This window comes from Agrobacterium deltaense RV3, assembly GCF_900013505.1.
Taxonomy (GTDB): domain Bacteria; phylum Pseudomonadota; class Alphaproteobacteria; order Rhizobiales; family Rhizobiaceae; genus Agrobacterium; species Agrobacterium leguminum.
On sequence record NZ_LT009745.1, the window covers coordinates 1,102,183 to 1,157,347 of the forward strand.

Consider the following 55,165-nt stretch of genomic DNA (forward strand, 5'->3'; position numbering starts at 1 on the left):
ATGTCTCGATGCCGGATGAAGCCAAGCTCGCCGTGCCGGTCACGGGCGACCATGTCGCCGTCGTCGGCGAAAACCGCAAGCTGCTCGCCTTCCCGCTGGCGCAGGTGCCGGAAATGTCGCGCGGCAAGGGCGTGCGCCTGCAACGCTACAAGGATGGCGGCGTCGTCGACGTGAAATGTTTCGCGCTTGCCGAGGGCTTGTCATGGTCCGACACGGCCGGGCGTCTCTTCAACAAGGTGGGCGAAGAACTGCGCGAATGGCTGGCCGACCGCGCAACGGCGGGCCGCACTGTGCCGAAGGGCTTTCCGCGCAGCGGGAAATTTGGCGGCTGATATCTGAACGTCCCGGGGCTGTCCCGGGACGTTTTCAATCTCATGTGTTTGGCAATCAAACCACCGAGTGCTTATGACTTCGCGAGCGCTTTTAAAGCAACGTGGTACTTGCGCATCACTTGCCGTGCATGTTCCAGCTGACGATCAAAGTCAGCTGTTGCTTCTTCGTTCGGGCTCTCAGCAGTTCGCAATTCAAGTACGTTGCCGTCAGTTCTTGAACTGAGAACGTCGCCAATCTTCCAGCCAAGCTGTTCAAGCATATCCTTTGGGATTACAACGCCTGCCTCTTCACCGAACTCGCAAATGGTTGCTTTCATCTGAAATACTCCAAGTTTGATTGGAATTTAGCATGCGATTTTGACGGTTAGACCATCCCGTTACTTTTCTTCCGGCGTGTAAACCTCCCACCCGCGCGGCGTCAGATGCTCCTGCGGATGGTAGCGGGTCTTGTAGCCCATCTTTTCCGAACCATCGACCCAGTAGCCGAGATAGACATGCGGCAGGCCGAGTGCGCGGGTGCGGGTGATGTGATCGATGATCATGAAGGTGCCGAGCGAGCGTTTTTCCAGATCGGGATTGAAGAAGGAATAGACCATCGACAGGCCGTCGCTCATCACGTCGCTCAGCGCCACGGCCAGCAATTCGCCGCGCTTGCTGGAATCGATGCCGGAGCCGGGTTCGCGCACACGGTATTCGATGATGCGGGTGTTCACATGCGTGTCTTCCACCATGATCGCATAGTCCAGCGCCGACATGTCGGACATGCCGCCCGACTGGTGGCGGTGGTCGAGATAGCGACGAAACAGGGCGAATTGTTCGGTGGAAGGCTCGGCGGCGTGAACGGTGGCCACGACATCCCTGTTGGCGGCAAGAACACGCCGCATGGATTTTGTCGGCTTGAACTGTTCGGTCAGGATGCGCACGGAGACGCAGGCGCGGCAGTTTTCGCAGGCCGGGCGATAGGCGATGTTCTGCGAGCGCCTGAAACCGCCCTGGGTCAGAAGATCGTTCATTTCCGAAGCGCGCGGGCCGACCAGATGGGTGAAGACCTTCCGCTCCATCTGGTTCGGCAGATAGGGGCAGGTGGCCGGCGCCGTAAGATAGAATTGGGGAGAGGGCGTCGCCTGCGTGTTCATCGAACCGTGATCGCCTCCTGCGTCTGTTATGAAAGCGCGCCGCGATTTCACGGGGTTGGCGGCGGCGCTTCAAGCGACATGCATAATGTCACAGAATGGCAAAATGCCGGAAAACGTCAACTGCGAGATGCGGCATTTGCGGGGTTTGAAAGCCACGTTTGCGTGGCTTTCCGCAATATCAGCGCGTTCTGACGATGACGGTGCCGAGCAGGAAGTCGTGAACGAGGCGCGAACGCTCGGTAAACAGGCCTGCAAGCAGGATCAGCGGCGTCAAAACCGAGTTGATGACCCAGAAAAGCACGATGTGAACGGTCGACAGCAGGAAATCGATTCGCCGCCCGTCCATCCGCGCCATAGCGATCCCCACCGCCCGCATGCCGAGGGTCGCCTGCGAGGGGCCGCCAAGCGTCATGCCGAAATAAAGCACCGCAACGATGACGAACAGCGCCGGATAAAGGAAGAAGCCGAGACCCAGCGTGATAATGCCGAGGAAGAAGACAATCACGGCAGCCGGGATACACAAGAGGAGAACGATCGCGTAATCGATTAGAAACGCAAAGACCCGCCGGCTCAGGACGCCGCTATAGGCGCGCCAGTCATCCGGTGCGGCATAGGTGGGGTTCTGGTCGAGGCTCATCGGTCGTTTTCTCCTGAGAGGGCATGACAGCGCGGCATGAGTGCCGTGTCAGCAGACAATATGGGAAACAAACGACCGAATACAATAAGTGGATGCCTCAGCCCTTCGCCAGTTTGCGTGCGGCTTCGATGGCGAAATAGGTGAGAATGCCATCACAGCCCGCACGCTTGAAACAGAGAAGCGTTTCCATCATCACCCGCTCGCCGTCGATCCAGCCATTCATGGCCGCAGCCTTGATCTGGGTATATTCGCCGGAGACCTGATAGGCGAATGTCGGCAGGCCGAAATTCTCCTTCAGCCGCCAGCAGATGTCGAGATAGGGCAGGCCGGGCTTGACCATCAGCATATCGGCGCCTTCCTCCACGTCGAGCGCCGCGTCGCGGATTGCCTCCATGCCGTTGGCAGGGCTGATGTAATAGCTGTTCTTGTCACCCTTCAGCAGTCCGGCCGTGGAGATGGCCTCGCGATAGGGACCGTAGTATCCGGAAGAGAATTTCGTCGCATAGGACATGATGCCGACATTCTGGTGCCCTGCGGCATCGAGACCCCGACGGATGGCGCCGATACGGCCATCCATCATTTCCGATGGAGAAATAATGTCCGATCCCGCTTCCGCCTGAAGGATCGCCGCCTTGACGACCTGTTCCACCGTCTCGTCATTGACGATCTCGTCGCCGCGCAGAATGCCGTCATGGCCGTGGCTGGTGAAGGGATCGAGCGCAACATCGGTAATCATGCCGATATTGGGAACGGCTTTTTTGACCGCGATAGTCGCCTGATTGATAAGATTGTTCGCCTCGAGAGCGTTGGAACCGGTCTCGTTGCGCAGCTCCATTTCGATGTTCGGAAAGGTCGCAATTGCCGGAATGCCGAGATCGGCGGCCTCTTTTGCGGCTTCGACCAGTTTGTCGACGCTCATGCGGTTGACGCCCGGCATCGCCGGAATGGGTTCGACAATATTGCTGCCCGGCACGATGAAGATCGGCCAGATGAGATCATCGACGGTGAGGCGGCTTTCCTGCACCAGACGGCGCGTCCAATCCGCCTTGCGATTGCGCCGCATGCGACGATGGCCGGTGATCTCGTCGACCAGATGCGTTTTGTCCTGCATGTAAGAATGTCCTTCGATCAAATTTGGAAAGCTGCATAGCATGAAGCTTGGCCCATGCGAATGCGACAATCTTCCCTCATCGGCGTCCTGCGATGACGATGATGCTTTGACAAGGCAGGCGGCGGGATTCAATATGGGCTGGTCGCCCGTTCGTCGAGACCGTATCTTCCGGCCATGGAACCTGATTCTCAACCTCTGCCGAAACGCCCGCTTACGGAAATCCTCTTTCTGGTCTTCATGAGGCTGGTCGCGGTTTCCTGTTTCTGGTTCGGCCTGCAATATTGGGCGATGCTGACCGGCTATTCGCTCGGGGGCCATGGGCGGTTCGATATGCTGAACCTGCCCTGGCGCGTGGCCGGCAGCGCGCTGGCCGTTATTTTCCCTGTCGCAGCACTCGGCCTCTGGCTCGGGGCCTCCTGGGGCGCTGTCATGTGGGTCATGGGCGCGGGTGCGCAGATCGCCATGTATAAGGTGTGGCCGCATATCTTCGGCGCCAACACGCTGGTGCCCGTCATGCACGGCCTTGTGGCAACCATTTATATACTATTCCTGGTCGCTTTCTGGCTGGATCAGCGCCAGAATGAAGAACGCGCAAGAATTGATTTACCATAAGAATAAAGCAATTCGGCCTGATTTTTGGCCGCATTTCATGGCTAAGTCATTGATTTATAATAGATGACCTTCAACCATTCCCGCTTCGCCACAAGTTGGGCCCTCCGGGGAAAATGCAGGTAACCATTTGTTAATCGTAGCTTTTAAGTAGAATTTTATGCGCATTGATTAGGTTCTCACTCAAGGCGGGAGACAAACAAACACACCGCCAAACAAAACAGTGAGGCAGTCATGATCAATAGCAAAGTTAAGCCCCAGGCCGTTGTTGCCGATGCACATGAAGATACCATCCGCTCGCTCTACATGGAGTCGCTGCATCTGGTGGAACGTCTCCACCGCCGCCTCCTCGATGTCATCAAGGATGAGTTTGACCGTCAGGGTCGTGATGACGTCAACGCCGTTCAGGCCCTGCTGCTGTTCAACATCGGCAATTCCGAACTGACGGCCGGCGAGCTTCGTTCCCGCGGTTACTACCTCGGCTCGAACGTCTCCTACAACGTCAAGAAGCTGGTCGATCTCGGCCTCATCAACCACCAGCGCTCGCGTGTCGACCGCCGCTCGGTCCGCATCAGCCTGACGGAAAAGGGCCAGGAAATCGCCGAAACGGTTGCCCGCCTTTATGAACGCCACGTCGGCTCGATCGAAAAGGTCGGCGGCATCGGCACCGGCGAGTTCTCCGAAATGAACAAGCTGCTGCAGCGCCTCGATCGCTTCTGGAACGACTCGATCGCTTACCGCCTGTAATATCGCGACGGTTTCACTGTTTAAGCCGGGGGCATGTTTTTGCTCCCGGCTTGCGGATTCCGCGTTGTGCCTTTCTGCGTGTCAAGCCCAGCCCCTCTTCGAGCCTTCGCCCTGTTTCTCAGGCGAACAAAGCTTCGTGAGGTGAGGACCGTGACACGAATCGGCCATATTGATATGGGACCGGCAAGGTTGAAGGAGCCGGCTGTTTCTCCTGCTGTCGCGGCAAGTCCCGACTGTTCTGCCAGACAATGGCGCCCAACGAATGGGTGTTGAGTATTACCAGCCGGCAGACACGTTGTACGTGTTTGTTAATCATATTGATTTAGGCATTGTTGAGAATGCCGAAGAGAGTGGCTGGTAGGTAGAATGACAAAGAAATCCGTTTCCGATTCCGTATCGCGCCGCGCGCTTCTGCGTTCGGCCGTTTCCGTTGGCGCTGCCGCGCTTGCCGCGCCGGCCTTTGCGCAGAACGCGCTCAACGATCTCATGGGCTCTTCGCGCCGCGGCAACTGGGATGACCAGTTCGATGCCAATACGTCGCGTTCGGCCGTGGGCGTCGTTTCCAACAATCCGGTTCTCGGACGCGAAGCGCCGGTCTACATGCAGCAGGCGATCATGCAATATCAGCAGATCGTGCAGAATGGCGGCTGGCCGGAAGTGCCGGCGTCCCAGCAGCGTCTCCAGATCGGCGTCTCCGATCCTTCCGTACAGGCGCTGCGCCAGCGACTGATGGTATCCGGCGACCTGCCGCGTGAAGCCGGCATTTCCAGCGCCTTCGATAGTTACGTCGATGGCGCGCTGAAGCGTTTCCAGGCCCGTCATGGCCTTCCGGCAGATGGCGTCAGCGGCGAATACACCACGAAGGCGCTCAATGTTTCCGCGCAGATACGTCTGGCGCAGTTGCAGACCAACCTCGTTCGCATCCAGTCCATGTCCGGCGATCTCGGCCAGCGTCACCTGATGGTGAATATCCCGGCCGCAGCCATCGAAGCCGTTGAAAATGAACGCGTCGTGCTGCGCAACACGGCTGTCGTCGGCCGCGCCAGCCGCCCGACCCATGTGATCAATTCCAAGATTTACGAAGTCATCCTCAACCCTTACTGGACCGCGCCGCGCTCGATCGTCGAAAAAGACATCGTGCCTCTGATGCAGAAGGACCCGACCTATCTGGAGCGGAACAACATCCGCCTCATCGACGGCAAGGGGCAGGAAGTTTCGCCAACCGCAGTCGACTGGTTCGCCCCGAAGGCTCCGAACCTGATGTTCCGTCAGGACCCCGGCAAGATCAACGCCATGTCGTCCACGAAGATCAACTTCCACAATCCGAACAACGAATATATGCACGACACGCCGCAGCAGGGCCTGTTCAACAAGCTGATGCGTTTCGAATCCTCCGGCTGCGTGCGCGTGCAGAACGTGCGCGACCTGACGAGCTGGCTGCTGCGCGACACGCCCGGCTGGTCGCGTCAGGAAATGGAGCGCGTCATCGCCACCCGCGTCAACACGCCGATCAAGCTGGCGCAGGAAATCCCGGTCTATTTCGTCTACATCACCGCCTGGTCGGCGAAGGACGGCGTGGTGCAGTTCCGCGACGACATCTATGAAAAGGACGGCAACGCCGAACTGGCGCTCAACACCACGAGCGGCATGGAGCAGCCCGCCGGCCCGGTGGATGACGATCTGTTGCCGCGCAACTGATCCGGCTTTACCGCTATTTCATTCCATCATCATGAGCCGCACCTTCGGGTGCGGCTTTTTTCTTGGCGATTTTCTGAAAACATCTGTCGTTTTTTGTCGCAACGTCGCAGTTTGACGGGCAAATCTCGCTGCCCGTATTGCTCTTGTCGGGGCAGGGCGCTAAGACGCCATCGCATTACTGTTTCAGGAGCCTTCACCATGTCGAACACAGATGCTTTCTTCTCCCGTCCGCTTGCCGATGTCGATCCGGAAATTTTCGGCGCGATCGAGAAGGAACTGGGTCGCCAGCGCCACGAAATCGAACTGATCGCCTCGGAAAACATCGTTTCCCGCGCCGTGCTCGAAGCGCAGGGTTCGATCATGACCAACAAATATGCGGAAGGTTATCCGGGCAAGCGTTATTACGGCGGCTGCCAGTTCGTCGATATCGCTGAAGAACTCGCCATCGAACGCGCCAAGAAGCTGTTCGGCGTCAACTTCGCCAACGTGCAGCCGAATTCCGGTTCGCAGATGAACCAGGCCGTGTTCCTCGCGCTGCTTCAGCCGGGCGATACCTTCATGGGCCTCGATCTGAACTCGGGAGGCCACCTGACGCATGGTTCGCCGGTCAACATGTCCGGCAAGTGGTTCAACGTGGTCTCCTACGGCGTGCGTGAAGGCGACAATCTGCTCGACATGGACGAGGTGGAGCGTAAGGCCAAGGAACACAAGCCGAAGCTCATTCTCGCCGGCGGCACCGCCTATTCGCGCGTCTGGGACTGGAAGCGCTTCCGCGAGATCGCCGATGAAGTCGGCGCCTACCTGATGGTCGATATGGCCCACATCGCTGGCCTCGTCGCCGGTGGCCAGCATCCGTCACCGTTCCCGCACTGCCATGTCGCCACCACCACCACGCACAAATCGCTGCGCGGCCCGCGCGGCGGCATGATCCTCACCAATGACGAGGATCTGGCCAAGAAGTTCAACTCGGCCGTCTTCCCCGGCCTGCAGGGCGGCCCGCTGATGCATGTCATCGCCGCCAAGGCCGTCGCCTTCGGCGAAGCGCTGAAGCCCGAGTTCAAGGACTATGCCGCTCAGGTCGTCAAGAACGCCAAGGCGCTGGCTGAAACGCTGGTCGAAGGCGGTCTGGATGTCGTCTCCGGCGGCACCGACAACCACCTGATGCTGGTCGATCTTCGCAAGAAGAACGCCACCGGCAAGCGCGCGGAAGCAGCGCTCGGCCGCGCTTACATCACCTGCAACAAGAACGGCATTCCTTTCGATCCGGAAAAGCCCTTCGTTACCTCGGGTGTGCGTCTCGGCACGCCGGCCGGCACGACGCGCGGTTTCAAGGAAGCGGAATTCCGCGAAATCGGCAAGCTGATCGTCGAGGTTCTCGATGGTCTGAAGGTTGCCAATTCGGATGAGGGCAATGCCGCCGTCGAGGCTGCGGTGCGTGAAAAGGTCGTCGGCCTGACGGACCGTTTCCCGATGTACCCTTACATGTAAGTAGGAAAGGAAGAAGATGCGCTGCCCTTTTTGCGGTTCTGAAGACACGCAGGTCAAGGACTCGCGTCCGGCGGAGGACAATACCTCCATCCGCCGGCGGCGCATCTGCCCCGATTGCGGCGGCCGCTTCACGACCTATGAGCGCGTGCAGTTGCGCGAGCTGATGGTCATCAAGAAAAGCGGCCGCAAGCTGCCCTTCGACCGGGAAAAGCTGGTGCGATCCTTCGAGATTGCGCTGCGCAAGCGCCCGGTCGATCGCGACCGGATCGAGCGTGCCGTCTCCGGCATCGTTCGCCGCCTGGAAAGTTCGGGCGAGACGGAAATTCCCTCGGAAGAAATCGGCCTGCAGGTTCTCGAAGCGCTGAAGAGCCTCGATGACGTGGCCTTCGTGCGTTACGCCTCGGTCTATCGCGATTTCAGCCATGCCGAGGATTTCGAAAACGTGATTGCCGAAATCAACGCCAAGATCGCCCGCGATACGGACGCCGGAGTCTAGCCGTGACCACCCGCGCCGATGACGAAAGGTTCATGGCCCGCGCCATCGAGGTTTCGCTTCGCCATCAGGGCCAGACGCTTACCAACCCATCGGTTGGCTGCGTTCTCGTAAAAGACGGAAAAATCATCGCCGAAGCCGTGACCGCCATTGGCGGCCGCCCCCATGCCGAACGGCAGGCGCTGGAAATCGCCGGGGAAGCGGCGCGCGGCGCCGCCGCCTATGTGACGCTCGAACCCTGCTCGCACTGGGGCAAAACCCCGCCCTGCGCCAATGCGCTGGTGGAATATGGCGTCGCCCGTGTCGTGGTCGCGGTGGACGATCCGGATGAGCGCGTCTCCGGCCGTGGTTATACGATTTTACGGGATGCCGGTATTGTCGTGGAAACCGGCCTGTTGCGGGATGAGGGTAAGAGGGCGCTGGCCGGTTACCTCACGCGTCAGGTGAAAAAACGCCCGCATGTGATTCTGAAACTTGCCGTTTCCGCCGATGGCATGATCGGCAGGAAAGGCGAGGGGCAGGTGGCGATTACCGGTCCTGAGGCTCGCCATGCCGTGCATCAACTTCGGGCGCGTTGTGATTGCATTCTCGTTGGTATCAGGACCGCCATTGCGGATGATCCTGAACTGACGGTTCGAATCGCAGGTCTCGAGGATCGCTCGCCGGTGCGGATCGTGCTGGATCGTCAGTTTGAGTTGCCGCTGACATCGAAGCTGGTGAAGACAGTGCGGGAGGTGCCGGTGATCATTGCGGCGTTACCCCCCTCTGCCCTGCCGGGCATCTCCCCCTCAAGGGGGGAGATCGATGGAGCGCCGCTTCGCCCCGCATCGGCGGCCGGAGAGGGCGAGCCGGAGGCGCTATTTGAACGAGCGGACAGCCACTTGCCGATCTCCCCCTTGAGGGGGAGATGCCCGGCAGGGCAGAGGGGGGTAGCCGCGACCGCCGCCGCCAACTTCTCACCGACGCCGGCGTCCAGATCCTCGAAGCACCAACGCTCGAAAACCTCCTCCACATCCTTGCCGAAAGCGGCATGTCGGAACTTCTGGTCGAAGGCGGCGCCTTTGCCGCAAAATCATTCCTTGAAGCCGGGCTGGTGGACCGTATCATGCTGTTCGAAAGCCCGGTGGTGATCGGTGAGGGCGGCATTGAAACGCCGCTCAACCGTGCCGATATTCCGGGCGACTATGCTCTGGTCAGCGAAACCGCCTACGGGCCGGATCGCTGCTTCGATTATGAAAGGCCGATTTGATGTTTACCGGAATTGTCACCGACGTCGGAACCGTTTCCGAGCTGGAAGCTCTGGCCGAAGGCGTGCGTCTGCGGGTGGCGACAAATTACGACCCCAAAACCATCGATATGGGCGCGTCCATCTCCCATGGCGGCGTCTGCCTGACGGTGACGAGACTGCCGGAAGATGGCAGCAATGAGCGCTGGTACGAGGTCGAGGCATGGGAAGAGGCCCTGCGCCTGACGACGATTGCCGGCTGGCAAAAGGGTACCCACGTCAATCTGGAGCGGGCGCTCAAGATCGGCGATGAGCTTGGCGGCCACATCGTTTCCGGCCATGTCGATGGCAGGGCGGAAATCCTTTCGGTGGAGCCGGAAGGCGAGGCGGTGCGCATTCGCCTGCGCGCGCCGGAGCATCTGGCGAAATTCGTGGCGCCCAAGGGTTCCGTGGCGCTCGACGGCACGTCGCTCACCGTCAACGCCGTCGAAGGCACGGATTTCGACGTGCTGCTGATCCGCCACACGCTGACTGTCACCACCTGGGGCGAACGCCAGCCGGGCGATTTCGTGAATTTCGAAGTCGATACCATGGCGCGTTATGCCGCTAGGCTTGCGGAATTTCCCTCAGCGTAATGTGACGAGCTTCGGAGAGGAGGACGCACCGACGCCTCCTCCGTCATTCCGGCCTTGAGCCGGAATCCAGCCAGCCCAAGTCTTTGGGATGAAAGAACTTTTCCCGCCGCGCAGACGCGCGTTGTCTGGATTCCGGCTCAAGGCCGGAATGACGGAAAGGGAGTGGCCAACACCTGAAATCGCGGCATATTGCAATTGTTCTCATGCACCGCTTCCGATGAAGCTGGAAACGCTATAGGACTTTTTAGGCCGTTTGATATCGACCGCGAGCCAAACGGGGTAGGGGAAATACATCATGCCGTCCTTCGAACTGCTGACAGCCTTTTTTATAACCACCGCCTTGTTCGCCTATATCCCCGGTCCGGCCATGCTTTATGCGGCGGCGCAGACCATGGCGCGCGGACGGTTTGCCGGGCTGATGGCGGTGCTTGGAATCCATGTCGGCTGCTATTTCCACATCTTTGCCTCTGCGGCAGGGCTTTCGGTGCTGTTTCAGGCCGTGCCGTGGCTTTATCTCGCCGTGAAGCTCTGCGGCGCGCTGTATCTTGTGTGGCTCGGCTTCTCGATGCTGCGCAGCAAGCTCGAAGGCGAGGCGGTCAATCTGACCATCGAGCCGAAATCGGCGCGCCGCGCCTTTGTCGACAGCATCATCGTCGATGTGCTCAATCCGAAGACGGCGCTGTTCTTTCTGGCCTTCCTGCCGCAATTCGTGGACCCTGCGGCAGCCTTTCCGGTTTGGCTGCAATTGCTGATCCTCGGCATTGCCGTCAATTTCATTTTTTCCTCGGCCGATCTCGTCGGGGTGCTTCTCGCGGGCGCCATGGTTGGGCGTTTGAAGCGTTCCGGCACGGTGCAGGTGCTCGCACGGCGCGCTGCCGGGACGGTGTTGATGGGGCTCGGCGTCCATCTAGCCTTCCAGAAAACCTGATTGTCGCGGAGCCTCGCCGGAAGGCGTGAAACCCGGCCAAATGCCTTGCAGACGCGGCCCCTCGCGCCACTGATACATGAAATTACTTGCCAAAAACGGCCAGCCGTGGTTTGACCGCCGCAAAAGCCGGTATGATCCGGCAGCAAGCTTTTCAGGAAAATATCATGTCCAAACCCCATCTTCTTATCGTGGAAGCACGTTTTTACGACGATATGGCGGATGCCCTTCTCGAAGGCGCGAAATTCGCGCTCGATGAAGCCGGCGCCACCTATGACGTCATCACCGTTCCCGGTGCGCTGGAAATCCCCGCCGCCATCGCCATGGCGCTTGACGGTGCTGACAATGACGGCACGGAATATGACGGTTTCGTTGCGCTCGGCATGGTCATTCGCGGTGAGACCTATCACTTCGATATCGTCGCCAACGAATCCTCCCGCGCCCTGATGGATCTTGCCGTCAGCGAATCGCTGCCGATCGGCAACGGCATCCTCACCGTCGAGAATGACGAGCAGGCATGGGCGCGCGTGCGTCGTTCCGACAAGGACAAGGGCGGTTTCGCGGCGCGTGCGGCGCTGACCATGATCGAGCTGAAGAAGAAGCTGGGTGGCTGAGCGCATGTCGAACGTTGAAAATGGCGGCGAACCGCGCCAGCCTTCGGTAAAGCCCGCCAACCAGCGCGGCGCGGCCCGCCTTGCGGCCGTGCAGGCGCTTTACCAGATGGATGTCGGCGGAACCGGCGTCATGGAAGTTGTGGCCGAATACGAGGCGCACCGTCTCGGGCAGGAAGTCGACGGCGATACCTATCTGAAGGCCGACCCGTCCTGGTTCCGTTCCATCGTTTCCGGCGTCGTCCGAGATCAGACGAAGATCGACCCGCTGGTGCGCTCCGCCCTTCTGGAAGACTGGCCGCTGTCGCGCCTCGATGCCACCGTGCGCGCCATCCTGCGTGCCGGCACTTTCGAGATTCTCGAGCGCAAGGACGTGCCGGTCGCCGTCATCGTCACGGAATATGTTGAAATCGCCCGTGCTTTCTTCGAGCATGACGAGCCCAAGCTGGTGAATGCGGTGCTTGACCGCATTGCCAAGCAGGTGCGCGGCGAGGCAAAACGCTGAAATAAAAAGGTGAGGAAGAGATGAGCGCGGTTTCCGTCCCCGGACTTGAAGTTCAACTGGACGAGGCGAAGCGCAACGTCTTTCTCCTCACCATCGCGCAGGCGATCATGGGATCGGCTGCGCCCTTAAGCTTTTCGGTCGGCGCACTTGCCGGCTATCAGCTGCTCGGCGCGGATAAGTCGCTGGCGACCGCGCCTCTCACCGGATTCAATATCGGCGTTGCGCTCGGCGCGATCTGCGTGGCGGCCGCATCCCGCTTCCTTGGCCGCAAGGCAGGCTTCATGGTCGGCGCGCTGATGTGCTCCATCGGCGGCGGCATTGCCGCCGTGGCGCTCTTCCGTTCGGATTTCTGGTTGTTTGCCGTCGGCCTGCTGCTGATCGGCATTTCCGGCGGTTTTACGCAAAAAATCCGTTTCGCCGCAGCCGACGCCTCTCCATCCTTTTACAAGCCTAAGGCGATCTCCTGGATTTTGGCCGGCGGCATCATTTCCGCCATTGTCGGGCCGCAACTCGCCATCTTCGGCAAGGATCTGCTTGCGCCGGTCACCTTTGCCGGCGCTTTTCTGGCGCTCGTTCCGCTCGGCCTCGTTTCGATCGCCATTCTGGCATTTCTGAAACTGCCCGACCCCAAGGCGGCCGCCGCCCATGTCGAATCGGTAAGGCCGCTGTCAGAGATCGTCCGCACGCAGCGTTTCGTCACCGGCATGATCTGCGGCATCGGTTCCTATGCCCTGATGACCTTCATGATGACCGGCGCACCGCTTGCCATGGTGGTCGGCTGCGGTTTCCCCACCGAACTCGCCACGCTCGGCATCCAGTGGCACGTTCTCGCCATGTTCGGCCCGAGCTTCTTCACCGGCATGCTCATTTCCCGATTCGGTGCGGAAAAAATCGTGGCAGTCGGCCTGATCGTGCTGATGGCCTGCGCCATCGTCGCCCACATGGGCATAGAGCTGTGGAATTTCTGGGCGGCGCTCATCCTGCTCGGCCTCGGCTGGAATTTCGGCTTCATCGGCGCAACCGCCATCATCACCTCCAGCTACCGCCCGCATGAGGCGGACAAGGTGCAGGGTTTCCACGATATTGTGCTGTTTGGCACCGTGGCGCTGTCATCCTTCTCTTCCGGCAAGGTGTTTACGGCCTGGGGCTGGTCTGTGATGAACCTCGTCATCTGGCCGGTGGCCGGGCTTTGCCTCCTGCTTGTCCTGTCGCTCGTCCTGACAAGCCGCAAAAAAGCAGCCTGAGTCGCGCGCCGCACTCTACTCCTTTCAAGTTTCAGGCAAATTTGTGGGCTTGACGCGGCACCTCGCGCCAACGCAATCTCCGCTCCGAGGACATTTTTCCTTGGGAGGGGAACAAATGCCCAAGACGGGATTTGGGACAGGCCGTCCGCATCTCCCTGCACAAGGTTTCGCCACGCCGGGGAGGGAGTGAGACCCGGCCTTTTGGGAGGTAAGTGCGCATGACCGTAATACCCATAGTAATTTTATGCGGTGTCCTGTCCGTCGTTTACGCGGTATGGGCCACCAAGAGCGTTCTCGATGCCGATCAGGGCAACGAGCGTATGCGTGAAATAGCAGGTTTTATCCGTGAAGGTGCGCAGGCTTATCTCACCCGTCAATATCTCACCATCGCCATCGTCGGACTGATAGTCGCCATTCTGGCCTGGTATCTTCTGTCATCCATGGCAGCCATCGGCTTCCTCGTCGGCGCGGTGCTTTCAGGCGTCGCCGGCTTCGTCGGCATGCATGTCTCCGTGCGCGCCAACCTGCGCACCGCGCAGGCCGCCTCGCACAGCCTTTCCGCCGGTCTCGATATCGCTTTCAAGTCGGGCGCCATCACCGGAATGCTGGTGGCGGGCCTCGCGCTGCTCGGCGTCTCCATCTATTATTTCATCCTCACCTCGGTGATGGGCCATCCGGCCGGCTCGCGTGAGGTGATCGATGCGCTGGTGTCGCTGGGCTTCGGCGCATCGCTGATCTCCATCTTCGCCCGCCTCGGCGGCGGCATCTTCACCAAGGGTGCGGATGTCGGCGGCGATCTCGTGGGCAAGGTGGAGGCCGGCATTCCCGAGGACGACCCGCGCAACCCCGCAACCATTGCCGACAATGTCGGCGACAATGTCGGCGATTGCGCCGGCATGGCGGCTGACCTCTTCGAGACCTATGCCGTCTCTGTCGTCGCGACCATGGTTCTCGCCGCGATATTCTTTGCCGGAACGCCGATACTGGAAAGCGCCATGGTCTATCCGCTGGCGATCTGCGGCGCCTGCATCCTGACCTCGATTGCCGGCACCTTCTTCGTGAAGCTCGGCACCAACAATTCCATCATGGGCGCACTCTACAAGGGCCTCATCGCCACCGGCGTCTTCTCGGTTGCGGGTCTTGCGGTCGCCACTCATGCGACGGTCGGCTGGGGCACGGTAGGCACGGTGGCCGGCATGGAAATCACCGGCACCAATCTCTTCTTCTGCGGATTGGTCGGTCTTGTCGTGACGGCGCTGATCGTCGTCATCACCGAATATTATACCGGCACCAACAAGCGGCCGGTCAACTCCATCGCCCAGGCCTCGGTCACCGGTCACGGCACCAACGTCATCCAGGGCCTTGCGGTCTCGCTGGAATCGACGGCGCTGCCGGCCATCGTCATCGTCGGCGGCATCATCGGCACGTACCAGCTCGGCGGGCTGTTCGGCACTGGCATCGCGGTCACCGCCATGCTCGGCCTTGCCGGCATGATCGTGGCGCTCGACGCCTTCGGCCCGGTCACGGACAATGCCGGCGGTATCGCCGAAATGGCCGGTCTCGATCCTGACGTTCGCAAGGCGACCGACGCGCTGGATGCCGTCGGCAACACCACCAAGGCCGTCACCAAGGGTTATGCCATTGGTTCGGCCGGTCTCGGCGCACTGGTGCTGTTCGCCGCCTATGCCAATGACCTCTCCTATTTCGCCGCCAATGGCGATACCTATCCCTACTTCAAGGACATTGGCGAGATTTCCTTCAGCCTCGCCAATCCTTACGTGGTTGCCGGCCTGCTGTTCGGCGGCCTCATCCCCTATCTCTTTGGCGGTATCGCCATGACGGCGGTGGGCAAGGCGGCAAGCTCGATTGTCGAGGAAGTCCGCCGCCAGTTCCGCGAAAAGCCCGGCATCATGGCCGGAACGGAAAAGCCTGATTACGGCAAGGCCGTGGACCTGCTGACACGGGCGGCGATCAAGGAAATGGTCATCCCGTCGCTCCTGCCGGTTCTGGCGCCGCTCGTCGTTTATTTCGGCGTGCTGGCCATTTCCGGCTCCAAGGCGTCGGCCTTCGCGGCACTTGGCGCATCGCTGCTCGGCGTCATCATCAACGGCCTCTTCGTGGCGATTTCCATGACCTCCGGTGGCGGCGCATGGGACAATGCCAAGAAGAGCTTCGAAGACGGTTTCATCGACAAGGACGGCGTGCGCCACGTCAAGGGTTCGGACGCCCACAAAGCGTCGGTGACGGGCGATACGGTCGGCGATCCCTACAAGGATACCGCCGGTCCAGCCGTCAACCCGGCGATCAAGATCACCAATATCGTGGCGCTGCTGCTGCTTGCGGTTCTTGCCCACTGAGGGCTTAGGTTCCGGCCAATGAAAAAGGCCCGGGGAGCGATCCCCGGGCCTTTGAATTTTCCGTCTCTTCTTCCGATCAGGGGGTGTTGTTGCCCTGACCCAGAATGCTCTTGGCGATATTGGCGCCCGAGGTGCCGCCGGAAAGCAGCTGCTGCAGGAAGGTGAGGTCCTTGCCGCCCGTCGGCGTGGTGCGCGAAATCGTGTCGAAGACCTTGCCGTCCTGCAGCGTATAGTTGGCCTTGCGCTCGATCACGCCGTCCTTGTTGAAGTAGATCGCGAGAATGTTCTGCTCGACCAGCGCCGGCTTCATGAAGGCCGCGCGGCGCACACGCTTCTGCGAGATGTAATAGAAAACCTCGTTGCCGAAGGTCGCGGTGGTGGAGGGCGTGCCCATGGTCAGCAGAACCTGCTCGCGGCTCGAACCTTCCGGGATCAGCTGAAGCGACTGCTCGTCCATGACGTAGCCGTTATGGAACACATCGGTCGTGCTGCTGCAGGCGGAAAGCAGGCCGGATGCGAGGACGATTGCGATGGCGGTCTTGCTCAGAACATTGCCGTGACTTGCGGATTTCTGCTTGCTCAACTGCTTTTCCCCGACTGCGATCATGAATGGCACCTTCCGGCATTGCGTGGTGCACAGTGTCTGTGCACATGATTGTGTCAATCCGGGGACGGAAAATCCCGGTCACTCCCCAAATTCAATGCTTTCCCGGTCTTTTGGAACTCCTCCGGTTCTCTTCGACTGTTTCAGGCGAAAGACGAACGTGACCGCGACAGCATTGCAATTCGTGGATGCTTCGGTAAACCAGCTTTGACGATCATGCAACAAGTGCGATGGGCGGTAAGCGAATTCACCCGTCCCGTTCGGAAAAAAAACGATGATATTCGGGCTGTTCAAGAAGAAAAACAACAATCGCGCCATTGTCGACCGGCAATATGCGACTTTGACCGCCGCTGCCCGCACGCCCGCTTTCTATCTCGATCTCGGTGTTCCCGATACGGTCATGGGCCGCTTCGAGATGCTGTCGGTCATCATGATTCTTTATTTCCGCCGCACCAAATCCTCCGATGTCAGCGGGCAGGAAATTGCCCAGGAGATCGTCGACGCCTTTTTTCAGGACCTCGATCATTCCATCCGCGAACTGGGAATCGGCGATCAGGGCGTGCCGAAGCGCATGAAGAAATTCGCCGGCATGTTTTATGGGAGGCTCGAATCCTATGCGGCGGCGCTGGATGCTTCCGACCGCGTTGCCCTTGCCGCGGCGCTCCGGCGCAATATATATCCGCAGGTAGATGAAATGGCGCCCGATATGGAGGGGCTGGCAGGCTGGATGATGGACGCATCCACGCAACTTGCCGCCCAGTCCGAAGACACAATAGCAACCGGAAGCCTGACGCTGCCCTTGCCTGGACGATGAGGTTCACGATGAACGCGCGACACCCTGCAAATGACGACCTGCCTTTTTCCTATCCCGTAAAGGTAGGCCATATTTCCGCCAATCCGGTCAGGATTGGTCTCGAAGCCAGTGCCGAGGAACTGAAGGCGCTGGCGAAATTCTGGAATGTGGTTTCCGTCGAATATCTGAAGGCGGAGCTGCAGGTTTCCCGCTGGAAGAAGGATGGCGTGAAGATCAAGGGCGAAGTGCATGCGGCGGTAACGCAATCCTGCGTCGTCACGCTGGAGCCGGTCTCGAGCAAGATCGATGAGACCGTCGAGCAGATTTTCGTTCCGGAAGGTTCGAAACTGGCGCGGATGGTGACCAATGAGGAAGGCGAGATCGTGCTCGACCCCGACGGCCCGGATATTCCCGACCAGTTCACCGGCGACAGCATCGATGTCGGCGCGGTGGTTGCCGAATTTGCGGCGCTCGCGATCGATCCCTATCCGCGCAAAGCGGATGCGGAATTTGCCGAATCGGCCGAAAAAGAGCCTGAAGAAGAAAAGCGCCCGTCGCCCTTTGCCGTGCTCAAAGATTGGAAAAAAGACTGAATGGCCCCGTTGGGCTGAAATAATTTTATTGTAACGAAGGCCGGAAAAGGTATTTTCGCGCAAAACCGCTGTTTGGCGGGAAGAAGGATAAGGGACGAGTGATCAGAATTGCAATTGACGTCATGGGTGGCGATTTCGGCCCAGATGTTGCCATACCCGGTGCTGCCAAGGCGCTTGAACGGCACAACGATGTAACTTTTCTGCTCTACGGGCAGAAGAGCAAATGCGACCCCATTCTGGCACAATATCCCGCGCTTCGGGAAAAGTCGGTCTTTCACGATTGTGAAGTCTCGGTCAGCATGGACGAGAAGCCGAGCCAGGCGCTGCGCCGTGGCCGCTACGTTTCCAGCATGTGGCGCGCCATCGAGGCCGTGAAGCTCGGCGAGGCGGATGTCGCCGTTTCCGCCGGCAATACCGGCGCGCTGATGGCCATGGCGAAATTCTGTTTGCGCACCATGGCGCGGGTGGAACGCCCGGCAATCGCCGGCATCTGGCCGACGCTGAAGGGCGAAAGCATCGTGCTCGACATCGGCGCCACCATAGGCGCCGATTCCCAGCAGCTGCTGGATTTCGCTCTGATGGGCGGCGCCATGGCCCGTGCGCTTTTCGATATCGACCGTCCGACCGTCGGCCTGCTCAATGTCGGCGTCGAGGAGGTCAAGGGTCAGGAAGAGGTTCGCGAGGCCGGACGGCTGATCCGCGAGGCCGATCTCGCCACCATCGATTATCGCGGTTTCGTCGAAGGCGACGATATCGGCAAGGGCACGGTGGACGTGGTGGTGACCGAAGGTTTCACCGGCAACATCGCACTCAAGGCCGCCGAAGGCACCGCCCGCCAGATCACCACGCTGCTGCGTGAGGCGATCTCCCGCAGCTTCTTCGCCAAGATCGGTTATATTCTGGCGAAAAGCGCCTTCGACGTACTCAGGGAAAAGATGGACCCGCGCAAGGTCAATGGCGGCGTGTTTCTGGGCCTGAACGGCATTGTCATCAAGAGCCATGGCGGCACGGATGCCATTGGTTTTGCCTCCGCCGTCGATGTCGGCTACGACATGGTCCACAACGGCCTCACGGCCAAGATTGAAAATGATCTGAAGATTTACCACGCAAGACGGCTTCCGCCCCCGGCGCCCGAAGCTCTCGTGGCTGACGAGGAATAAGGGAATGATCCGCTCTATAGTTCGTGGTTTCGGGGCAGCGCTTCCGAAGCGTGTCATGACCAACAGCGAAATTGAAGGGGTCGTCGAGACTTCCGACGAATGGATCGTGCAGCGCACGGGCATCAAGCAGCGCTATATCGCCGGCGAAGGTGAAACCACCGCGTCGCTCGGCGAAGCGGCAGCGCGCGCCGCGCTCGACAATGCCGGCCTGACGCCCGACGATATCGACCTCATCATTCTGGCCACCTCGACCCCGGATAACACCTTTCCGGCAACGGCGGTGAACATCCAGAACCGCCTTGGCATGACCCATGGTTTCGCCTTCGACATGCAGGCCGTCTGCTCTGGTTTCGTTTATGCAGTATCGACCGCCGATCTCTATATTCGCGGCGGCATGGCCAAGCGCGTTCTGGTGATCGGTTCCGAAACCTTCTCGCGCATCCTCGACTGGAAGGACCGTACCACCTGCGTTCTCTTCGGCGACGGAGCCGGCGCGCTGGTTCTGGAGGCCGGCGAAGGCGAGGGCACTTCTGCCGATCGCGGCATTCTGACGGCGCAGCTTCGCTCCGACGGCTCGCACAAGGAAAAGCTCTATGTCGATGGCGGACCTTCCACCACCGGCACCGTCGGTCATCTGCGCATGGAAGGCCGGGAAGTGTTCAAGCACGCCGTCGGCATGATCACCGACGTCATCGAACAGGCCTTCGAGGCGACGGGCACGACGTCCGACGATCTCGACTGGCTGGTGCCGCATCAGGCCAACAAGCGCATCATCGACGGCTCTGCAAAGAAGCTCAACATCGACCCGGAAAAGGTCGTGATCACCGTCGATCAGCACGGCAATACCTCGGCCGCTTCCATTCCGCTGGCGCTCGCCGTTGCCGCCGGTGACGGACGCATCAAGAAGGGCGATCTGGTCATGCTGGAGGCCATGGGCGGCGGCTTCACCTGGGGCGCGGTGCTGCTGCGCTGGTAAAGGCCTGATTTCCGCATTTGCCGGGGCGCTGGCGCGAAATCGGTTGTGATTTTCGCGCTCACGCCCCGATCGGAAGCGCCGGAGCGGCCGGAGCCTGTGTCAAAACCGTATCACTCGCTCTAAGCCCTTGCACTGATTGCCGAAAGCCTCAAATGAATCTGGAACAATCCCTTGACCGGTCGCCACAAGGGAAATAATCTCGGCGGCTCCTAGAGAAGAGTTCAGACACGGTTTGTGGGGAAAAATGGCCGGGAAGACAGTGACACGCGCAGATCTTGCAGAATCTGTGTTTCGTAAAGTCGGGCTGTCCCGCACCGAATCCGCCGAACTGGTCGAAACGATCATTGACGAAATATGCAACGCGATCACCCGTGGCGAAGTCGTGAAGCTTTCTTCCTTCGCGACATTCCAGATCCGGGAAAAGAACGAGCGTATCGGACGCAACCCGAAGACGGGTGAGGAAGTGCCGATTTCCCCACGTCGCGTCATGACCTTCAAGGCCTCGAACGTGCTGAAGCAGCGCATCTTGAAGGCCCATACGGCCCGCAAGGCCAAGCAGAAGGGCCAGAAGGCCGGGGCGTAATCCCTCTCGCAAGGTCTAAGCAGCACGGCTTTTTTGCCGTATCGCAAGCCTTTTTCCCCATTCTTCTTGTGAACATACTTGAATTTCAACGTGCAAGCCGTTGAAATCCGGTCGACTCACATCATAATCAATTTTAGTGATTTGTATCTCGCCGCAACGGCGTCGGCGCGGGGTCGTAACCGACTTTGCGCGGTGTTTGACCGGCGGGAGAAAAGCGTTCTCGTTCAGTGTCCGGCCGGATGCATGGCGCTCCGGTTCGGATGGGAGTGGAAATTTGGATAAAAGCCCCGACGCGTTTCGGACGATCAGTGAAGTGGCGGATGAGCTGAACCTGCCGCAGCATGTGCTGCGTTTCTGGGAAACACGCTTTCCGCAGATCAAGCCGATGAAACGGGGCGGGGGCCGCCGTTATTACCGTCCTGACGATATCGATCTCCTGAAGGGTATTCGTCACCTTCTTTATGACCATGGCTACACCATCAAGGGCGTACAGAAGCTGCTGAAAGCCAATGGCAACCGCTTCGTGGCGGCCATCGCCTCCGGTGATCTTGCGACCATGGAAGCCATCATGGCGGCGAGCGGTGAAAAGGAAGTCGCCGAACCGCGTGTCGTCGATACCGATGGGGACGAGGTCGTCGGCCGTCCGAAGGCCAAGCCAAGCGGCCGTTTTTTCGGCTTCGGCGGTGGCGGCGGCGATGCGGAAATATCGGTCGGCAAGTCGAGCATTGGCAAGGACGACCAGGCGCTTTTGCAGGAAGCCCTGTTCGATCTCCTCGAATGCAAGCGCCTTCTCGATCAGGTTCGCTGAGGGTTTATCCACAGCTCATTTGCGTGCTTTCCATTCGGCAATTCGAGAAAACAAGGGGTTAGGGCGTTTTCCCGATTCTCCGAAAAACGAAAACGCCCGGCAATGCCAACCTTTCGGAAACTCCTTTGGCCGATAATGCGGCTCCGTAAAAAGGAGTCCGATCGTGAGCAATCGAAAATCGACAGCACGACGCCGCACGGCGAAGAAATCGGGTGGCGGCAGCGTTTGGCCCTGGGTGCTGATGCTGGGCGTCGTTGCCGGCGGCATTCAGGCTTACGAACATCGCGACAGCCTTTTGCCGCAACGGCATGTTGCAAAGGCGACATCCCCGGTCACGAGTTCTCCGAAAGTCGCGACGGCGGCCAAGCGAGATTCCGTCACGCCGGAGAAAGTGGCGTCCATTCGCCCCGCATCGCCGGCTCTGCCCGGCAACGGCCCGGTGCCGCCGCGCCCGATCGCCATGCCATCCGCCTCGCAGCCGAGCCAGGTTGCCGCTATCCTGCCGGAAACGCGCCCTTCGGTCGAAAAAATCTCGCTCGGTGAAAAAAGCGGTACTTTTGCCTTTTGCGGTCGTTCCGGCCTCAACAATTGCGTGGCCGATGGCAACACCTTCTGGATGAAGGGCGTGAAAATGCAGCTTGCCGGCATAGAAGTGCCGCAGATCGACCGGGCGCGCTGCATGGAAGAGCGCCAGCGCGGCTTCGTTGCGAAGGTCAGGCTTCGCGACATGCTGAATGCCGGCGCCTTCGATGTGGCGTCCTCCGCTGCTGCGGGTGGGCAAGCCACGGAACGCAAACGGCTTTCACGTTCGGGCGTTTCTTTCGCCGATCAGCTAATACGGGAGGGGCTGGCGCATCCGATCTCCGCAAAAAATCAGTCCTGGTGTGGCTAAGGCCCCGTTGACCGAAACCGCCCGGCCTGTGTAGATGAGGCTCCCGTCGCGTTTGGGATCGGCCGTTGGGCCGACTGCCATGGAGACGACGGATTTTTTACAGCGCTTGCCTGCAAGGTGTAAGGCGCGGTAATGCGGACGTGGCGAAATCGGTAGACGCAGCAGACTTAAAATCTGCCGACCATTGGTCTTGCGGGTTCAAGTCCCGCCGTCCGCACCACCTCTCATCCTTACTTCTTATCCAGACCTTGGGCCATTTCCAGGTGGTGTTGCAGTGCCGGCAGGGTTTTTGCCGCCCATGCCTTGAGCTCGACATTGTCGCCGCCGTCAGCGTATCGTTTGAAAAGATCCACCGCATCCTCGTGCGCATCGACCTGATCATCGACGTATTCCTCGTTGAATTCCGCGCCGTTGAGTTTGGCCAGATCGTCGATTTCTTCCTTGTGATCGTCAGTCAGAGCGGTCGTGGGCGTTCCCGTTACTTTGCCGCCGGAGAGAAGAGCCTTTAACTCCGCGCTGGTCTTTTCATGTTCGGTGATCATCTGCTGCGCGAAAGCCTTGATAGCCTCATCGCCTTTGGTCAGTGCAAGCTTGCTCGATTCGATTTCAAAGAGATCGCTTGCGGAAACCTGCAGGATGAAGTCTTCGGTTTTGGGCGCAACGCCGAGCGCGGAATTAACGCCCGTGGACTCCGTTGCGGACTGTGCCATGGCGGTGCTGGCGACCAGCGCGAGCGCTAACGAGAAAATGGTGTTCTTCATCAATCTGCCTCCTGATGGTTAGAGGCATTTCCAACCGAGGTACGGAAGGATTGTTCCCGCATGGCGCCAAAGAAACCTTCCGTCGCAGCCGTTTCTCTTTGGAATACTTCCATTTTTCCATCATTGCGGGCAGGAAAACGCCCGTTCACGTGCACGGCATCGTCACTTGAAAATCATCAAAAAGAACCTATTGACCTTGCCACGATGGGAAGCCCTATCTTTTTTTTAACACAAGAAAAGAGGGGTCATACGCATGTCACAAATGGAGATCCGGGCGAGTCATCAGATTGCGATCGATGGCATGACATGCGCCTCCTGTGTCGGCCGCGTGGAAAAGGCGATTGCCAGGGTGCCGGGCGTTCTGAAAGCATCGGTCAATCTGGCAACGGAACGTGCCGACATTTCCTTTTCCGGGCCGCCGGATGTGCCGGCCGTTATCGAGGCGGTGCGGCAGGCCGGTTACAGCGTCGAAGAGAAAACCATCGAACTCGATATTGAGGGCATGACCTGCGCCTCCTGCGTCGGACGTGTCGAAAAGGCGTTGAAGGCCGTATCCGGTGTTTCCGGTGCAAGCGTCAATCTGGCGACGGAACGCGCCACCGTCCGCGTCGCCGGCAACGCCGCGTCTGCGGCCAACCTTTCGGATGCCATCAAACGGGCGGGCTATAAGGCGAACGAGGTTGTCGCCGACAAAGCCACGGATGGAGAGCAGGACAAGCGCGAGGCGGAACTGCGCAGCCTCAAAATCAGCCTCGCCGTCGCCGTTGTTCTGACGCTACCCGTTTTCGTGCTGGAAATGGGGTCGCATCTGGTGCCTGCCATCCATGATTTCGTGATGGAAACGGTCGGCATGCAGGAAAGCTGGTATCTGCAATTTGCGCTGACGACGCTGGTTCTGTTCGGGCCCGGCCTGCGCTTCTTCAAAAAGGGCATACCCGCACTTCTGCGGCTGGCGCCGGACATGAATTCGCTTGTCGTGCTGGGCACCGCCGCTGCCTGGGGATTTTCGGTTGTCGCAACCTTCATGCCCAAAGTCCTGCCGAGCGGCACGGCCAATGTCTATTACGAGGCGGCGGCGGTCATCGTCACGCTCATCCTTCTCGGACGTTTTCTGGAGGCGCGCGCCAAAGGCCGCACCAGCGAGGCTATAAAGCGGCTGGTCGGCCTGCAGGCCAAGTCCGCCCGCGTGCTGCACGATGGCGAAACCATCGATGTGCCGTTGCAGGATGTGCGCACCGGCGATGTGATCGTCGTCCGCCCCGGCGAGAAAGTACCGGTCGATGGGCTGGTCCTCAGCGGCTCTTCCTATGTCGATGAATCGATGATCACGGGCGAACCGGTGCCGGTCACCAAGGCGGCGGGTTCCGAAGTCGTCGGCGGCACGGTCAACCGCAACGGTTCTTTCACCTTCCGCGCCACCAAGGTCGGCGCCGATACGCTGATCGCCCAGATCATCCGCATGGTCGAGGAGGCGCAAGCCGACAAGCTGCCCATTCAGGCGCTGGTGGACAAGGTGACCAACTGGTTCGTGCCGGCGGTGATGCTGGCAGCGCTCGCCACCTTCATCATCTGGTTCATGTTCGGGCCCGATCCGGCCTTGACCTTTGCGCTCGTCAATGCGGTTGCGGTGCTCATCATCGCCTGTCCCTGCGCCATGGGCCTTGCCACGCCGACCTCGATCATGGTCGGCACCGGCCGCGCCGCCGAAATGGGCGTGCTGTTCCGCCGGGGCGATGCGCTCCAGACGCTCCGGGATGCCGATGTGATCGCCGTCGACAAGACCGGCACCCTGACGCTCGGCAAACCGAAACTGGTGCATTTTACCACGACAGAGGGCTTCAATGCGGATGAGGTGTTGCGCCTCGTCGCCTCGCTGGAGAGCCATTCCGAACATCCGATTGCCGAAGCAATCGTCGAGGCTGCAAAACATGGCGGCCTGACGCTTGCCGATGCGGAAGGCTTCGAGGCGACCCCCGGTTTTGGTGTTGCGGCAACGGTTGACGGCCGAAGGGTGGAAGCGGGCGCGGACCGGTTCATGGCCAAGCTCGGTTACGATGTCGCGATGTTCGCAGACGATGCCGAGCGGCTGGGCAGGGAAGGGCAGTCGCCGCTTTATGCCGCCGTCGATGGCAGGCTGGCCGCGATCGTCGCGGTTGCCGATCCAGTCAAGCAGACGACCCCGGAGGCGATTGCGGCGCTGCATGCGCTCGGCCTCAAGGTCACGATGATCACGGGTGACAATCGCCGCACCGCTGAAGCCATCGCCCGTCGGCTCGGCATTGACGAGGTGGTGGCGGAAGTTCTGCCCGACGGCAAGGTGGAGGCCGTCAAGAGGCTTGCTGCCGGCGGGCGACGTGTCGCCTTTGTCGGCGATGGCATCAACGATGCGCCGGCGCTGGCCGCCGCTGATGTCGGCCTTGCCATCGGCACGGGCACGGATGTCGCCATTGAAAGCGCCGATGTGGTGCTGATGTCCGGCGATTTGCGCGGCGTCGCCAACGCCATCGCGCTCTCCAAGGCCACGATCCGCAATATCGGCCAGAATCTGTTCTGGGCCTTCGCTTACAATGCCGCTCTCGTTCCCGTGGCGGCCGGAATATTGTATCCTGTCAACGGCGTTCTGCTGTCGCCTGTCCTTGCCGCCGGAGCCATGGCGCTTTCCAGCGTATTCGTATTGACGAACGCGCTGCGCCTGAAAAGCTTCCGCGCGCCGCTGGTGGACAGATCGTCCGGCATGCAGCTCGCAGCGGCCGAATAGGAGGCGGACATGATGACGCCCGGCAACACAATCTATCTGCCGCAGATCGGACGCAGCATCATGGCGGCGCAGGGTGAGACCGTGCTTCAGGCCGCATTGGCCGCAGGGGTTACTTATCCGCATGGCTGTCGCATGGGCCGCTGCGGCGCCTGCAAGTCGCATCTCATTTCCGGCGAAATCGATCTCCTCAAGCATACGCCCTTCTCCTTGACCGAAGAGGAAAAAGCCGATGGCCTGACGCTTGCCTGCCGGGCCGTGCCGTTGAGCGACATGACGATCAGCTGGCTCGACGGGGCGGATGAGATCGCCGATATTCCGACCGGCCGCTTTGAGGGCGTGGTTGCGGAAGCGCTGGATGTGACGCACGATATCAAGCTCATCCGCATCCGGCTTGACGATCGCGGGCAGTTTACGTTCAAACCCGGACAATATGTGCGCCTGCTTTATCCCGATTGTTCGCCGCGTGATTATTCCATTGCCAGCAGGGTGGATGAGGAACTGATTGAATTCCACATCCGGCACGTTCCCGGCGGCATGACGAGCGGCCGCATCTTCTCGCTCGCAAGCGCGGGTGACCCCGTCACGATAGTCGGGCCTTTCGGCTCTTCGTTCCTGCGGGAAAAACATTGCGGGCCGATCCTCGGCATTGCCGGCGGTTCGGGGCTCGCTCCCGTCAAGGCCGTTGTAGAGGCGGCGCTCGCAACGGGCCGCGAACGACCGGTTCATGTCTATTTCGGCGCGCGCGCCGAGCGTGATCTCTATATGCTCGACCGCTTCGGCGATCTCGCCGCGCGGCATGGCAATCTGAGTTTCGTTCCGGTTCTCTCGCATGAGGAACATACCAATATCCGGTGCGGTTATGTCGGTGCGGCCGTGGCGGATGATTTCGACGATCTCGATGGCTGGAAAGCCTATATTGCAGGCCCGCCGGCCATGATCGAGGCGACGGTGCCGCAGCTTCTGGCGCGCGGCATGCGCACCGCCGACATTCATGCAGACGTGTTTTTCACCCCGGAAAGATAGGAGCAGGATCGATGAATATTGGCACAGCCGCCACCGCATCCGGTGTTTCTGCGAAGATGATCAGGCATTACGAGACAATCGGTCTGATCAAATCGGCAAACCGCACGGAGTCCGGATACAGGGTCTATACGGCCAATGATCTGGAAACGCTGCGTTTCATCCGGCGCGGACGCGATCTCGGTTTTTCCATCGAAAAGATCAGGCAGCTTATGACGCTCTGGCGCGATCCGGGCGGCGCCTCCTGCGATGTCAAACGCATCGTCATGGAACATGTCGTCGATCTGGAAGCGAAGATGCATACGCTTCGCGAGATGGCCGACACGCTGCGAAATCTCGCAAACTATTGCCCTGACAATGGTGAGCCGGATTGCCCGATCATCCATGATCTCGCCCATGCCGAAGATATCGATTTTACGACCGTGGCCATCGTGCCCAAGCGCACCGGAATGCTGAAGGGCACCTCCGGTCCGGTGATGGATCTACAGCGCCCGGTGAAATAAGCGGCCGTTTTCCTTTGGGAAACGGGCGTGGATTGCAGTGCAGACGCCAATTGTGGTGAAGGAGACCAAGCCATGTGGATACAGATAATACAGCGCTTCCTTATTCTGTGCCTGATGCTGGCGATCGTGTCCGTCATCGCGTTTCTTTTGCCCTATATGGCGGGCGGCGATCCGGCCCGCACCATTCTCATGTCGCGCATGCGAGATACGGCGCTCGATCCGCATGCGGTCGAGGCGCTCAGGGTCAGCCTCGGACTGGACCGCCCGCTCTATGTGCAATATTTCGCCTGGTTGTCGGGCGCGCTGCGGGGCGATCTCGGATTTTCCTTCACCAGCAGCCAGCCGGTCGCCGCCGAGCTTTTGCGGTCGCTCTGGGTGTCGGTGACGCTGGCGCTGACGGCGCTGGCGGTCGCGGTGGCTGTCGCCCTGCCGCTCGGCACTCTGGCGGCGATGCGTCCCGGCGGTCGGCTGGACAATTTCGCGACGCTGATGATCCAGACCTTCGTTGCAACGCCCGAATACTGGTTTGCGCCGATGTCGGCGCTGGTCTTCGCGCTCTATCTCGGCTGGCTGCCCTCGGCCGGATGGGATAGCTGGCGTTCGCTGGTGCTTCCTGCGCTGACCCTGACGCTGCGGCCGCTTGCCTATTTCACCCAGGTGACGCGTGCGGCAATGGCCGAAGTTCTGCGCGCGCCCTATATCACGGCGGCCCGCAGCCGCGGTCTCGGCATGCATGGCACGGTCATGCGCCACGGCATTCGCAACGGCTCGCTGCCGGTGGTCACCTTCTTCGCCCTGTGGCTTGCCGGCCTGCTTGGCGGATCGGTGGTGGTGGAAGTCATCTTCGCCATTCCCGGCATGGGCCGGCTTCTCTACGACGCCGTGGTCAATCGCGATATTCCGATGCTGCAGGGCGGTTTCATCTGCATCGTGGCGCTCTCCATCCTGATCAATACCCTCGCCGACAGCTTTTATGTCCTGATCAATCCAGCAATGCGAGCTCACCATGACCATTAGCCACTTCCCGAGCGCGTCTGCCGCCGCCATGCCGATGACCACGCCCAAGCGCCCTTCGAACCTCGCCCGCTTCACGGATTTCATCCGCCGCCGGCACTGGACCTTCTATGCGGGATCGGCGATTTTTCTCGTCATCATCCTCTTGCTGGTGATCGCGCCGTGGATTTCGCCCTATGATCCGGCAAAGCAGAGCCTTCGGCTCAGGCTGAATGCGCCGAGCGCTGCCTATTGGCTTGGGACGGACCATCTCGGGCGCGATGTCTTGAGCCGGCTGTTGATCGGCGGCCGCTTCACGGTCACGATTGCCGCCATCACCGTCATTCTGTCGGTGGTGATCGGAACCTTCATCGGCATCATCAGCGGCCGCAGCCGCGGCATCCTCGACGAAGTGCTGATGCGCATCGTGGACCTGCTCATCGCCATACCGGACGTGGTGATCGCGATTTTCCTCGTCGCAATCTTCGGTCCGGGATATGGCACGCTGATCGCATCGCTGACCATCGTTGGCTGGACACCTTTTGCGCGGCTGGCGCGGGGGCTGACGCTATCGATCAATTCCCGCGAATATATCCGCGCGGCAGAGGTGCTCGGCTGCACACGGCGCTTCATCATCTTCCGGCATATCATTCCCAACACGATCTGGCCCATCGCGGCCGTGGCGTTCCTGCGCTTTGGCCACAAGCTGATAACGGTGGGCGGATTGTCGTTTCTGGGCCTCGGCGTACAGCCGCCAGCGGCCGACTGGGCGCTGATGCTGGCCGATGCGCAGGCTTACGCGGAACGGATGCCCGTTCTCGTCATTGCACCGGGTCTGGCGATTTTCCTGGCGGCGCTCAGCGTGACGTGGATCGGCCATGGCCTGAACCTGGAAACGAAGAAAACCAACGGTCATTGACGCCTGCCAACGGGCAATGGTCGATTTGACGATTGTCAAACATAGATGACGCAACGGAACCGGAAGGAGAGTAATATCGTCTGAAGCCGCATGAAGAATACGCAATGCCTCCGATTCAATAAAAATAAGGGGAACTCTTATGAATATCGAAGGACAAACGCTTGCCAATACGGCCATATCCCCTGAATGCGCACCGCTTCTGGAGATAGAGGACCTGCACGTTTCAGTGCCGGCGCAAAATGGCCGCAAGTTTGTTATTTCGGGCCTGACGCTTTCCGTCAACGCCGGAGAAGTCGTCGCTCTCGTCGGCGAATCCGGGTCGGGCAAGAGCATGACGGCGCTGTCACTGATGCGGCTTTTGCCGCATGGCGCGGAAATCAATTCCGGCCGCATTTCCTTTGCCGGTCGCGATATTCTCGCGCTTTCATCCTCCGAACTCGATGCGCTGCGCGGCGCAGATATCAGCATGCTGTTCCAGCAGCCGCAGGCCATGCTCGACCCAACCAGCCGGGTGAGGACGCAGGTGGCGGAGCCGCTCTGGATCCACCGTAAAATGAGCCGGCACGCCGCGCTTAACCGGGTCGTCGGCCTTCTGTCGGATGTCGGCATTCCCGATCCGTCGGCGCGGGCGCAATGCTTCGCGCACGAGCTTTCCGGCGGCATGGCGCAACGTGTGATGATTGCGGCCGCACTCTCCGGCAATCCGCGGCTTCTGATCGCCGACGAACCGACGACGGCGCTTGATGTCACCGTTCAGGCACAAATCCTGCGCCTGCTCGATGACGAACGCCGCAAGCGCCGGCTTGCCACGCTGCTCATCACCCACGATCTCTCGGTCGTCGCCGCCTTCGCGGACCGGATCGCGGTCATGTATGCCGGCCGCATCGTCGAGGAGGGGCCGACCCAGGCGATCCTCCAGGCGCCACAGCATCCCTATACCAAGGCGCTCATCAGTTGTTCGCTTTTGACCACCGACAGCGAGGGGCAGTTGCTGACGATCCCGGGCTCCAGTGCGCAGGCCCATGACATGTCCTGCGGCTGCCGGTTTCATCCGCGCTGCGCGCTTGCCAATTCGGCAGGCATGAGCGGCCGCTGCATGGCCTCGGAACCGGATCTGAATGCCTTGCCCGAAGGACGCAAGGCGCGGTGCTGGGCGGTCGGCCACGACCACGATCATGCCGGTCACGATCATGCCAGTCACACGGTCTGCTGAGGGAGGGCGACGATGCTAGCGACAGCGACGACACAGACCCCGCCATCGGCGGAAAACAGCAAGCGGCCATTCGTGGTCGCGAAGAACCTTTGCAAATATTATCCCATATCGGGTCTCGGTCACCGTGTGGTGAAATCCGTCGACGATGTTTCCCTGACGATCGGCGAGGGGGAAGTGCTTGGTCTCGTCGGTGAATCCGGATGCGGCAAAAGCACGGTTGCCGGGCTGATTACGCGGCTGACCCACGCAACGAAAGGCGAGGTCAGCATCGGGCAGAACGATATGCTGCACATGCAGGGCGAGGCGCTTCGGCGTATGCGCCGGGTCGTGCAACTGGTGTTTCAGGACCCTTATTCCGCACTCGATCCACGCATGCGTATCGGCCAGAGCATGGAGGCGCCGCTTGCCCAGCATGGCATCGGCACGCGCGAGGAGCGCACGGCCCGGGTTTTCCGGATGCTGGAAGAGGTCGGCCTGGATGGCTCTTTTTACGATCGGTATCCGAGCCAGTGTTCCGGCGGCCAGTTGCAGCGCGTCGTCATCGGCCGCGCGCTGCTTCTCAATCCGAGCTTCCTTGTCTGCGACGAACCGACATCGGCGCTCGACGCCTCAATGCGCACGCAGATCCTGAACCTTCTGATGGACATGAAGCGCCGTCACGGTTTGACGGTTCTGATGATTTCTCACGATCTGCGCGTGGTGCGTTATCTCTGCGATCGCATCGCGGTCATGTACCTCGGACGTGTCGTTGAAATCGCCGACCGGGAGGAGCTTTTCCGGGCGCCGAAGCACCCCTATACCAAGGCTCTCATAGCATCGTCGATGCTGGACGAGACGGGGTTATATGCACCGGAGATGCTTCTGGACGGCGATCTGCCAAGCCCTCTCAATCCTCCCAACGGCTGTAAATTCCACACCCGTTGCAAATATGCGACCGATATATGCGGCGAGGTGGAACCCGTTCTGGAAGGCGTTTCCGGCGAGCATTTCGCGCGTTGCCATCGCTGGCGGGAATGGGGCTGACAGACAACGCAGTTACAGTTTTCTGTTGCCGTAAAAACAGATGAATTGTGTGTTTGCGGATTAATATCGGAATAAAATTCCGAGTATAAAACATAAAATAGATAATATTCGAATGGATAATCGAGAGATATCCATAGGATATTCTTATTGCATTTGTAGTGATTGAGTGAAATTTCGTGAAAATATACGAATTGTGAGCGTTGTCATCAAAAATAAAAGGGGAATATTCTATGATGAAGCACGTACTTCTGGCGTCATGCGCCATTGTGGTTTCGTTTGGAGCGCCTGCGGCAGAGGCCGCCACGATTACCTATGACGATAATTTCGGTGTGAAGACCGGCTGGCAGATGGCTTCCGACGATGCCTATCTCGGCTCGCGTGCGGGTTGTTTCGAAAGCCTGGTGCGTGTCGGTTATGACATGAAGCTGGAGCCAAGCCTCGCCGAGTCCTGGACGCAGATTGATCCCAAGGTGTGGGAATTCAAGCTGCGCAAGGGCGTCAAGTTCCAGAACGGCGAACCGCTCGATGCCAAGGCCGCGGTCAATGCACTCAGTAATCTCCTAAAAGCACCCGTGCCCGCCCGTGCCTTCTCTCCGAAGCTGATTGCCGCCGTCGAAGCCGGCGGCGATGATGTGGTGAAGATCACGACGATCGAACCCTCCGTGCTGCTGCCGGCGCAGATGGCAAGCCCCGCCACCTCCATTCTCGCTCCATCCGCCTATAAGGACGGTAAGGTCGATCCGATCGGAACCTGCACCGGGCCTTTCAAGATCACCGAGGTCGATCCCAGCCAGCATATGGTTATGACGGCCAATCACGACTATTGGGGCGGCATGCCGAAACTTTCCGGCGGCCGTGTCAATTTCGTGCCCGATGCCGACACACGCGCCACCCAGGTTCGGACCGGGGAAGCGCAGGTTTCCCGGCTCGTGCCGCCATGGACGGTCAAGACCATCGAATCCACCGATGGCGTCAAGGTCGCGCCAATCCCATCGCCGCGTATCACCGAGTTGCTGCTGAACAATTCAAAGCCGCCTTTCAACAATATCAAGGTGCGCCAGGCGATCCAGGCCGCCATCGATACAGGCGGTATCGCCGAGAGTATCTATGAAGGCGTGGTCAAGGGCGCGACCATGCCTTTTGCGGCCGGCGAACCATGGGCTGCAAAGGAAACCAAACCCGCTTATGACGTGGAAAAAGCCAAGGACCTTCTGAAAGAGGCCGACATTGCACCCGGCAGCCTGAAGGTGACGCTCCTTGCCTATACCGCAAAGACCGAACTGAAGGATGTCGCGGCGATCATCCAGGCGCAGTTGCAGGAAATCGGCATCAAGGTCGATGTCCGCGTTGCCGATTACAGCGCCATCGAACCCGACATGCTGGCCGGCAACTTCGACATGGCGTTGCTGTCTCGCGGTTACGCTACCGATGTCGCCGAACCGGCCGGTTTCCTGAATGCCGACTATACCTGCGGCGGCAGCTACAACATTTCGCACTATTGCAATGCGGAGACGGACAAGCTGATCAAATCCGCCTATTCGGCGGGCGAACCCACCAAGCGTTATGCCATTTACGGCGAAGCGGCGAAGAAGATTTATGACGAAGCCGTCTCCGTCTTCCTCATCCACGAAACCGTGTTCGATGCCTATTCGGAAAAGCTCGAAAACTACAAGCCGCATCCGCTGAACTATTTTGTCATGACCAAGGATCTGGCGACAAAATAAATTAGTGTGATGGTGCTGATTGAGAGGGGCCCGGCTCGCAAGAGCCGGGTCTTTTTTGTGATAAGGTCCTTGCACCTCTCCTCCGTCATTCCGGCCCTGAGCCGGAATCCAGCCAGCCCAAGTCCTTGGGCTGAAAAGAGGATTCCTGCCGTACAGACGCACGTCGGCTTGATTTCGGCTCAAGGCCGGTGTGACGGCATGTGGATGATTGGCTTCATTAAACTGGGAAAAATCTCCTCCGTCATCCCTGATTGAAAGGGAGAGGGCATTCGCCATCGGGGAGGAAAGAGGGACGGATGCCGTCCAAAACCCGTCACATAATGCAGCGTGAAGCGGGGCAGGTGGGGCGATCCGGCGGCTGCAGGGATGAAGCGCCGCCGGTATCTCTTCGGATCAGGCGCGCGCTTCCGGCGTATAGCCTGCAGCGGTGATGATTTCGGCAATACGTGCCGCATCGGAGACGCCGCCAACCACGACCGTGCGGCTTGCCGGATCGGCATGCACGGCAGCGCCGGGAACGGTCTTTTCGATCGCGCCCTTGATCACTCCGGCGCAGTGACCGCAGGTCATGTCTTCAACGTGAAAAGAAAGGTCTGCATCAACCGGTGCCGTGGTGGTTTCGGCGTGATGCTGGTGAGCGGTGCACATAGGCGGTTCTCCATGGTTTGGAATTCTAACAGGAGGAGCCTGGACTATTCCAACGTGGGAAGGTCAAGCGCTTTATTCGCCGGCGCTCAACAAGTGTGCCACGACATCAGCTGCGCCAGAAGATCGGCATCAGCAGCACCAGAACCGTCAGGATTTCCAGACGTCCGAGCAGCATCAGGACCGAGAGGAGATAAAGCGCGGGATCGCTGATGGTGGAGAAATTGCCCGCCGGGCCGATGATCGGGCCGATGCCGGGTCCGACATTGGCGAGCGAGGTCGCAACGGCCGAGGTGGCGGTCAGGAAATCGTAACCCATCAGGCTCATGGCAAGGCTGCCGGCGATCCACAGCGCGATGAAGCAGCTGACGAACAGGAAGATTGTCCGGATGGTATCGGGATCGACCACCTGCTGGCCGTAACGCACCGAATAGACCGCGTTCGGATAGATCAGCTTCTTCAGCCCGGCGCGCACCACGTTGAACATGATGAGAAAACGATAGGCCTTGATACCACCCGCCGTCGAGCCGGAACAGCCACCCATGAAGGTGGCGAAAAAGGCGACGACGACGACGAAAGGCCCCCAGAGCGTATAATCGTCGCTGGCAAAGCCGCCGGTCGAAAGGATCGAGGTCATATTGAAGAAGGAATGGCTGAGCGCGTCATCCAGCGGCACACCGTTCCTGAAATGATGATAGACGCCAACCGCAATCGAGATTGCACAGAGATAACCGAGGAAAACGGCGATCTGCGGGTCGCGCAGAGTCTCCAGCCGGCGGCGCACCGCAAGCAGGATCATGACCGAGAAGGGCAGGCTGCCGAAGATCAGAAAGATGGTGGCGATCCACAGCAGCGCCGTATTGTCGAAATAGGCGAAAGACGCGTCATGGGTGGAAAAACCCCCGGTCGCGACCGTCGACATAGCATGGTTCAGCGCATCGAAATGCGACATGCCAGCAAAATCGTAAGCGATGGTACAGGCAAGCGTCATGATGATGTAAATGGCCACAAAAGCCCGGGTGAAGCTCGCGAGCCGCGCAAAAGGCCGGTCGTTGCCGGTATCGGAGGATTCCATGCGGAAGAAGGTCATGCCGCCGACACGCAGCAGCGGCAGGATGAAGAGGCCCAGCGCCACGATACCGATACCGCCAAGCCAGCATAGCAGCGAACGCCACTGGAGGATGCCCTGCGGCGCGTTGTCGAGACCGGCAATGGCTGTAGACCCCGTCGTCGTAATCGCGGAAACGGATTCGAACAGCGCCTGGCCGAGCGTCAGGTTGAGTTCGGACAGGTAAAGCGGAACCGCGCCGACAATGGAAAACACCAGCCAGAGCAGGTTGACGAGCAGAAAGCCGAAACGTTTGTTGAAGGCCGCAATCGGGCCGCGCGTCGCCAGCGCGCAGGCAAGCGCAAAGCCCCCGCACATGAAACCCGACAGCGCAAACACCATCCAGTCGTCATTGCCGTAATAAAGATCGGTGAGCGCCGGCAGGAACATGGCCGTCGCCATGTAAAGCCCGAAGATGGACGCCACATATATGACCGAGCGCAGAAGGTTGCTGTTCAAGAAATGAAACCCGGAGTTTGTTGCCGCGCTGAAATGAGTCTTTGTCTCGGACGTCTTCCTATGGCATAGCGGGTGCCATTATGAATTTCAATGGATTGACTATCGTGGACAAGCAGCTTGTGGAAGCAGCGCGGCGAGAAGTGCGGGAAATATTCCCGGAAACGCCGTTGCAGTTGAATGAACATCTCAGCCGTCGATATGGCGCGTCGATTTGGCTGAAGCGTGAGGATCTGTCCCCGGTTCGTTCCTACAAGATTAGAGGCGCATTCAACTTCCTGCGCAAGGCGGTGGCCAAGGCCGGCAAAGGCAAGGTTTTCGTCTGCGCTTCCGCCGGCAACCATGCGCAGGGCTTTGCTTTCGCCTGCCGTCATTTCGGTGTTCAAGGCGTTGTTTTCATGCCGGTGACGACACCGCAGCAGAAGATCGAAAAGACCCGCATCTTCGGCGGCGAATTCATCAGCATCCGTCTGGTGGGCGATATATTCGACCAGTGTTATGCCGCCGCCCGCAAATATGTTGAGGACAATGACGGCTACATGGTGCCGCCCTTCGACCATGAGGACATCATCGAAGGCCAGGCGACGGTCGCCGCCGAAATCATGGATCAGCTTCCGGAAGGCACGAAGCCGGATATCGTCGTCATGCCCGTTGGCGGCGGCGGTCTTTCTGCCGGTCTATCGGGCTTTCTGGCCGGCACGGTCCGCAAGGAGAACTTCGTGTTCTGCGAGCCGGAAGGGGCGCCGAGCCTGAAGAAAAGCCTCGAACGCGGCGAACCGGTGACGCTGAACAAGGTCGATAATTTCGTCGACGGCGCAGCCGTTGCCCGCATCGGCGACCTGAACTTCAAGGCCCTGAAGGATTTTCCGGCCGAGCAGGTCATGCTCATCCCGGAAAACGCCATCTGCGTGACGATCATCGAGATGCTGAATCTCGAAGGCGTGGTGCTGGAGCCGGCCGGCGCGCTGGCAATTACCGCGCTGGAAAAGCTTGGCCGCGAGAGGCTGGAAGGCAAGACGGTCATCGCCGTCGTCTCCGGCGGCAATTTCGATTTCGAGCGCCTGCCGGACGTGAAGGAACGCGCCATGCGTTATACGGGCGTGAAGAAATACTTCATTCTGCGCTTGCCGCAGCGCCCCGGCGCGCTGCGCGATTTCCTCAACCTGCTCGGCCCGGATGACGATATCGCCCGTTTCGAATATCTGAAGAAATCGGCCCGCAATTTCGGTTCGATCCTGATCGGTATCGAAACCAGCGCTAAGGAGAATTTCGCCGGCCTGCTGGAGCGCTTCGAAGCCGCCGGTCTCGGTTATGAGGACATCACCGAAAACGACATCCTGTCGAACTTGATCATCTGATCGGAAGAGGCAGGGAAGGGCGGATCACCTCCGCCCTTCAAACGTGACATAGATTGAGGGAGTGAAAGCCATGGCATCGTTTTTTTCCAAAATCCTCTCGGCCTTCGGCTCCGGCCAGCCGTCCTCCGACGCGCCGCAGAAGGTCGCCCAGGCGGAGCCGCATGCGCATGGCGACTATCTGATCTATGCGACGCCGATCAAGGAAGGCGGCCAGTTCCGCCTGGCGGGCCGCATCGAAAAAAAGGCCGGCGATGAAGTGCTGGTGCATGAATTCGTGCGCGCCGACGTCTTTACCAGCATGGACGATGCGGTTGAGTTCACGATCCGCAAGGCAAAGCTCATCATCGACCAGAACGGCGCTTCGCTTTTCCCAGGAAAATGATGACGCTTTCTTGCCTCGGATATTAAGATTCCGTTGTTTGCTTCGGCCTATCCTCCTCAAAATGTGAAGCCGCGCGCCACTGACGCCGCGCGGCGCGTATAGGTAAGGCATGCGCCGATGCAATGGGCAAATCTCGCCCTCTTTCTGACGGAAGCCGTCGTCTATTTCTCGGTAATGACGGCCTTCCTTCATTACCGGCATATTCTCGGCATCGGTGTTTTTCTCACCGCGCTGGGCGTCATGCATTTTCTGGAAACCTACCTGGCGGCCGTCTTTTACGTGCAGCTGCCTTTCGGCGTGGCGTCGCCCGGCTCCTCGATCCTTTTTGCCGGCAAGCTGATGATGATCCTCATGCTCTATATGCGGGAGGACGCGGCGGTCGTTCGACAGCCGATCTACGGCCTGTTTCTCGGCAATATAGTGACCGTCATCATGGCGCAGATCATCCGTTTCCATCAGACGGTGGCGATCGTTCCCGGGCAGTCGGTCAGCACCGCATTTCTGGATGACATGGGCGTGTTGATGGTCTGGGGAACCAGCTTGCTTTACATCGACGCCATCGCCATCATCCTGTTTTACGAAAAACTGGGGCGTTATTTGCAGCGCCATATCGTACTGCGCTTTGCGATCTGCGGTGTCGTTATCCTGAGCTTCGATCAGGCGGGTTTTTATGGGGCGCTGCGATTGTTGTTCAACGCCCCTCTCGATGTCTTTTACGATGGCTGGAAGGCGAAGATGGCGGCGGTCGGCATCTATTCGCTGCTGTTTGCCACCTATCTCTGGCTGACATCGGCCAAGGGCCGCTTTCTGACACGCCGCAGCGTTGCCGATGTCTTCAACGATCTCACTTTCAGGGAACGTTACGAGGAGCTTCTGTCCCGCTCCGGGCGCGATATGCTGACCGGCGTATCGGACCGCGCCCGCATGGAGCTCGATGCGCCCTCCGTCGTCGTGGAGTGCCTGGAGAAAAAGCGGCCTGTCAGCGTGCTGATTGTCGATATCGATCATTTCAAGACCGTCAACGATACGTTCGGGCACCTGCAGGGCGATGATATCTTGCGGGAATTCGCCGCCGTCCTGAAGCGCGCGGTGCAGCCGCTGGGCCATCTCTACCGCTTTGGCGGTGAGGAATTCGTTGTCCTCCTGCCGGCAATGGCGCATGAAACGGCGCTGGCATTTTCGAACAATCTTCGGGCAGCGATCCTTGCGGACCTGCAGCGGCCGGACGGTTCGCCGCTGACCGTCAGTATCGGCGTCGCCACCGCTTTCGAGGATGGACAGCTTTTCCGCGCGCTCCTATCGGAAGCCGATGCGCGGCTCTATGCGGCAAAAAATAACGGCCGGGACCAGGTCCACGGCCGTTACGGAATGTGGGTCGGCTGATACCGGCAACCCTGGCCGGCATCGCCCAGACATTCGATGTGCCTCAGGCGGCCTGCGCCAGCTCGGCAACCTTGGCTTCAGCGGCAGCCACAGCCTTTTCGACGGCTTCCGGACCGAATGCCAGGCCTTCGACATAGATGACTTCCACATCGGTCATGCCCATGAAGCCGAGAACGGTCTTCAGGTAAGGAACGGCATGGTTCATCGATACCGCCGGGCCTTCGGAGTAAACGCCGGCAGCGGCCAGTACGATGTAGACCTTCTTGCCAGTGGCGAGGCCGACCGGGCCGGTTTCGGTGTATTTGAAGGTCTGGCCGGCGCGGGCGACATTGTCGATCCACGACTTCAGGCCGGAATAAATGTTGAAATTGATAAGGCCGGTGCCGATGACGACGGTGTCGGCGGCGAGAAGCTCGGTCACCAGCTTGTCGGAATAATCGGCGGCAACCGCTTCTTCGGCGGTGCGCTGGTCGGGCGCCTTGCGGATGGCGGCGGTCTTGACGGTGTCGAGATGCGGGATCGGGTCAGCAGCGAGATCGCGGTGGACAAGGGTGTTGGAAGCCGACTTGGCCTTCAGCTTGCTGGCGAGTTCACCGGCAAACTTGTTGGAAACCGATTCGTCGCCACGCGGGCTGGAGGTGATGAGAAGAATGTTGGACATGGTCTTTCCTTGCATATGCGATGAATTGACGGGCGCCTCGGGAGGGCGGAAGAGCACGATGCCCTTCCTTTGCGCTCTATATGAAAAATTACTGCCATCAAGAAAACTGTGATAATGTGGAAGCAATCTATCGATGAAATGGATGGGACATGGACGCGAACCCGACCCTCGATCAATTGCAGGTGTTTTTGACGGTTGCCGAGACCGGCAGTTTTTCCGCCGCGTCACGGGCGCTCAATCGCGCCCAGTCGGTGGTCAGCTACACCATCGCCAATCTCGAGGCGCAGCTTGAAGTGACGCTGTTCGAGCGCAGCGGCGTGCGCCAGCCGAAGCTGACGGATGAAGGCCGCGCCATGCTGGAGGATGCAAGGCGCATCGTCGCCGGACTGCAGGAGATGCGCGCCCGCGCCAAGGGGCTGAAGCAGGGGCTTGAGGCGGAACTCTCGGTCGCCATCAGCACCATGGTGCCGGCGGAGGCCATGGTGGCCGTGCTGCGGGATTTTCGCCAGCAATTCCCAACCGTCACCCTCAGCCTCAATGTCGGCGAGCTGGGCATGGTCATGGAGATGGTGCTCTCCCGCAAGGCAGGTATCGGCATTGGCGGGGCGATGCTGCGTCAGGACGATGAACTCGTCGTCGAAAAGGTCGGCCATTCCTTCATGTTGCCGGTCGTCGCGTCGGATCACCCGCTGGCGCAGATCGAACGGCCGCTGGGCCTTGCCGATGTACGCGAGGAGGTTCAGCTCGTCGTCACCGATGCATCCGGCCTGACCAAGGGCCGCGATTTCAATGTGCTTTCTTACAAGACATGGCGGGTCAGCGACATCGCCACTAAATACCAGCTCATCAAGGGCGGCCTCGGCTGGGGTGGTCTGCCCGCGTCGATCGTGCGCAATGATTTGACCAATGGCAGCCTGAAGGCGCTCGAGCTGGAGGCCTATGAGCAGGGCGAGTATCCGCTCTTTTCACTGCGAAGGGTGGATTCACCGGCTGGGCCCGCAGGCCAGTGGCTTGCCGAAGCATTTCAGGAACGCCTCTCCGCATGCCCGAACCATAAGGATTTCAACGGGATGATTGAGGCTAACAAACACAAGCCGATTGCTGTCGCCGCTGAGTGACATTGTCTAATTATATCTGGACCGAGCGGGGCCACATTTTCCCGGCGGGTAGAAGGAACGCGCGGCAACCTCGGCGCTATGCCAGCAAGGCCAATTGACGTGGGCGGGTCGCCTGCCTATACCTAAACCACGGTCAGCAGTTCACCGAGGCATCGCCGTCCCGCAAGGGAAGCTAAACCTGCGTTTTTAAAGTTTGACAGCACTTATCCCGTGCCATGTCGGAAGCCGGCGATCAGCGACACCTTTTCGGAATGGCACTTGAGGGTAAGTCATGCCACGTTCGATCCTTTCCATTGATATCGCCGACCTCTCGACTTTCGCCAAATCCGTCCGCGAACAGATCGGCAGGCTGGACCGAAAGCCAAGCCATGTGGAGATGCTCAATCTTCTGAGCCGGGCTGCCGGGTTTCGAAATTTCCAGCACTTGCGAGCCTCGCGCGAGCCATCCGATGACAGCGGACCATCCCGGCCAGATATGCTGCCGGCGGCTAATGAGGGCAGGGTGCTGAAGACCGTTCGTGTCTTCGACGCTGCCGGCCGGCTGATGCAATGGCCGGCCCGCCGCTCGCAGCAGGAACTGTGCCTCTGGTACCTATGGGCGAAAATTCCTGCCTGGCGGAGCTTTTCCGAGCGCGAATTCAGTATTTTTCTGGATAGCCTGCACCTGTTAGGGGATGCGGCGATGCTGAGGCGCGACATGGTCGGCCTGAGGCTCATCCGCCGCAACCGCGATGGCAGCGATTATCGGCGCATCGAGCAGAAACCGCCATCGGAACTGCCGCTTCTGCTGCGAGCGCTCGGTGGGCGCGATTGGGGGGATAGCCCTCGGTAGTGCCGATAGTTTCGATCAAACTCGGCGTTATCCTCGGGCTTGTCCCGAGGATCTGCTACGGATTGATTTAATTCGACGTGGTTAGATCCTTGGGACAAGCCCAAGGATGACGGCAGAGCTTCCCCCTGCCGCCAACAGCCGAAAGGCCGCAGCCCTCAAAGAACCAGACGGAACTTCGCGAAACCTTCCGCGCCGTCCCCGGCATCCTCGATCTTTGCGCCCTTGATATCGGCCGCGTAGTGGCGGCCCCTGGGGCCGGTCTCAAAGATCGCTGTGGTATCGGCCACCGGCGCGAAGGACCAGTTTGCATCCGCAGACGGGTTGATGGTGCCCTGATCGATGATATAGCGCACGATTACGTCGCGGTTGGTATCGGGGGCCACGAAGATCACCTTGTCGCCGGCGATATCGGGGAATTTACCGCCGCCGCTGGCCCGGTAATTATTCGTCGCCACCACGAATTTCTGCTCGGGATCGATCGGCTTGCCTTCAAATTGCAGGTTGACGATGCGGTTGCTGTCCGGGTTGACCGCCTTGCCGTCCTTGTCGAATTTCGCCGGTTTGGAAATGTCGATCTGATAGGTGACGCCGTCGATGACATCGAAATTATAGGACGGGAAATCCGCATTCAGCAGCGGCGCGTCCTTTGCCCCGGCCTCGACCGTATTGAACATGCCGGCCGACATTTCCAGCCAGTTCTTCACCTGCGCGCCGTTGATCAGCACCGCCTGCACCGTGTTGGGGTAGAGGTAAAGATCGGCGACGTTCTTGATGGCGATGTCACCGGCGGGGACATCGGTATAATAATCCGCACCGCCGCGACCGCCGGACTTGAAGGGGGCTGCCGCCGAAAGCACGGGCAGATCCTTATATTGCCCTTCCTTCAGCATGTCCTTGATGTACCAGGTCTGGGCGTTGGAGACGATCTGCACGGAAGGATCGTCGGCCACCAGTGCGAAATAGGAATAGAGCGGCGCGGAGGTCTTGCCGACGGGACGGCGCACATAGGCAAGAGCCGCTTCGTGATCGGCCTTGGCGGCGGCGAGGACTTCCGCCTTGTCCGTGAAATCGGCGACGACCTTGCGGTTTTCGTCGCGGTGGTAGATCGGCCGGGCTTCGGAGGTGAAGTCGACGATCTTCCAGCTCTTGCCGTCCTTTTCGAGCAGCAGGTCGATGAGGCCCATATGCGAGCCCCAGAAGCCGGCCATTACCGCCGGCTTGCCCATGAGCGTGCCCTTGACGGCATCCGCACCCTCGATACCGTCCCAGGTCTTCGGACCGGGGAAGACGAGATGCTGGTGGCCGGTGAAGATCGCGTCGATGCCTTCGACACCCGCCAGATAAAGCGAGGCGTTTTCCATGCGCTCGGTCTGGCCCTTGCCGTCGATACCGGAATGGGAAAGGGCGATGACGATATCCGCACCTTCCTCCTTCATGACCGGAACCCAGGCTTTCGCCGCCTCGACGATATCGCGCGTCTGCGCCTTGCCCTCGAGGTTCTTGGAATCCCACATCATGATCTGCGGCGGCACGAAGCCGATGATGCCGACCTTGACCGGGCTTGTCACGCCGCCGCCGTCGCGGATCTGCTTTTCCAGAATGACATAGGGCTTGAAAAACAGCTCGTCGTTCTTCGGATCGGAAGCAAGCTGGCCCTTGGTGAGGTTGGCGCAGACGTAAGGGAAACCCGCACCCGCCAGCGTGTTCGACATATAGTCGAGACCGTAATTGAATTCGTGGTTGCCGAGCGTGCCGCAATCGTAACCCAGCACGTTCATGGCGTTGATCACGGGGTGCTTGTCGCCGGCCTTCATGCCGCGCTCATAGGCGATATAGTCGCCGAGCGGGTTGCCCTGCAGGAAATCGCCATTGTCCACCAGCATCGAGTTTCCGGCTTCGGCGCGGATGGTGTCTATGATCGAGGCCGTGCGCGCCAGTCCCATCGTGTCGTTCGGCTTGTCGGCGTAATAATCATAAGGAAAGACGTGAACATGGATATCGGTCGTTTCCATGATGCGCAGATGCGCCTGGTTGGCCGCCGCACGCGCAGCAAAAGGGTGCAGCATCACCAGCGCCGAGGAGGCTGCGATGCCGCCCAGAAGCGAACGCCGGGTAATGGGATGGAGAGCGAGAAGCGACGACATGGGAACTCCTTCGGATGAAGCTTGCTCTGTCTTGAAAAATGACAGGGTAGAAGCAATCGCAGAGGAGTCCATCACCAAAATGACAGGCCCGTGACAGATGGACCGGTTTTCAACCGTTTGATAAATTTTTTATCACGGGCGTGCGGCGCAGGTGTCGCCGCACCGGAGAATGCGCATCCTACGTTCTTTGCATTGCTGCGCTTTAGATCAGCGGGCCAGCGTCGGTTTCACTTCTTCGTGGAAGAAGCGGAAATAGGAGGAAAGCTGCGCCAGCGTGTTGGTGGAAAGCTTGAGCTGCAGGCCGAGGCGGTTCATGTGCTGCCATTGCACGACGCCCTCGATGAAGCCGAGATCCTCACTCTGCACCTTGACCCGGCTGCCCTTGGCGGCGGCGAAAGGTCCATCCAGCTCGAGCGCCATTCCGGTGGCGGAAAGATCGACCACACGCCCTCTGGTCGACTGGCTGAAATAATGCACGGTCGCAAAAATCCTGGTCTTGCTGCGGGGCGCGGTCCGGGTCGCCATATTAAGGTTGTTTGTCATTTTGCTGCTCAAATCAATTGTTTCCGATACCTGCATCATGGCGCGAAAAACTTGAGAGCCGTTTAGTTCTTCTCTTAAAATTGCATGTAATTGCCGATTATGCTGTGTCGATACGGCACTGATAGCAATTATTGCGGGCTGAGCGCACATGTACATAAGCGACATCCGCGCGCTCCAGAAGGTGCCGCGCGCGCGAAACGATCTCGTCTGTCGCCGTCACCGCGCCGGTGCCGTAGACGATGCGGTCATCGGCTCCATAACCGCGCACGATATAATCCGGACTGTCCAGCATCGGCGGAATGGCCTGCGTCTGCGGGTAGCGCTCACAGGCGTCGGCATGCAGAAACACCGGGCCCGTTTCCGCATAGGGCTGCAGCGAGGGAAAGGGCCGATAGGCGAGGATCAACATCTCTTCGCCTTCCCCGATCTGGGAAAGGCAGTGGCGGCAGGGCATGCCGCCGGGAGAAACGGCTCTCTCCGGCGGATTGCCATAGGCGTCGGCGGCTCCCGCCCGGTAGGCTTCGGCTTCCTTAGCCGGCATTGCAGTGAAAACGAGATCGGTCATGACGGAGACCTCCTGGGTTGGGTTCGGCGTTGCTTCTTTGCAGCTATGGTCCCGAAACGGATCACTATCCACCCGATTCTTGACAGGCGATGCAACCAGCCCATTGCGTGACTCGTTAGCTTCGGGAATCAGTGACGCTCCTCGTTCCCGGAAGGTCTGATTTTATGTTCCGTCGTTTTCTGGCCGCCGTTCCGCTGGCTTTCGTTTCGTTGACGGCTCCGTTTGAGGCCGAGGCGCAGGTCGCTTCCGGACTCGATGGCCTGTCCGACGAACAGCTTCAGCAGGCGGTCAATTTCGTTATCGGCAATGCGATCTTCTCGCTTTATCACGAGGGTGCGCGCATGCTGATCTCGGATTTCGGAACGGCGGACACGGCAAGTGTGCAGGCGCCGGCCGATCAACTGGCTGGCACGCTCATCCTCCAGGCCAACGAGGAATGGCTCGACACCGCGCTCGTCAATGCCACGGACAGCTGGTATCTGGCGCGTGAGGCGGAGACCTTGCCTGAGCATGAAGCCCCGGTCTTCTCCGCGCTGGTGCCCGACAGGAGCCGAGATCGCAACATGGCCTGCCTGATGGTCGGCCGTGACAAGGACGGTTATGGCGATCTGGCCGCCATGATGGGGCTCAACAATGCCGAATTCGACAAATGCGCCGCCGCCTATCCGGGCGTTGCTTCGGCCTGGGAGAATTTTCTGAGCCCCCACCGCAGTCAGACGCCTTCCAGATTTTCCGTCAGCTACGTGCCGCCGCGCGACCCGGAGCTTGAGCCCTACGCCATCATGATCAAGGAATCGAAGGTTCTCGATCTCATCAGCCGCAGTTTTAGCGGCTATGGCTTGAAGGGGGACGTCAAACTGACGGCCAAGTCCTGCGGTCGTCCCGACGTCTACTGGTCGGCGGAAAAGCGCGAGATCACCTATTGCTATGAACTCGGCAAGTTCCAGGCGGAACTGATTGCCGATCACCTGTTAAACACCGTCACGGAAGACAAGGGCGCTGCCGGCGGGCAAATCCCGACCGCCGCCGCTAATCTGGAACGGGAAATCTGAGGCCGGATTGCCGAACGCTGGCAATCGGGCTTCCCGATATGGGAGGAGAGTGCCGTGCCGAAGGTTGTCGTTCGCAATTTCGCCATCTCGCTTGACGGATACGGCGCGGGCCCAGACCAGAGCCTGCAGAACCCGCTGGGTGTGAACGGCGAAGAGCTGCACAAATGGGCCTTCAAGACCCGCACCTTTCATCGCATGTTCGGCAAGGACGGCGGCTCGACCGGAACGGACGAGGATTTTTCCGAAAAGAGCTTTGAAAATATCGGCGCATGGATTTTAGGGCGCAACATGTTCGGGCCGGTGCGCGGCGCATGGCCGGATGAAAACTGGAAGGGCTGGTGGGGCGAAGAGCCGCCATATCACGTTCCCGTTTTCGTCCTGACGCACCATGCGCGCCCGTCCTTCGAGATGAAGGGCGGCACCGTGTTCCATTTCGTGACCGACGGTATCGAGGCGGCGCTCGACCTGGCGCTGAAGGCGGCAAATGGAAGGGATGTCCGCATCGGCGGCGGCGTTTCCACCATCCGGCAATATATGGCGGCGGGCATGATCGATGAGCTGCATCTGGCGCTGGCGCCGGTTTTTCTCGGCAAGGGTGAACATTTGTTCGAGGGGATGGACCTGCCCGCGCTCGGCTACCGCTGTACCGGGACCGTGGCGGGCGAGGGCGCTACCCATCTGATTATCGACAGGGCATAAATGCTGCGCCGTTAAAGGTATCTCCACCAACATTGCGCAGCGGTTCCTGCGCTGACATTTCCCTCACGCACTTCTTATCGGAGAATGGCACGCGTTGCTCTCAAGGGCGCTACTCAGTTGCGCAGCGATATCTCCAGAAGCTCGGTATCGGCAAGCGGCTCCACCCAGGCCTCATAGGTGCCGACGGGCGAAAAGCCCATCATCTGGTAAAGCTGCAGCGCGCGCGGATGGTCGAGCGTGTTGGTGGTCACCGTCACCCGTTGCGGATTGTCCTGCCAGGCGGCGTAAAGCGCCTGCAACAGGAACCACTTGCCGACGCCTGCACCGATCGCCTCTTCGAGCAGCCCGAAATAGGACAGCTCGGTCACCTCGTCGCTCGCCTTGTTCAGTTCGAAGAAACCGGCGGGCGCACCGTTCATATAAAGAACCGTAACGCTGTTTTTCGGATCGCGCAGAATGGCGGAAAGCTCCGCATCGCTCATGCGCATGCGCTTTTGCCAGTGCCAGCGTTTTCCCACCCGCCAGTAAAGATAGCGGTAGAAATGCAGGGGAATATTGTTGACCCGCATCAGCGCGGTCTGGATGTTCACGGGGATCGGCAGGCTGACTTTCGGCGGAGCCGTCATTTCCAGCTGCGTCACATGCGCCTTCAGCGGTCCGTGCGACAGTGTGGGGATTGCATCCGCCGGACCGGTAACCACCGGCGTATCCTGCAATCCGCCCCATTCCGACCATGAGCCGTCGTAAAGCGAATTATCCTTGTGACCGAGCGATTCCAGCGCAAGCGTAATGACGGCGGCAGTGACGCCCGAGCCGCAACTGGTGACGACGGGCTTCGAAAGATCGATACCGGCATCGGTCACCATCTTGCGGATGGCGGTGAGGTCCTTGAAATTGCCGTTTTCGGAAAAGGCCGTCGCAGGCAGGCTGCGCGCACCCGGCATGTGGCCGGAACGCATGCCGGCACGCGGCTCGGCCTCGTCGCCGGTAAAGCGCCCGGCGCCACGGGCGTCGGCAATCTGTTTTTCGCCGCTGTCGACAATGCCGCGCATGGCGTCAAGCGAGGTTACGCGCTTCTCGTTGAAATCAGGCGTAAAGGTTGCCGGCTCGATTTCCGGCGTACCGGTTTCGAGCGGCCGGCCTTCGCGTTTCCAGCCATCGAGGCCGCCATCCAGCACATAGGCCTTGCGCACGCCCATCACCCGCAGCATCCACCACACGCGCGGCGCGGAAAAGAAGCCGGGGCCGTCATAGACCACGATCGTATCGGTGTCGCTGAGGCCAAGCGCACCGGCCTGTTCCGCGAAGAATTCCGGCGAGGGCAGGGAATGGGGCAGGCCGGTGGTATGATCGGCGATCTTGTCCTGATCGAAGAATACCGCACCTGGCAGGTGACCCGCCGCATATTCTTCCGCACCGTTGCGCTTGTGCGCCGGCAGATACCAGGAGGCATCAACGACACGAAACCCGGCCGTGCCGAGCTGCTTTTCCACCCAGTCCGCCGAAACGACGAAACGGCTCTTATCCGTGCTCACGATGTTTCTCCCAATCTCAGGCAACAGCTTCAGGCGCGCCGAAACGAATGCGGAATCGCCTGTTCTCCTTGCCCTTCTTTTCTATCTTGGCAATGTGAATATCGCCCACTTCCTGCGTTTCGGAAACATGGGTGCCGCCGCAGGGCTGGCTGTCGATGCTGGAGTTTTCGCCGATGCAGACGAGGCTGACCCGGCCAAGGCCCATTGGCGGGCGCACATTCTTGGATTTGACGATGCCCGGATTGGCCTGCAGCTCCTCGTCGGTGATCCATTGCAGGAAGACGGGATGGTTGGCTTTCACCAGCTCCATAAGCTTTGCCGTGACTTCGTCCTTGTCTATGGTCTCGGACATGTCGAAATCGACACGCGATTCATCCTCGCCGACGGCGGCTCCGGTGATCGGCCATTGGCAGACGACGGAGAGCAGATGGCAGGCGGTGTGCATCCGCATCAGCTTGTAGCGACGCGGCCAGTCCACATGCAGGGTGAGTTTTTCGCCGACTTCAGGAGAAGGCTGGCCTTCGAGCGGCACATGGATGATCACGCTCTTGTCGGCGCCGTTTTTGGTGATACCGAGTTCGATGCGCGAACCATCGGCCCGCTCGAGAAAGCCGCTATCGCCCGGTTGGCCGCCGGAGGTGGCATAAAAGCATGTCTGGTCCAGCTCTATGCCGCCATCCTCATGCACCGCCGTGACGATCGCTTCTGCGGTGGAAAGATAAAAATCGTCACGGAACAGGGCATTCACAGGCATTTCGGCATGTCCTCAAACGGTTTCGTACGGAACCGCAATCTCGCTTTTCGTCGCCAGCCACTGTGGGATCGGAAGTCCCTTGGAACGCAGGAAATCCGGATTGAAAAGCTTCGACTGATAACGATTGCCGTAGTCGCACAGTATCGTCACGATTGTATGCCCCGGACCGAGCTCGCGGGCAAGGCGGATTGCGCCGGCAATGTTGATGCCGGAGGAGCCGCCAAGGCAAAGCCCTTCCTTCGTCACCAGATCGAACAGCACCGGCAGCGCTTCCGCATCCGAAATCCTATAGGAGAAGTCAGGCGTAAAACCTTCCAGATTGGCGGTGATGCGCCCCTGTCCGATGCCTTCGGTGATGGACGAGCCTTCGGATTTCAGCACGCCGTGCTTGTAAAATTCATAGAGAGCCGCACCCTCGGGATCGGCAAGGCCGATCTTGATGTCGGGGTTGAAGTCGCGCAGGCCATCGGCCACGCCCGCAAGCGTTCCGCCGGAACCGACCGAGCAGATGAAGCCATCGACCTTGCCGTCCGTCTGGTCCCAGATTTCGGGGGCCGTCGTTTCGATATGGGCCTGACGGTTGGCGATGTTGTCGAACTGGTTGGCCCAGATCGCGCCGTTTTCATCGGTTGCGGCAAGCTGTTTTGCCAGCCGGCCCGAAACCTTCACGTAATTGTTCGGGTTGGAATAGGGGGCGGCCGGAACCTCGACCAGCTTGGCGCCGAGAAGCTTCAGCGCGTCCTTCTTTTCCTGGCTCTGCGTTTCGGGAATGACGATGACCGTCTTGTAACCCAGCGCATTGGCGACCAGCGACAGACCGATGCCGGTATTGCCCGCAGTACCCTCCACAATGGTGCCGCCCGGGCGCAGCTGCCCGCGCCGCTCGGCATCGCGGATAATGTAGAGTGCGGCGCGATCCTTCACCGATTGCCCGGGATTGAGGAATTCCGCCTTGCCGAGGATTTCACACCCCGTCGCTTCAGAGGCGGCTTTCAGACGGATGAGCGGCGTGTTGCCGATAGCACTGAGCGCAGAGGAGTGAATGGTCATGATTGAGCCTTCTTGTCTGAGCGGAAATTAGGTGCCGTTATGTCCCGTTACAACCGCTTCAAGGCAAGAAATTATCTTCCCGGCTTTGGCTTAGCCACGCAAAATTTTGCCGATACCCAATTTTATGCGTTCTTCTTGACGTCGGCATAGGCCGCAAGCGCTCTTTCCCGTGCTTTTCCATGGTCGACAATCGGCAGCGGATAAGTCTTGCCAAGCTCGATGCCCGCTTTCTTCAGCACCTCTTTCGGCGCTTCGAACGGCTTGTGGATGTATTTTCGCTCAAGCTTTTCCAGCTCCGGCACGAAGTGGCGCACATAATCGCCATCGGCGTCGAATTTTTCGCCCTGCAATATGGGGTTGAAGATGCGGAAAAATGGCGAGGCGTCCGCGCCCGATCCCGCCACCCATTGCCAGTTGGCGGCGTTGGAGGCCGGGTCTGCATCGACAAGCGTGTCGCGGAACCATTTCTCGCCCTTCCGCCAGTCGATCAGCAGATGTTTGATGAGGAAGGACGCCACGATCATACGCACCCGGTTATGCATGGTGCCGTGTTTCCACAATTGCCGCATGCCGGCATCGACGATCGGATATCCCGTCATCCCGCGGGTCCACGCCGTGAAGGATTTTTCATCGTCTCGCCAGCGGAAGGCGTCGAAACTGTCGTTCCAGTTCTTTTCATCGAGTTCGGGAAAATGAAACAGCAGGTGATAGCAGAATTCCCGCCAGACGATTTCCTTGCGAAAACGGCTGATATCGTTGGAGGCGATATGGCGGGAAAGCCCCTTCGTCGCGTGCCAGACGGTAGAAGGCGATATTTCGCCGGACGCCAGATGCGGCGAAAGCAGAGAGGTGGCGTGCTTTGCCGGAAAATCGCGGCCTTCTTCATAACCCTTCAAAGCGCCATCGATGAAATCGTCGAGTTTCTCCCGCGCCCCGCCTTCGCCGGGAGACCAGATGTCGCTGAAGTGTTTCGCCCAGTCGGGCTTGGTGGGTAACAGTTTCCAATCGCCAGGCTTTTCCGATTTTGGCCACGTCTTCGGCGCCTTGAGACCCTTCGGCGCATCCGCCGGCGCATGTGGCTCCTCGCCGCCCTCCAGCGCCCGCCAGAAAGGCGTATAGACCCGGTATGGACCGCCGGATTTCGTCTGCAGCCTCGATGGTTCATGCAGCAGATGGCCGGAAAAGCTGCGGACCGTCAGGCCGTCATCCCGAAGCGTCTGTTTCAGCGCCTTGTCCGTCGCCATGCCGGCAGGATCGTATCGGCGGTTCCAGAATACCGCCTCTGCACCGGTTTCGGATATCAGATGGCGCAATGTCTCGCCGGCGTCACCGCTGAGAAGCACGAGGCGGCTGCCGATTTTTTCCAGTGCAGCGGTAAGGGACGTGAGGGAGTGGTAAAGCCACCATTCCTGTGCGCCGCCCAGCGGGCCGCATGATTTTTCCCTGATATAGACGGGGATGACGGGGCCGCCATGCTCCACGGCGGCAAGCAAAGCGAGGTTGTCCGAAAGGCGCAGGTCCTTGCGGAACCAGACGATGGCGGGGGAGGCTGTTGTCGGCATGAAAGGACCCGGTTCACTTCCGCTTGAACGAGTGTTGAAACGCTTTGTTCCGCAAATCGGCTAGAATGGAAAGATGGAGGGCATGGTTTTTCGAGGGTTATTTTTTCGCCCTTGAAACCGCTGATAAAGGGAACCAACTGGAGGAGCCGGCGTTTGTCGCGGGTTAATAGAGCATGGAAGTGCAATCAATGTTGCTGAATGACGTTAAGTGGGAAAAGCCCGTTACCATCTCCCTTGAAAACGGTGCTCCCCGTATTTTCAATGGCGTTTACGAAGCCTTCGATTTTCTCCAGCACGAATGGCCTGAGCGTGGCGACAAGGTGCATGAACAGGCGCTGCGCCTGTGCCGCGCCTCGCTGATGGGCGACGTGGCGGGGGAAATTGCCCGCACGGCCTTCGTTGCCGCCAGCCGGCAGGCACGGTGCCTTGTGGAAGAGCCGGGCAAAATCGCGTCCTGAACGGATTTTCGGAACTGATGTGTATAAGGCCACCCGCCAAAAACGGGTGGCCTTGTTTGTTGAGGAGCAGGAAACGGGTTGTTTCGAATGCGGGATATGGCATCGTGCATGCAAAAATGCGGATGAGCGACGGCAATGAGCAACCACTACGGCTATATTGTTTTTCCCACAGCCCTCGGCCATTGCGGCCTTGCATGGGCGGGCCGGGGCATTGTGCGTTTGCAATTGCCCGGCTCTGACGCCGGCGAGACCGAAAAACTTCTCCAGAAGCGCCTGCCATCCGCCTCCATCGCCGTTCCCGAAACACGCATGCGTGAGGTGATTGCGATGATCACCCGTTATTTCGGCGGCGAGGAGATCGATTTTACCGCCGTCGAACTCGATCTCGCCGGCCAGGAGCGTTTTTTCCTCGATGTTTACGCCGTTGCGCGGCAGATCGGTTGGGGCGACACGACGACCTATGGCGGCATCGTAAAAACGCTAGGCCTCGGTATGGAAAAGGCCCGCGATGTCGGTCAGGCCATGGCGAAAAATCCGGTGCCGTTGATCATTCCCTGCCATCGGGTTCTCGCCGCCGGCGGCAGGCTTGGCGGCTTCTCCGCACCGGGCGGAACCACCACCAAATTGCGTATGCTGGATCTCGAAAATGCCGGCCGCAGCCGCACCGATGAGGCGCAGGGCAGCCTCTTTTGAAGCAATGACAGATCAGCGCCCATGAATAGGCGTCTGATTTCTGCCCATTTCTCGTCAAATTGTCGCTAAATTGTCACAATACACGGGCGCCCTCTAACATAAGGGCGAGACGTTTGAGAGTATCCGCGTTAATTCTATCGGTTGCCTTGTCTTTTACAGTCGTTGCATCGGCCTCGGCCGGCATGCTGAACCAGGCAGAAAAATACACCGGGCTGCATGAGTCCAAGAACAACAAGAGCCTCAAGAACATTCTTGGCGCAAATCCCCGCAGCACCCCATGGTGCGGCCTTTTCCTGCATGCGGTCGCCAGCAAGGCCGGCCGGCAATCTCCCAAATCCTATGGATTTGCGAAGTCCTGGACATCTTTCGGTTATGCCGTGCCAGTCAGTCAGGCGAAGCCCGGCGATGTCGTCGTCATTCGCAATGGCCGCGGTTACCACGCCGGCATTTTGAAGAGCATGAGCGGCAAGACCGCCCAAATCCTCGGCGGCAACCAGTCCGGCCGGGTGCAGGTGTCGAACTTCAACCGCAAGGCCATCGTTTCGGTCCGCCGATAAATCTCCTGACATTTTTGACGGCATTTTTTCGATAAAGGCGGGCTTTGACCCGCCTTTTCCATGTTTGGGCCTAAGGCTGCTCTCTGGTGCCAGGTGCTGCGTCGCGCTGGTCGTCGTCCTCAAGGTCTGTGGCGACGATGAAGGCGTCCTCGTGCTGCCTTGCGGCCTGCCGGCGCGCACGCAGGCTCACGCTCTCGTCCGGGTAAATCTCGACATCTTTGGCTTTCAGTTCGCTGTCTGTTTCAAACCGCGCGACATCATCGTCCTCAATATCAAGCGGTTCGGTTTTCGGCTTCTGCGGGGTGGTCATGAAGCGATCTCCTGCTGGTTTCTGCAGGTCAAACGATCGGCGGCCGATGACGGTTCCGTTTCTCGCGGAAATGCTTATTCGTCGCAGGTCAAAGCGGAACTAACTCTGGCTTTTTTTGTTTTTTCAATGGCACAATCAAAACCGGTGCAACGTAAACAGGGAGGTCCGTTATGAGCCATGACCGCGAAGCCGCAATCCGTGAAAAAGCGCGCGCAATATGGGAGAGGGAAGGAAGACCCGACGGGCACCATGAACGACACTGGATCGAGGCGGAACGGGAGCTTTCCGCAGATGCGGAAGCGGCGAAGTCCAAAAGCGGAAATGGCGTGAAGAAGTCTGCTGCCGCGAAGGCGCCTGCGAAGAAGACACCAGCGAAAAAGGCAACTCCGGCAAATGCCAAATCACCCGCGGTAAAATCGCTTGAGAAAGAGCGGAAATCTACGGATAAGAACAAGGAAGACGATCTCACCGAGAGCCTTGAGGAGAGTTTTCCGGCAAGCGATCCTCCGGCGCTGACCAACGCCACGAAGGCGACGAAACGGGCGGTCAAAAAGAGCTGATCGTTTGGCGGTAGGATGATCGGGAAGTCACGACAATCCCCAAGAAGAATGGGGCGAATTGCAGCTGCACTTCGCTCTTCAAAACGTGTTGTTGAGAGAAATGGCTCCCCGGGCCGGATTCGAACCGGCGACCTGTCGATTAACAGTCGAATGCTCTACCGCTGAGCTACCAGGGAACGTCCACCGCTTGGCGCGGTGTGAGCGGGGTAATACAAATGCTTTTCCGATTTGCCAAGCGGTTTTTTCAAAAAAAACGCATTCCTCTTGTTTTATCCATCCAAAGTCCCGATTTTCCGGGCTTATCGCCGGTGAAAAAATTATCCACAGGCCAGATGCAAAAGGGCAGGATGGAATGAAATTCGGTATCGACCACAGAACGCACCGCCTCCATGTCGGAAAATGGAGCTTTGCCATGCCGCGTTCGCGCGTCGGCAGGATTGCGACCGGCTCGGCGCTGGTGGTTGGCGGAACGCTTGGTTTCCTGCCCGTGCTCGGCTTCTGGATGGTTCCGCTTGGTCTCGTCGTGCTTTCCCACGATCTGCCGGCGGTTCGCCGCCAGCGGCGACGGCTGGCGGTCTGGTGGGCATCGCGGCAGAACCGCCGCGACACCCGCAAGGGCGACCGGCAATAGGTCTTATGCGCCGATGGAACTGCTGATGCCCTGGCCGGCCCAGAAGGCCGCATAGGCGAGCGCTGCGAAATAAATCGCCGTCAGCCCCAGAAACAGGTAGCCGCCGAGCACGGTAACGCCATCCCTCTGAGTCATCCCTGCCGAAAAAAGCAGGATCGCAACGCCTGGAAGGGTGTTGGAGAAGGGAATGAAGCCGAGCGGCATCATCAGCAATACGCCCGCCGTCATCAGCGCAAGTCCGTTTATGCGGTTGGCGATAATGCCGGTCGTCAGCGCGGGGATGCGCGGACGAATGAAACCGTCCAGCTTGGAGACAATGGCGACGCCTTTTTGAAGGGCGGGAACGAGCTTTGCCGTCTCCATCTGCCGGTCGAGGATTTTTGCCGGCAGCCATGGCAGGCGGTTGAGGGTGATTGCCAGGCTGACAAGAATGATCGCCGCACCAAAGACCGTGCTGACGCCGGGAATGGAAACCGGGATGAGAAAGGGCAGGGAGGCGATTGCGCAGATGAGCAAAAGGCCCTGTTCGCCGATCGCTTCCATCAACTCGCGCAACGTGATCGTCTGACCCTGCAGCTTTCCTATCAGCTTCTCAAGCGTCGTGCTGAGCTTTTCAGACGTATCAGTGAATGCGAATTCGTTCGTCATGCGGCTTCCCGGAAGTTGTTTAACTCCGGGATTGATAACATCCATCCGGCCCGATGCCTATCGCCGATAGAAAAGGAGCCTCATCACATTTGGTCGCGCGGTTCGCCTGGATTAGTGCGAAACCCAGCTGCTGTAGGCGCCAGCAAGAAGAACTACCAGCAGAATGACAAGTATGACCGGATTGATCGATGTAACGAAGTTTACATAGTCCATGATAACTTCCTCCTCTTTCCTCCACCTCTTATTCTACAGCAAAAAGGCGAGTTCATCTACCACAGGCTGAAATTTCGCATTGCAACAACCGGCTTGCGGTGAGGGCTGGAAATGCTCGTCTTTATGATTTTTTGCGATGCAAAAATAAATTTTCCAACATTTGCCATTCTCT

Annotated in this window: 59 protein-coding genes and 2 tRNA genes (1 of these 61 cut by a window edge); 42 read left to right on the forward strand and 19 right to left on the reverse strand. The window is 59.5% G+C overall.

The genetic code is table 11. The features are described 5' to 3' along the window. Positions 1-332: the 3' end of a DNA topoisomerase IV subunit A gene (gene parC / locus AGR7B_RS05595; RefSeq protein ID WP_065654046.1), read on the forward strand. Its footprint begins 1,921 nt before the window's first position; the window shows 332 of its 2,253 coding nt (coding positions 1,922-2,253); its start codon lies off the left edge, out of view; its stop codon occupies positions 330-332. A 71-nt stretch (positions 333-403) separates the two neighbouring features. On the opposite strand, the gene AGR7B_RS05600 is transcribed toward parC, so the two are convergent. From AGR7B_RS05600 to hemB, 4 genes are all read right to left on the reverse strand, one after another. Continuing rightward, the gene (locus tag AGR7B_RS05600; protein ID WP_080856217.1) at positions 404-649 is read right to left on the reverse strand and encodes an AbrB/MazE/SpoVT family DNA-binding domain-containing protein; all 246 of its coding nucleotides are present in this window, start codon (positions 647-649) and stop codon (positions 404-406) included. A 60-nt stretch (positions 650-709) separates the two neighbouring features. Then, positions 710-1,468 (reverse strand): arginyltransferase, encoded by a 759-nt coding sequence (locus AGR7B_RS05605; protein WP_065654044.1) that lies wholly within the window; start codon positions 1,466-1,468, stop codon positions 710-712. 178 nt (positions 1,469-1,646) lie between these two features. Then, entirely contained in the window at positions 1,647-2,105 is a 459-nt protein-coding gene (locus AGR7B_RS05615; protein WP_080856218.1) for an RDD family protein, read from the reverse strand. Between the two features lie 97 nt (positions 2,106-2,202). Next, positions 2,203-3,216 carry a porphobilinogen synthase gene (gene hemB / locus AGR7B_RS05620; RefSeq protein ID WP_080857002.1) on the reverse strand — a complete coding sequence of 338 codons (1,014 nt, stop codon included), beginning with the start codon at positions 3,214-3,216 and terminating at the stop codon, positions 2,203-2,205. 174 nt (positions 3,217-3,390) lie between these two features. Between hemB and AGR7B_RS05625 the strand changes: the two genes are divergently transcribed. The 13 genes from AGR7B_RS05625 to AGR7B_RS05680 all read left to right on the forward strand — a co-directional run bounded on the left by AGR7B_RS05625 (position 3,391) and on the right by AGR7B_RS05680 (position 15,753). Beyond that, positions 3,391-3,828: a DUF6163 family protein gene (locus AGR7B_RS05625; RefSeq protein WP_003496683.1), complete on the forward strand. Its 438-nt coding sequence runs from the start codon at positions 3,391-3,393 to the stop codon at positions 3,826-3,828. A 234-nt stretch (positions 3,829-4,062) separates the two neighbouring features. Further along, positions 4,063-4,572, forward strand: a complete 510-nt coding sequence (ldtR, locus tag AGR7B_RS05630; protein ID WP_026363448.1) for a transcriptional regulator LdtR — start codon at positions 4,063-4,065, stop codon at positions 4,570-4,572. Between the two features lie 366 nt (positions 4,573-4,938). Beyond that, positions 4,939-6,270, forward strand: coding sequence for a L,D-transpeptidase family protein (locus AGR7B_RS05635; RefSeq protein ID WP_003520799.1), 1,332 nt, complete (start codon positions 4,939-4,941; stop codon positions 6,268-6,270). Positions 6,271-6,468: 198 nt separating this feature from the next. Beyond that, positions 6,469-7,758: a serine hydroxymethyltransferase gene (glyA, locus tag AGR7B_RS05640; protein WP_020809946.1), complete on the forward strand. Its 1,290-nt coding sequence runs from the start codon at positions 6,469-6,471 to the stop codon at positions 7,756-7,758. Between the two features lie 16 nt (positions 7,759-7,774). After that, positions 7,775-8,254, forward strand: coding sequence for a transcriptional regulator NrdR (gene nrdR / locus AGR7B_RS05645; RefSeq protein ID WP_003496675.1), 480 nt, complete (start codon positions 7,775-7,777; stop codon positions 8,252-8,254). Positions 8,255-8,256: 2 nt separating this feature from the next. Further along, on the forward strand, positions 8,257-9,381 hold the full coding sequence (gene ribD / locus AGR7B_RS05650) for a bifunctional diaminohydroxyphosphoribosylaminopyrimidine deaminase/5-amino-6-(5-phosphoribosylamino)uracil reductase RibD (RefSeq protein WP_425352583.1): 1,125 nt from the start codon (positions 8,257-8,259) through the stop codon (positions 9,379-9,381). After that, entirely contained in the window at positions 9,282-9,500 is a 219-nt protein-coding gene (locus tag AGR7B_RS26525) for a dihydrofolate reductase family protein (protein ID WP_425352584.1), read from the forward strand. The genes ribD and AGR7B_RS26525 overlap by 100 nt, the downstream gene beginning before the upstream one ends. Next, positions 9,500-10,111: a riboflavin synthase gene (locus AGR7B_RS05655; RefSeq protein WP_059752541.1), complete on the forward strand. Its 612-nt coding sequence runs from the start codon at positions 9,500-9,502 to the stop codon at positions 10,109-10,111. Before AGR7B_RS26525 ends, AGR7B_RS05655 begins: the two co-directional genes overlap by 1 nt. A gap of 295 nt (positions 10,112-10,406) precedes the next feature. Beyond that, positions 10,407-11,039: a LysE family translocator gene (locus AGR7B_RS05660; protein ID WP_080856219.1), complete on the forward strand. Its 633-nt coding sequence runs from the start codon at positions 10,407-10,409 to the stop codon at positions 11,037-11,039. Positions 11,040-11,203: 164 nt separating this feature from the next. After that, entirely contained in the window at positions 11,204-11,650 is a 447-nt protein-coding gene (gene ribH / locus AGR7B_RS05665; RefSeq protein WP_004441178.1) for a 6,7-dimethyl-8-ribityllumazine synthase, read from the forward strand. A gap of 4 nt (positions 11,651-11,654) precedes the next feature. Beyond that, positions 11,655-12,152 carry a transcription antitermination factor NusB gene (gene nusB, locus AGR7B_RS05670; RefSeq protein WP_004441180.1) on the forward strand — a complete coding sequence of 166 codons (498 nt, stop codon included), beginning with the start codon at positions 11,655-11,657 and terminating at the stop codon, positions 12,150-12,152. Positions 12,153-12,172: 20 nt separating this feature from the next. Then, the gene (locus AGR7B_RS05675; protein ID WP_080856220.1) at positions 12,173-13,396 is read left to right on the forward strand and encodes an MFS transporter; all 1,224 of its coding nucleotides are present in this window, start codon (positions 12,173-12,175) and stop codon (positions 13,394-13,396) included. A 218-nt stretch (positions 13,397-13,614) separates the two neighbouring features. Beyond that, entirely contained in the window at positions 13,615-15,753 is a 2,139-nt protein-coding gene (locus AGR7B_RS05680) for a sodium-translocating pyrophosphatase (protein ID WP_003520807.1), read from the forward strand. Positions 15,754-15,829: 76 nt separating this feature from the next. Here the strand turns inward: AGR7B_RS05680 and AGR7B_RS05685 are convergent, their stop codons facing one another. Next, the gene (locus tag AGR7B_RS05685; protein ID WP_003520808.1) at positions 15,830-16,360 is read right to left on the reverse strand and encodes an outer membrane protein assembly factor BamE; all 531 of its coding nucleotides are present in this window, start codon (positions 16,358-16,360) and stop codon (positions 15,830-15,832) included. A gap of 271 nt (positions 16,361-16,631) precedes the next feature. Between AGR7B_RS05685 and AGR7B_RS05690 the strand changes: the two genes are divergently transcribed. From AGR7B_RS05690 to AGR7B_RS05725, 8 genes are all read left to right on the forward strand, one after another. Then, positions 16,632-17,171, forward strand: a complete 540-nt coding sequence (locus AGR7B_RS05690) for a ubiquinol-cytochrome C chaperone family protein (RefSeq protein ID WP_080856221.1) — start codon at positions 16,632-16,634, stop codon at positions 17,169-17,171. 8 nt (positions 17,172-17,179) lie between these two features. Beyond that, complete coding sequence (locus AGR7B_RS05695) at positions 17,180-17,743, forward strand: YceD family protein (protein WP_080857003.1); 564 nt, start codon at positions 17,180-17,182, stop codon at positions 17,741-17,743. Between the two features lie 98 nt (positions 17,744-17,841). Next, a complete protein-coding gene (gene plsX / locus AGR7B_RS05700) occupies positions 17,842-18,903 on the forward strand; it encodes a phosphate acyltransferase PlsX (RefSeq protein ID WP_035261625.1) in 1,062 nt (353 codons plus the stop codon). Positions 18,904-18,907: 4 nt separating this feature from the next. Further along, complete coding sequence (locus AGR7B_RS05705; protein ID WP_059752548.1) at positions 18,908-19,879, forward strand: beta-ketoacyl-ACP synthase III; 972 nt, start codon at positions 18,908-18,910, stop codon at positions 19,877-19,879. A 244-nt stretch (positions 19,880-20,123) separates the two neighbouring features. Continuing rightward, positions 20,124-20,462, forward strand: coding sequence for an integration host factor subunit alpha (locus AGR7B_RS05710; protein ID WP_003502236.1), 339 nt, complete (start codon positions 20,124-20,126; stop codon positions 20,460-20,462). 274 nt (positions 20,463-20,736) lie between these two features. After that, a complete protein-coding gene (locus tag AGR7B_RS05715) occupies positions 20,737-21,270 on the forward strand; it encodes a MerR family transcriptional regulator (protein WP_003520813.1) in 534 nt (177 codons plus the stop codon). A 163-nt stretch (positions 21,271-21,433) separates the two neighbouring features. Next, the gene (locus tag AGR7B_RS05720; protein ID WP_080856222.1) at positions 21,434-22,162 is read left to right on the forward strand and encodes a thermonuclease family protein; all 729 of its coding nucleotides are present in this window, start codon (positions 21,434-21,436) and stop codon (positions 22,160-22,162) included. Between the two features lie 134 nt (positions 22,163-22,296). Further along, positions 22,297-22,382 (forward strand) — tRNA-Leu (locus AGR7B_RS05725). Between the two features lie 10 nt (positions 22,383-22,392). Here AGR7B_RS05725 and AGR7B_RS05730 read toward each other — a convergent pair. After that, positions 22,393-22,923, reverse strand: a complete 531-nt coding sequence (locus tag AGR7B_RS05730; protein WP_080856223.1) for a DUF4142 domain-containing protein — start codon at positions 22,921-22,923, stop codon at positions 22,393-22,395. Positions 22,924-23,176: 253 nt separating this feature from the next. On the opposite strand from AGR7B_RS05730, the gene AGR7B_RS05735 reads away from it, so the two are divergent. The 8 genes from AGR7B_RS05735 to AGR7B_RS05770 all read left to right on the forward strand — a co-directional run bounded on the left by AGR7B_RS05735 (position 23,177) and on the right by AGR7B_RS05770 (position 33,076). Next, positions 23,177-25,681: a heavy metal translocating P-type ATPase gene (locus AGR7B_RS05735; protein WP_162934062.1), complete on the forward strand. Its 2,505-nt coding sequence runs from the start codon at positions 23,177-23,179 to the stop codon at positions 25,679-25,681. A 12-nt stretch (positions 25,682-25,693) separates the two neighbouring features. After that, positions 25,694-26,704 (forward strand): 2Fe-2S iron-sulfur cluster-binding protein, encoded by a 1,011-nt coding sequence (locus AGR7B_RS05740; protein WP_065654801.1) that lies wholly within the window; start codon positions 25,694-25,696, stop codon positions 26,702-26,704. Between the two features lie 11 nt (positions 26,705-26,715). Further along, the gene (cueR, locus tag AGR7B_RS05745) at positions 26,716-27,204 is read left to right on the forward strand and encodes a Cu(I)-responsive transcriptional regulator (RefSeq protein WP_065654034.1); all 489 of its coding nucleotides are present in this window, start codon (positions 26,716-26,718) and stop codon (positions 27,202-27,204) included. A 72-nt stretch (positions 27,205-27,276) separates the two neighbouring features. Then, entirely contained in the window at positions 27,277-28,221 is a 945-nt protein-coding gene (locus tag AGR7B_RS05750) for an ABC transporter permease (protein ID WP_020810438.1), read from the forward strand. After that, positions 28,211-29,116, forward strand: coding sequence for an ABC transporter permease (locus tag AGR7B_RS05755; protein ID WP_020810437.1), 906 nt, complete (start codon positions 28,211-28,213; stop codon positions 29,114-29,116). The genes AGR7B_RS05750 and AGR7B_RS05755 overlap by 11 nt, the downstream gene beginning before the upstream one ends. A 139-nt stretch (positions 29,117-29,255) precedes the next feature. Continuing rightward, entirely contained in the window at positions 29,256-30,329 is a 1,074-nt protein-coding gene (locus AGR7B_RS05760) for an ABC transporter ATP-binding protein (protein WP_080856225.1), read from the forward strand. A gap of 12 nt (positions 30,330-30,341) precedes the next feature. Then, entirely contained in the window at positions 30,342-31,352 is a 1,011-nt protein-coding gene (locus AGR7B_RS05765; protein WP_065654031.1) for an ABC transporter ATP-binding protein, read from the forward strand. Between the two features lie 230 nt (positions 31,353-31,582). Beyond that, positions 31,583-33,076, forward strand: coding sequence for an ABC transporter substrate-binding protein (locus AGR7B_RS05770; RefSeq protein WP_080856226.1), 1,494 nt, complete (start codon positions 31,583-31,585; stop codon positions 33,074-33,076). 393 nt (positions 33,077-33,469) lie between these two features. On the opposite strand, the gene AGR7B_RS05780 is transcribed toward AGR7B_RS05770, so the two are convergent. After that, positions 33,470-33,724, reverse strand: a complete 255-nt coding sequence (locus tag AGR7B_RS05780) for a heavy-metal-associated domain-containing protein (RefSeq protein WP_003521591.1) — start codon at positions 33,722-33,724, stop codon at positions 33,470-33,472. Positions 33,725-33,830: 106 nt separating this feature from the next. Continuing rightward, positions 33,831-35,288, reverse strand: coding sequence for a TrkH family potassium uptake protein (locus tag AGR7B_RS05785; protein WP_162934063.1), 1,458 nt, complete (start codon positions 35,286-35,288; stop codon positions 33,831-33,833). An 80-nt stretch (positions 35,289-35,368) separates the two neighbouring features. Here AGR7B_RS05785 and ilvA point away from each other — a divergent pair, with 80 nt between their 5' ends. The 3 genes from ilvA (at position 35,369) to AGR7B_RS05800 (ending at position 38,408) form a co-directional block, all read left to right on the forward strand. After that, positions 35,369-36,643 (forward strand): threonine ammonia-lyase, encoded by a 1,275-nt coding sequence (gene ilvA / locus AGR7B_RS05790; protein WP_065654028.1) that lies wholly within the window; start codon positions 35,369-35,371, stop codon positions 36,641-36,643. Between the two features lie 70 nt (positions 36,644-36,713). Next, the gene (locus tag AGR7B_RS05795) at positions 36,714-37,025 is read left to right on the forward strand and encodes an HlyU family transcriptional regulator (RefSeq protein WP_065654027.1); all 312 of its coding nucleotides are present in this window, start codon (positions 36,714-36,716) and stop codon (positions 37,023-37,025) included. A 117-nt stretch (positions 37,026-37,142) separates the two neighbouring features. Beyond that, positions 37,143-38,408, forward strand: a complete 1,266-nt coding sequence (locus AGR7B_RS05800) for a GGDEF domain-containing protein (RefSeq protein WP_065654026.1) — start codon at positions 37,143-37,145, stop codon at positions 38,406-38,408. A gap of 43 nt (positions 38,409-38,451) precedes the next feature. On the opposite strand, the gene AGR7B_RS05805 is transcribed toward AGR7B_RS05800, so the two are convergent. Beyond that, complete coding sequence (locus AGR7B_RS05805; protein ID WP_080856228.1) at positions 38,452-39,069, reverse strand: FMN-dependent NADH-azoreductase; 618 nt, start codon at positions 39,067-39,069, stop codon at positions 38,452-38,454. A 149-nt stretch (positions 39,070-39,218) separates the two neighbouring features. Here AGR7B_RS05805 and AGR7B_RS05810 point away from each other — a divergent pair, with 149 nt between their 5' ends. Together AGR7B_RS05810 and AGR7B_RS05815 are read left to right on the forward strand one after the other, a co-directional pair. After that, positions 39,219-40,187, forward strand: a complete 969-nt coding sequence (locus AGR7B_RS05810; RefSeq protein ID WP_080856229.1) for a LysR family transcriptional regulator — start codon at positions 39,219-39,221, stop codon at positions 40,185-40,187. 271 nt (positions 40,188-40,458) lie between these two features. Continuing rightward, on the forward strand, positions 40,459-41,019 hold the full coding sequence (locus AGR7B_RS05815; protein WP_080856230.1) for a DUF2087 domain-containing protein: 561 nt from the start codon (positions 40,459-40,461) through the stop codon (positions 41,017-41,019). 155 nt (positions 41,020-41,174) lie between these two features. Here AGR7B_RS05815 and AGR7B_RS05820 read toward each other — a convergent pair whose 3' ends face one another. The 3 genes from AGR7B_RS05820 to AGR7B_RS05830 form a co-directional block, all read right to left on the reverse strand. Continuing rightward, the gene (locus AGR7B_RS05820; RefSeq protein ID WP_065654023.1) at positions 41,175-43,163 is read right to left on the reverse strand and encodes a bifunctional 2',3'-cyclic-nucleotide 2'-phosphodiesterase/3'-nucleotidase; all 1,989 of its coding nucleotides are present in this window, start codon (positions 43,161-43,163) and stop codon (positions 41,175-41,177) included. A 207-nt stretch (positions 43,164-43,370) separates the two neighbouring features. Continuing rightward, positions 43,371-43,706 carry a PilZ domain-containing protein gene (locus tag AGR7B_RS05825; protein ID WP_003502271.1) on the reverse strand — a complete coding sequence of 112 codons (336 nt, stop codon included), beginning with the start codon at positions 43,704-43,706 and terminating at the stop codon, positions 43,371-43,373. 97 nt (positions 43,707-43,803) lie between these two features. Beyond that, positions 43,804-44,271: a DUF1203 domain-containing protein gene (locus tag AGR7B_RS05830; RefSeq protein WP_080856231.1), complete on the reverse strand. Its 468-nt coding sequence runs from the start codon at positions 44,269-44,271 to the stop codon at positions 43,804-43,806. A gap of 164 nt (positions 44,272-44,435) precedes the next feature. Between AGR7B_RS05830 and AGR7B_RS05835 the strand changes: the two genes are divergently transcribed. Continuing rightward, on the forward strand, positions 44,436-45,323 hold the full coding sequence (locus tag AGR7B_RS05835) for a DUF4344 domain-containing metallopeptidase (protein ID WP_121490405.1): 888 nt from the start codon (positions 44,436-44,438) through the stop codon (positions 45,321-45,323). A gap of 54 nt (positions 45,324-45,377) precedes the next feature. After that, the gene (locus tag AGR7B_RS05840; RefSeq protein ID WP_080856232.1) at positions 45,378-46,022 is read left to right on the forward strand and encodes a dihydrofolate reductase family protein; all 645 of its coding nucleotides are present in this window, start codon (positions 45,378-45,380) and stop codon (positions 46,020-46,022) included. A 113-nt stretch (positions 46,023-46,135) separates the two neighbouring features. On the opposite strand, the gene sseA is transcribed toward AGR7B_RS05840, so the two are convergent. The 4 genes from sseA to AGR7B_RS05860 all read right to left on the reverse strand — a co-directional run bounded on the left by sseA (position 46,136) and on the right by AGR7B_RS05860 (position 50,923). After that, on the reverse strand, positions 46,136-47,557 hold the full coding sequence (sseA, locus tag AGR7B_RS05845; RefSeq protein ID WP_080856233.1) for a 3-mercaptopyruvate sulfurtransferase: 1,422 nt from the start codon (positions 47,555-47,557) through the stop codon (positions 46,136-46,138). 16 nt (positions 47,558-47,573) lie between these two features. Beyond that, on the reverse strand, positions 47,574-48,311 hold the full coding sequence (locus tag AGR7B_RS05850) for an alanyl-tRNA editing protein (RefSeq protein WP_065654018.1): 738 nt from the start codon (positions 48,309-48,311) through the stop codon (positions 47,574-47,576). A 12-nt stretch (positions 48,312-48,323) separates the two neighbouring features. Next, positions 48,324-49,361 (reverse strand): cysteine synthase A, encoded by a 1,038-nt coding sequence (locus tag AGR7B_RS05855; protein WP_003521575.1) that lies wholly within the window; start codon positions 49,359-49,361, stop codon positions 48,324-48,326. A gap of 122 nt (positions 49,362-49,483) precedes the next feature. After that, entirely contained in the window at positions 49,484-50,923 is a 1,440-nt protein-coding gene (locus AGR7B_RS05860; protein ID WP_080856234.1) for a cryptochrome/photolyase family protein, read from the reverse strand. A gap of 188 nt (positions 50,924-51,111) precedes the next feature. Between AGR7B_RS05860 and AGR7B_RS05865 the strand changes: the two genes are divergently transcribed. The 3 genes from AGR7B_RS05865 to AGR7B_RS05875 all read left to right on the forward strand — a co-directional run bounded on the left by AGR7B_RS05865 (position 51,112) and on the right by AGR7B_RS05875 (position 52,631). Then, complete coding sequence (locus AGR7B_RS05865) at positions 51,112-51,381, forward strand: DUF982 domain-containing protein (RefSeq protein WP_065654016.1); 270 nt, start codon at positions 51,112-51,114, stop codon at positions 51,379-51,381. A 135-nt stretch (positions 51,382-51,516) separates the two neighbouring features. Further along, positions 51,517-52,074 (forward strand): methylated-DNA--[protein]-cysteine S-methyltransferase, encoded by a 558-nt coding sequence (locus AGR7B_RS05870; RefSeq protein WP_080856235.1) that lies wholly within the window; start codon positions 51,517-51,519, stop codon positions 52,072-52,074. A gap of 113 nt (positions 52,075-52,187) precedes the next feature. Next, positions 52,188-52,631, forward strand: coding sequence for a TIGR02594 family protein (locus AGR7B_RS05875; RefSeq protein ID WP_080817213.1), 444 nt, complete (start codon positions 52,188-52,190; stop codon positions 52,629-52,631). A gap of 70 nt (positions 52,632-52,701) precedes the next feature. Here AGR7B_RS05875 and AGR7B_RS05880 read toward each other — a convergent pair whose 3' ends face one another. Then, positions 52,702-52,941 (reverse strand): hypothetical protein, encoded by a 240-nt coding sequence (locus AGR7B_RS05880; RefSeq protein WP_065654014.1) that lies wholly within the window; start codon positions 52,939-52,941, stop codon positions 52,702-52,704. 170 nt (positions 52,942-53,111) lie between these two features. Between AGR7B_RS05880 and AGR7B_RS05885 the strand changes: the two genes are divergently transcribed. Beyond that, the gene (locus tag AGR7B_RS05885) at positions 53,112-53,501 is read left to right on the forward strand and encodes a DUF2934 domain-containing protein (RefSeq protein WP_080856236.1); all 390 of its coding nucleotides are present in this window, start codon (positions 53,112-53,114) and stop codon (positions 53,499-53,501) included. Between the two features lie 101 nt (positions 53,502-53,602). Here AGR7B_RS05885 and AGR7B_RS05890 read toward each other — a convergent pair. Next, positions 53,603-53,677, reverse strand: a tRNA-Asn gene (locus AGR7B_RS05890). A 176-nt stretch (positions 53,678-53,853) separates the two neighbouring features. Here AGR7B_RS05890 and AGR7B_RS05895 point away from each other — a divergent pair. Then, the gene (locus AGR7B_RS05895) at positions 53,854-54,132 is read left to right on the forward strand and encodes a hypothetical protein (protein ID WP_065654012.1); all 279 of its coding nucleotides are present in this window, start codon (positions 53,854-53,856) and stop codon (positions 54,130-54,132) included. Positions 54,133-54,135: 3 nt separating this feature from the next. Here AGR7B_RS05895 and AGR7B_RS05900 read toward each other — a convergent pair whose 3' ends face one another. After that, the gene (locus tag AGR7B_RS05900) at positions 54,136-54,780 is read right to left on the reverse strand and encodes an exopolysaccharide biosynthesis protein (protein WP_080856237.1); all 645 of its coding nucleotides are present in this window, start codon (positions 54,778-54,780) and stop codon (positions 54,136-54,138) included. Between the last annotated feature and the right edge of the window lie 385 nt (positions 54,781-55,165).

What these genes read in the sequence shown, in the direction of transcription:
- AGR7B_RS05600 (WP_080856217.1), bottom strand. Translation starts at nt 649, where the DNA reads ATGAAAGCAACCATTTGCGAGTTCGGTGAAGAGGCAGGCGTTGTAATC.
- AGR7B_RS05605 (WP_065654044.1), bottom strand. Translation starts at nt 1,468, where the DNA reads ATGAACACGCAGGCGACGCCCTCTCCCCAATTCTATCTTACGGCGCCG.
- AGR7B_RS05615 (WP_080856218.1), bottom strand. Translation starts at nt 2,105, where the DNA reads ATGAGCCTCGACCAGAACCCCACCTATGCCGCACCGGATGACTGGCGC.
- hemB (WP_080857002.1), bottom strand. Translation starts at nt 3,216, where the DNA reads ATGCAGGACAAAACGCATCTGGTCGACGAGATCACCGGCCATCGTCGC.
- AGR7B_RS05625 (WP_003496683.1), top strand. Translation starts at nt 3,391, where the DNA reads ATGGAACCTGATTCTCAACCTCTGCCGAAACGCCCGCTTACGGAAATC.
- AGR7B_RS05635 (WP_003520799.1), top strand. Translation starts at nt 4,939, where the DNA reads ATGACAAAGAAATCCGTTTCCGATTCCGTATCGCGCCGCGCGCTTCTG.
- glyA (WP_020809946.1), top strand. Translation starts at nt 6,469, where the DNA reads ATGTCGAACACAGATGCTTTCTTCTCCCGTCCGCTTGCCGATGTCGAT.
- nrdR (WP_003496675.1), top strand. Translation starts at nt 7,775, where the DNA reads ATGCGCTGCCCTTTTTGCGGTTCTGAAGACACGCAGGTCAAGGACTCG.
- AGR7B_RS26525 (WP_425352584.1), top strand. Translation starts at nt 9,282, where the DNA reads ATGTCGGAACTTCTGGTCGAAGGCGGCGCCTTTGCCGCAAAATCATTC.
- AGR7B_RS05655 (WP_059752541.1), top strand. Translation starts at nt 9,500, where the DNA reads ATGTTTACCGGAATTGTCACCGACGTCGGAACCGTTTCCGAGCTGGAA.
- AGR7B_RS05660 (WP_080856219.1), top strand. Translation starts at nt 10,407, where the DNA reads ATGCCGTCCTTCGAACTGCTGACAGCCTTTTTTATAACCACCGCCTTG.
- ribH (WP_004441178.1), top strand. Translation starts at nt 11,204, where the DNA reads ATGTCCAAACCCCATCTTCTTATCGTGGAAGCACGTTTTTACGACGAT.
- nusB (WP_004441180.1), top strand. Translation starts at nt 11,655, where the DNA reads ATGTCGAACGTTGAAAATGGCGGCGAACCGCGCCAGCCTTCGGTAAAG.
- AGR7B_RS05675 (WP_080856220.1), top strand. Translation starts at nt 12,173, where the DNA reads ATGAGCGCGGTTTCCGTCCCCGGACTTGAAGTTCAACTGGACGAGGCG.
- AGR7B_RS05680 (WP_003520807.1), top strand. Translation starts at nt 13,615, where the DNA reads ATGACCGTAATACCCATAGTAATTTTATGCGGTGTCCTGTCCGTCGTT.
- AGR7B_RS05685 (WP_003520808.1), bottom strand. Translation starts at nt 16,360, where the DNA reads ATGATCGCAGTCGGGGAAAAGCAGTTGAGCAAGCAGAAATCCGCAAGT.
- AGR7B_RS05690 (WP_080856221.1), top strand. Translation starts at nt 16,632, where the DNA reads ATGATATTCGGGCTGTTCAAGAAGAAAAACAACAATCGCGCCATTGTC.
- AGR7B_RS05695 (WP_080857003.1), top strand. Translation starts at nt 17,180, where the DNA reads ATGAACGCGCGACACCCTGCAAATGACGACCTGCCTTTTTCCTATCCC.
- AGR7B_RS05705 (WP_059752548.1), top strand. Translation starts at nt 18,908, where the DNA reads ATGATCCGCTCTATAGTTCGTGGTTTCGGGGCAGCGCTTCCGAAGCGT.
- AGR7B_RS05710 (WP_003502236.1), top strand. Translation starts at nt 20,124, where the DNA reads ATGGCCGGGAAGACAGTGACACGCGCAGATCTTGCAGAATCTGTGTTT.
- AGR7B_RS05730 (WP_080856223.1), bottom strand. Translation starts at nt 22,923, where the DNA reads ATGAAGAACACCATTTTCTCGTTAGCGCTCGCGCTGGTCGCCAGCACC.
- AGR7B_RS05735 (WP_162934062.1), top strand. Translation starts at nt 23,177, where the DNA reads ATGTCACAAATGGAGATCCGGGCGAGTCATCAGATTGCGATCGATGGC.
- AGR7B_RS05740 (WP_065654801.1), top strand. Translation starts at nt 25,694, where the DNA reads ATGACGCCCGGCAACACAATCTATCTGCCGCAGATCGGACGCAGCATC.
- cueR (WP_065654034.1), top strand. Translation starts at nt 26,716, where the DNA reads ATGAATATTGGCACAGCCGCCACCGCATCCGGTGTTTCTGCGAAGATG.
- AGR7B_RS05750 (WP_020810438.1), top strand. Translation starts at nt 27,277, where the DNA reads ATGTGGATACAGATAATACAGCGCTTCCTTATTCTGTGCCTGATGCTG.
- AGR7B_RS05755 (WP_020810437.1), top strand. Translation starts at nt 28,211, where the DNA reads ATGACCATTAGCCACTTCCCGAGCGCGTCTGCCGCCGCCATGCCGATG.
- AGR7B_RS05760 (WP_080856225.1), top strand. Translation starts at nt 29,256, where the DNA reads ATGAATATCGAAGGACAAACGCTTGCCAATACGGCCATATCCCCTGAA.
- AGR7B_RS05765 (WP_065654031.1), top strand. Translation starts at nt 30,342, where the DNA reads ATGCTAGCGACAGCGACGACACAGACCCCGCCATCGGCGGAAAACAGC.
- AGR7B_RS05770 (WP_080856226.1), top strand. Translation starts at nt 31,583, where the DNA reads ATGATGAAGCACGTACTTCTGGCGTCATGCGCCATTGTGGTTTCGTTT.
- AGR7B_RS05780 (WP_003521591.1), bottom strand. Translation starts at nt 33,724, where the DNA reads ATGTGCACCGCTCACCAGCATCACGCCGAAACCACCACGGCACCGGTT.
- ilvA (WP_065654028.1), top strand. Translation starts at nt 35,369, where the DNA reads ATGAATTTCAATGGATTGACTATCGTGGACAAGCAGCTTGTGGAAGCA.
- AGR7B_RS05795 (WP_065654027.1), top strand. Translation starts at nt 36,714, where the DNA reads ATGGCATCGTTTTTTTCCAAAATCCTCTCGGCCTTCGGCTCCGGCCAG.
- AGR7B_RS05800 (WP_065654026.1), top strand. Translation starts at nt 37,143, where the DNA reads ATGCAATGGGCAAATCTCGCCCTCTTTCTGACGGAAGCCGTCGTCTAT.
- AGR7B_RS05805 (WP_080856228.1), bottom strand. Translation starts at nt 39,069, where the DNA reads ATGTCCAACATTCTTCTCATCACCTCCAGCCCGCGTGGCGACGAATCG.
- AGR7B_RS05810 (WP_080856229.1), top strand. Translation starts at nt 39,219, where the DNA reads ATGGACGCGAACCCGACCCTCGATCAATTGCAGGTGTTTTTGACGGTT.
- AGR7B_RS05815 (WP_080856230.1), top strand. Translation starts at nt 40,459, where the DNA reads ATGCCACGTTCGATCCTTTCCATTGATATCGCCGACCTCTCGACTTTC.
- AGR7B_RS05820 (WP_065654023.1), bottom strand. Translation starts at nt 43,163, where the DNA reads ATGTCGTCGCTTCTCGCTCTCCATCCCATTACCCGGCGTTCGCTTCTG.
- AGR7B_RS05825 (WP_003502271.1), bottom strand. Translation starts at nt 43,706, where the DNA reads ATGACAAACAACCTTAATATGGCGACCCGGACCGCGCCCCGCAGCAAG.
- AGR7B_RS05830 (WP_080856231.1), bottom strand. Translation starts at nt 44,271, where the DNA reads ATGACCGATCTCGTTTTCACTGCAATGCCGGCTAAGGAAGCCGAAGCC.
- AGR7B_RS05835 (WP_121490405.1), top strand. Translation starts at nt 44,436, where the DNA reads ATGTTCCGTCGTTTTCTGGCCGCCGTTCCGCTGGCTTTCGTTTCGTTG.
- AGR7B_RS05850 (WP_065654018.1), bottom strand. Translation starts at nt 48,311, where the DNA reads ATGCCTGTGAATGCCCTGTTCCGTGACGATTTTTATCTTTCCACCGCA.
- AGR7B_RS05855 (WP_003521575.1), bottom strand. Translation starts at nt 49,361, where the DNA reads ATGACCATTCACTCCTCTGCGCTCAGTGCTATCGGCAACACGCCGCTC.
- AGR7B_RS05860 (WP_080856234.1), bottom strand. Translation starts at nt 50,923, where the DNA reads ATGCCGACAACAGCCTCCCCCGCCATCGTCTGGTTCCGCAAGGACCTG.
- AGR7B_RS05865 (WP_065654016.1), top strand. Translation starts at nt 51,112, where the DNA reads ATGTTGCTGAATGACGTTAAGTGGGAAAAGCCCGTTACCATCTCCCTT.
- AGR7B_RS05870 (WP_080856235.1), top strand. Translation starts at nt 51,517, where the DNA reads ATGAGCAACCACTACGGCTATATTGTTTTTCCCACAGCCCTCGGCCAT.
- AGR7B_RS05880 (WP_065654014.1), bottom strand. Translation starts at nt 52,941, where the DNA reads ATGACCACCCCGCAGAAGCCGAAAACCGAACCGCTTGATATTGAGGAC.
- AGR7B_RS05885 (WP_080856236.1), top strand. Translation starts at nt 53,112, where the DNA reads ATGAGCCATGACCGCGAAGCCGCAATCCGTGAAAAAGCGCGCGCAATA.
- AGR7B_RS05895 (WP_065654012.1), top strand. Translation starts at nt 53,854, where the DNA reads ATGAAATTCGGTATCGACCACAGAACGCACCGCCTCCATGTCGGAAAA.
- AGR7B_RS05900 (WP_080856237.1), bottom strand. Translation starts at nt 54,780, where the DNA reads ATGACGAACGAATTCGCATTCACTGATACGTCTGAAAAGCTCAGCACG.